Below are 57671 nucleotides of genomic sequence, written 5' to 3' on the forward strand. Positions count from 1 at the left end.
CCACCGACCCCCGTGCGTCCGGGGAAAAGCACGGTCAGCACCGAGGGCGAAGTCCACGACCGCATCAATCCCGACTGGCCCACGCTCTACACCGCCGATCAACTCCCCTACGGTCTGGGACCCAGGGTGCCAATGATGGCCATTTCGCCCTGGAGCAAGGGCGGCTATGTCTGCTCCGAGGTCTTTGACCATACCTCGGTGATCCGCTTTATCGAGAAACGCTTCGGTGTCAGTGAACCCAACATCACCCCCTGGCGACGGGCGGTCTGTGGCGATCTGAGTTCGGCCTTTGACTTCTCCCGCCCAGATGATCGCTTCGTGTCCCTGCCCAGTACCAAGCACTACGTCGCCACGGTACATCATGAATCGACCCTAGCGGCGCCAGTGGTACCCGAGGAGCAGCCCGTGGCCATTCATCCCCAGGAGGCTGGGCTGCGCCGTCGTCGTCCCCTGGCTTATGCCACCCGCCTACACCTACGGGCGCAAGCCGAAGGCGTCGAGCTCCATATCCACAACCCTGCACCCGTGGGCGTGGTCTGTACCGCTTATTGGGAAGGCAGTCATGCGCTGCCGCATCACTATACCGTTGGCGCTGGCGCGCAGCTCAAGGACACCCTGCGTTCCCCCAACGGGCAAGATCTCGCGCTTATGGTCTACGGCCCCGATGGCTTTATCCGCGGCCTCTACGGTAAAGGCGCTTCGCCCCTACAAGTAGATGCCGAGGGGCTGCGTACTGGCGACCTGCGTCTCACCTTGCATAGTAACGCCACGCAACAGATCGAGATTCGCGATCGAGTCTACGGGCAAGACAGTCGCCGCTTCAGCCTTGCGGCGGGCGAAACCCGCGAAGTCCTCTGGCCGCTGGCGAGCAGCCATCACTGGTATGACCTGGAAGTGCAGACTCACAGCCACCGCTGGCAGCTTGCCGGCCATGTGGAAACCGGCGAGGAAAGCTGGTCCGATCCCGCCAATACGAAACCAGTGTTGATCTGAGTAGCGCTAGGACTTCGCGAGGGAGATCCTAGCCATGGCCACCATTATCATCGAACCAAGAATTGGCCGTAACCGCTTAGCCAACCCATCTACCGGAGGGATAATGCTCTCGCTACGCTGGGTTTTTCCCAGTGGAAGGGCAGGAGTTCTTGTAGGCGATGGTGGGGCTAGGTCGGCGGTTTTTCGAGGACATCACAAAGATAAGCGAAGGGTTCGACTCCATTGAGATCGCAGCTCTTGATCAAGGAGTAGATAGAGGCCGAAGGTTCTCCACTTCTAATGCGACTGACAATAAAATAATTTACTATCAGTTAGTTAGGATATTTTTTGGCGCTCCCAAGGGGTTTCGAACCCCTGTTACCGACGTGAGAGGCCGGTGTCCTAGACCACTAGACGATGGGAGCTAGTTTCTCAAACTGAAGAGCCGCAGAAGATACACCATCACGGCGCCCATTCGCAAGAAGCAGCCTCTTCCAAGCAAGCACGTCATCGTGACGAAAATCGTTCCTGTGGTTCGTTCCTGTGGTGTCGTTCCTGTGGTAGGCAAAACGGCAACGCCTAGGATAGAATACGCGGCTACTCGTGGCGTTGCCCAGTCCAATAGAATCAGGAGCCCCTGCCCATGACCTACGTGGTTACCGAGTCGTGCATTAAATGTAAGTACACCGATTGTGTTGATGTGTGCCCTGTGGATTGCTTCCGCGAGGGACCGAACTTTCTGGTTATCGATCCCGACGAGTGCATCGATTGCACTCTCTGCGAGCCAGAATGCCCGGCTGCAGCGATTTTCCGCGATGATGATCTCCCGGAAGGCCAGGACGATTTCATTGCCATCAATGCCCGTCTAGCAAAAACCTGGCCTGCTATCATTCAAAAGAAAAATGCCCCCGCAGATGCTGATGAATGGTTAGAGGTGCAGGACAAACGGGCGCTGCTCGAAGAGTGAGCGCAGCACGGCGGGGTTGGCTGCACTCCGCCACTTTCCGGCGGTTTTTGCAGTTCTTCCGGCCCTATCGCGGGTCGATCACTATTGCCCTACTCTTCATGACCCTGTCTGGTCTCGCCAGCGGCGCGAGCGCCTACGTGGTCAAACCCATACTCGATCACATCTTTATTGATCGCCAAGCGGGCATGTTGCTCTGGTTACCCTTGCTGGTGATCGCGATCTACGCTGTGAAGGGCTTTGCCGACTACTCCGGCGGGGTGATCCTGGCGCGCATGGAAGAAGATATCCTGCGCCAGCTGCGCGAGCAGCTCTACGCCCACACCCTGCGTCTATCGTTGCCCACCCTACTCAAACAGAGTCAGGGCAGCACCCTCTCGCGCATGAGCCTCGATTTGACCCTCCTACAGCAAAGTCTCTCGGTGCTTGCGCGTTTTTTCCTCTCGGGGGTGCAAATTCTCGCCCTGATTGGCGTTGCCTTCTATATGAGTTGGTCGTTAGCGCTCATTTGCCTAGGCACCCTGCCCCTCGCTTTCTACCCCCTCATTCGCTTTGGTCAAAGTCTGCGTCGGCGCGGGCATGAGCAGCAGGAACAGATGGGCGACATCCTTGGCCAATTTGCCGAGAGCCTACGTGGTGTGGAGGTCATCAAAAGCCAGGGAACCGAGGGCTTCGAGGCAAAGCGCTTTGCTGGCCTTGCGGAAATGTACTACCGCTTGATGATGCGCATCGTACGCATCCAGAAGGCCAGCACACCAGTGATGGAGCTGATTGCCGCCCTGGGGATTGCCGTTACCATTTATCTGGGTGGGCATCAGGTAGTGAGCGGTGCGATGACTACGGGTGCTTTTTTTGCTTTCCTCACCGCCTTGGCCATGGTCTACGAACCGCTGCGTCAGCTTTCCTCGGCCAATAATCAATTACAGCAGGGTTTATCAGCGGCCGACCGCCTGTTTCAGTGGCTGGATCAGAAACTCGAGCCACAGAGCAGTGAAGATTCTCGCAAACAATTTGGCTCCTGGCGCTGCCACAAGCTGAGTTTGCGCTACGCCGGGGAAACCGTGCTACAAGGCTTGGACATCAAAATCCCCGCTGGCAGTTTCACCGTCATTGCCGGGGCCAGTGGCAGCGGCAAGACCAGCCTGCTGCGCGTCATCCTCGGACTCTTATCCGTTGACATGGGAGAGATATGGATCGGTGAGCAGCCCGCCAATAGGCTATCCCTGCGCAGCTACCGACAGCATTTTGCCTACGTCCCACAGGAGCCCCTGCTCTTTTCTGGAACGGTGCTGGAAAACATCGCCTATGCCGACCCGCAGCCGGATCGCAAACGGGCGGAAGACGCCGCACACGCTGCCCATTGTTGGGAATTTTTGTCCAGCATTGGCGGACTGGACGCCTCAGTACAGGGACACGGGAGTAACTTTTCCGGAGGTCAACGCCAGCGGCTGGCGATCGCCCGCGCCCTCTACCAGCAACGCCCTTTTCTGGTTCTCGACGAAGCCACCAGCGCCCTCGACAGCGAAAGCGAGCAGCGCATCCTTGAGACCCTGGCAACGCTACGCGGCAAGATCACCATCATCGTCGCCGCCCATCGCGAAGCCAGTCTGGCACTGGCGGACCAGATCATCCGCCTGGATCGCGGCCAGATGGACCATGATGACGCCGACGCGGGATTTTCCCCAGCCAATACCTGAGTCGTTCTTCTCCCCTTGCATCAGGATTCGGTCCATAGCGCTGCAAAAGAATTGCCGTGTGCAGTTCCGTACGCTCGGCCTCGGCCATCGGTATCTGGTCTAACCAGGGCGTTTCTTGCCCCGGTCGGGTATCGCGCAGTCCACTGCGCCGTAGCAGATGAATTGCTCGATGCCGGAAGCGCGCTTCGGCACTGGGTTTCACTGCCGCACGCCGACGCCACCACCACAGCAACACAACGACGAATGGCACCGTCAGATACCAAGGCGATAATTCGGACCAACGGCTTTGCATGCTCGGGAAAGCGGAGTGGTTTCGCTGTCCACTTCCCTGCAACAGACTTCCAGCAGCCAGCCAAGCCTGACGCTGTTTGGCTGGAGTGAAATTGATCACCCAGTTCAGCCACTCCCATTGCAGCCAACTCCAGATCTGCCCGCTTGCGGAAAATTGGCTGTTTGCCGCAGTACTCGGGCCAGACGCTTCACCAGTAGCGCCAGCGGGGGTGGCATCGAGCAGGACCCAACGCCCCTGCAACCAAGCCTGCACCCAAGCATGCGCCATACTCTGCCGCACTACCCAGAAATTCCCGTAGGAATCGTATTGTCCGCCATGGTAGCCGACCACCACCCGCGCCGGCACGCCATCCAGGCGCAACAAGGTGGCGAGCCCGGCGGCGTAATACTCGCAGAAACCACTGTGGCTATGGAGCAGAAAATCCGCCAGGTTTTGCCCCTGGGGATAGGCTGCGGGTGCTTGCAGGCTATAACGGAAGGACGGACCGCGTAGCCAGGCAAGAATGCGTTGGGTTGTTTGCTCTGGCGTGTTGCCGCGCAGCGTGCTTGCCAACTGGCGAATCTGCGGATTGATCTGTGCGGGAAGCTGCAGGGCGGCCTGCCCTTGCCCTACTGAATAGCAGGTCGCCCTTGTGCCTGACCAGGCGTTATAGCGAAAGGCGCCATTCTGTGTGCTCTGCAAACGCGTTCCAGAGGCGTCTTGTTCTACAGGGAGGGCGCCTTCCATGCGCAAGGGACTCGTCAGGGCAAACAGATAGTCATGATGCCCAGGGCTAAGGAGAATTTTCTGCTGCCAGACTGGCTGCCCGGTGTTGCGGCAATCCGCCGCGACATGACCGGGCTGCCAATGTACCCCGCCATCATCCTGCCAGAGAATGGCGCCCATCCAGTACATTTTGCTCGCGGGCAGAGTCGGACCCTGTATCTGCGCGCGAAAGGCAACGGCAGGGTCCAATTGCAAGGACTGGATATGTGCCGGGTCGAGACTAGGCGAAAAGCCGCTTGCCGCTGCCCCAACTCCGCCTCCCCAATGCCAAAGCGGTGTGGGCGTGCGCGGCAAGAGGAGAAAAAACAGGCCCATCACCGGCACTAGGAAGAGCACAAAGACCATAGCAAAAAATAGAAGGCGCAACAGATCCGCGTTCGCTACCCGCCTTCCCTCCTCCCGTCGCGCATCGAGGAACGCTTGCCAGAGCAGCGCCAGGAGCAGCAAAAAGAGTTCGAGCAGAAAATAGACCCCCAGGGCAAGGTCGACGCGGATCCAAGCCGCCAGCCCCATACCGAGCAACAATAGTGCAGCGATCTGAAACAAGTCGCGAGTACCGCGCATTTCCAGCGTTTTGACGGCGAGGAGCACATAGAGGCTGGCAGCCCCCATCTGCAACCAGTTACCCCAACCGGCAGTGAGATTGGCAAGCAAAAGCAAGGCAACAGTAATGAGAAAACGTGTTCCGCCACGCAGAGTTGCAAAAGGGAGCAGGCCGCCCCGCAGAATGACCCAAAGCTCCGCCAGCAACCACAGCAGCGTGGGCCATTGCCAGGACAGATGCTGCAAGGCAAGAAAGAGTGTCGTGCCAATCAGCAATAGCAGGGTGGGGATCAGGGTAGACGCCTTCATCGCCAGAACCACCAGCGCGACACGTTGCCGGAAATTGGAGTCGCAGCCAGAAACGGTGCCTGTCGCGCCAGCGCCCAGAGTGCCTCCCGATAGCCGGCTTGACCACGTCCGTGCCAGGTTCCAGCCGGCAATGATAGACGCCAGGTCATGTTCTGAGACAGCGCGCTATCCAGTCCGCTGCGCAGAGCGATCAAGCGTTGTTCGTGGTCCAGCGCCTGCAGCGCGGCCGCCTGATAATCGAGCATTACCATTATCCCCTGCTCTGCCTCACGCTCTAAGACCGGCAGGCTGGGCGGGAGCGCAAAGCCGGATCGCCAATCACTGCGCCGCCAGTAGACACGACCGAGGCTCTCGTTAGGCAAGCGCGGACGCAAGGCAATCACCTCTCCCGTTCCCGACGCTGCGCTACGTTGTTCCGATGATTCCTCCGCTAGCACAGGCGGCACGCCCCCATCTCTGGCACGTGGGGCTACCCAGGGTGCATCCTGCGTAGGAAAATCCAGGCGTTGACCACGCCAAACAAAAGCGAAGGGGAAAGAGGATCCCAACAAGAGTTGTGGTAAAAATAACTGCCCACGCTGCGTTGGGCGCCAAGACAAGCTCAACTCGCTGCTACTTCGTCCAGGCAGTCGCGCGATTTGCGCACGTACTGGAGCCAAACGCAGCTCCAGCAACCAAACCGTCCACGGATGCGGGTTGCATACGCGAAATTGCAGCTGCCCCTCTTCCCCCTGCAATAACAATTGTCCCGGCAACAGGCTGACGTCCAGGGAGCGAAGGTTCAACAGCGCCGCAAGGCCTGACAGTATCATCAGCGCCAGCATCATGGAGACCAACAGAAACAACATATTGTTGCCGGTGTTCACGGCAGCGAAGCCAATCGCCAGAGTGAATGCAACGAAGAGCTTACCGGCGCGGGAGAGTTTTACCTCCCGCCGCTTTACTCGGCGAAACCCCAGCATGTTCGCAGCAGATCATTGAGCTGTGCACGCGGATCGCCAGGATTGCGCCAGCGCAAGCGATGTCCCAGCACCGCCGGCGCAACGGCGCGCAGGTCTTCCGGCGCGACAAAATCCCGTTCTTGAAGATATGCCCAAGCGCGCAAGGCAGCTTGCAGGGCTAACAGACCCCGAGGTGAAATCCCGAAGCGCAGACTGGCGTCCCGCCGACTTTGCTCCGCTAGATCAAGCAGCATCCCGCGAATTTCGGGGCTCAGGAAGACCTGCTTTGCGCTCCGTTGCCAGTCTTGGAGAGCACTGGCTGTCGCTAGGGTTTGTACCGCCTGCGGCAGCAACGCCTCGCCGCAGAGCAGACGCTCTTCTGCATCACGACTCGGATAGCCCAGGGACAGCGACAAAAGAAAACGGTCCAATTGATTTTCTGGCAGAGGAAAGACGCCATCGAACTCTTGCGGGTTCTGGGTAGCAATGACAAAAAATGGTTGCGGAAGAGGATAGCAGGCGCCTTCCAGGGAGACTTGTCCTTCTGCCATTGCCTCCATGAGCGCCGACTGCGCCCGCGGCGGCGCACGATTGATCTCGTCTACCAAAAGCAGCGCATGAAAGATGGGGCCGGCACGAAAAACGAAGGACCGCTGCGCCGGATCATAGAAATTACTGCCGAGGATATCGCCGGGCAGGATGTCCGCCGTCATCTGCAGGCGCGCAAACGGGAGGTCGAGGGAACGGGCCAAGCCCAGAGCCAGGGTTGTTTTACCCAAACCCGGAAGATCTTCGAGTAAGACATGCCCCCCTGCAATCAACGCGGTCAGCACTAGACGGATCTCTGGTTCTTTATCGAGAACGATCTGGGAGAGCTGCCGCAACAGCGCGACAGGACTCATCTGCGTCACTCTGCAACCTGTAGGCGTCTGGCCGCGAGAGTTTCATCGACACGTTGCACGGGAAGATTTTGCGGGGCGTTTTTCAGCAGCTCCGGTTCCTCCAGGGCTTCGCGTCGAATCTGTGCCATGACCTCCAGGAAGCGGTCCAGGGTCGCCTTGCTTTCGGTCTCAGTAGGCTCGATGAGCAAGCATTCAGGCACCAACTGCGGAAAATAGATAGTCGGTGCGTGAATACCAAAGTCTAGCAGGCGCTTCGCCACATCCAGGGCGCGTACGCCGGTCGCTTTCTGTAGATCCTGCACCGAGATGATGAATTCATGGCTGGCACGCCGCTCCGGAAAGGCCAATTGGTAGCCTAAGCGCTGCAAGCCCTGCATCAGGTAGTTGGCATTGAGGGCAGCATAGGCAGAGACACGGCGCAAACCAGCGTGACCGAGACGGCGAATATAGGCGTGGGCGCGCAGCAGCACCGCGATATTGCCGCCATAGGCACTCAGTTGACCGATAGTCTGCGGCCGCTCCGCCAATGTTTCCCAGCGATAGGCGCCGGCTTCACCCACAATCCGCGGCACCGGCAGGTAGGGCACCAGCCGCGGCGCGACGGCAACGGCACCGGAACCCGGCCCGCCGCCGCCATGAGGGGTTGCAAAGGTCTTGTGTAGATTCAAGTGCATGACATCAAAACCCATCTCGCCGGGCTTCACTCGCCCGAGGATGGCATTGAGATTGGCACCGTCATAGTAGAGCAGCGCGCCGGCAGCATGAACCAGCGCGGCAACCTCCCGAATCTGCCGTTCGAAGACGCCCAGGGTGGACGGGTTGGTGAGCATGATCCCGGCAACATCCGGTCCCAGAGCGTCGCGCAACGCACCGAGATCCAAGTCGCCGTCCGGCAGGTTGGGCAATTCGGTGACGGTAAATCCGGCCATTCGCGCGCTGGCGGGGTTGGTCCCATGCGCCGCTTGCGGAATGAGAATCCGCTGGCGCGCATGATCGCCGCGCGCCTGATGGTAGGCGCGGATCATCGCTACACCGGCCAGTTCGCCCTGCGCCCCCGCTGCAGGGCTCAGACTGACCGCTGCCATGCCAGTCAAATCGGCAAGCCAGTCCTGTAGCTCCGCCAAGTTATGCAATAGTCCCTGCGCCGCTGGTGCTGGCGTTTGCGGATGCAAACGACTGAAACCCGGCAGCGTCGCCAACTCGTGAGCGATGCGCGGGTTGTACTTCATGGTGCAGGAGCCGAGTGGATAAAAATTGGTATCGATGGAGAAGTTCTTTTGACTGAGGCGCGTGTAATGGCGCAAAACCTCAAGCTCCGCCGGATTGGGCAAGGGCAAATCCGTGCGCAACAAGTGTGTGGGAATCATGACATCTGCCGGGCTTTGTTCCCGTACATGCTGGCAGGCAAAAATTGTTTCTTCCATCAGGCTCCTCCCAAAATTGCAGCGAGGGCCGCAACATAGGCATCCAGATCTTCCTCTTCATTCAGCTCGGTCGTTGCCACCAGCAAATCATGGGCTGGCCCCGCGGCGTCGAGGTCCAGCAGTGGCACGCCGGCGAGTATGCCTTTTTCCAGCAGCGCATCGCGAACGCGGCTGGCAGGCTGCGGCAAGCGCAGGACAAACTCGTTAAACACCGGCCCCGGATAAGGAAGCTCGACCCCAGGGAGATCCGCAAGTACGGAGCGCAGACGCAGCGCCTGCTGGTGCGAGCGTAGGGCTGCAGCGCGCAGGCCATCGGCTCCCAAGGTGGCAAGATGGATGGTAGCAGCAGTCACCAGAAGCCCCTGATTGGTGCAAATATTACTCGTCGCTCCCGCGCGGCGAATGTGTTGCTCGCGCGCCTGCAGGGTGAGGCAGTACGCCGTCTTGCCCGCGGCATCTACGGTCTTGGCCACCAAGCGGCCGGGCAACTGGCGCACATAGGCACGCTTGCAGGTAAAAAACCCAAAGTAGGGTCCGCCACCGGCAAGCGGCACACCCAAGGGCTGCCCCTCCCCCACCACAATATCCGCACCCTGCCCTCCCCAATCTCCTGGTGCCTTGAGCAGCGCCAGGGCAACGGGATTGACGACGGCAATGCGCAGCAAATCGCGCGCCTCTGCCCAAAGCGCCAGTTCATCGACCTCTTCCAACAGACCGAAGCGATTGATCTGCGGAATGATCAGCGCCGCAGCATCGGAGAAATCTTCTTCCGGGAGCGAGAGACGTCCAGTACGCGGGTCCTGCGGCAGGACCCGCAAATGAATCCCCTGCATCGGCAGTAACGAGTCCAAAACGCGGCGCCAGTGCGGCCAGAGTCCCTCGGGCACCAGGATCTCCCGCGCCTTGGGGCGCAGACGCAAGGCCATAAGACAGGCCTCGGCCAACGCCGAAGCGCCATCGTAGAGCGAGGCGTTGCTGATCTCCATGGCCGTGAGCCGGGTCATGAAGCTCTGAAATTCGTAAAGTAGTTGCAGTGTGCCCTGACTGGCCTCGGCCTGATATGGGGTATAGGCCGAGTAGAACTCACCGCGCTGGGCAATTTCCCAAACAATCGCCGGGATATGGTGGGCATAGGCCCCGGCCCCAGCGAAACAGCGCAGTGAGCGCTGCTCCGCGGCGCGCTCTTCCATCGCCCGGCGCAGGCTCGCCTCGCTACAGCCCTCGGGTACCGAAAGGACGTCGGTCTGTAGTGCCGCGGGGATTTCGTCGAAAAGATCCTCGAGACGATTGGCACCAATCGCCTCCAGCATCGCCGCGGTTTCCGCAGCGTCGTGGGGAATGTAGGGCATGCTTATGCGCCCAGGCTTTGTTGATAGGCCTCGGCATCGAGGAGTTTGGCAAAGTCGCCATCAGCCGCCTCGATTTCAAAGATCCAGCCCTGGTCATAGGGCTTTTCATTTAGCCATTGCGGGTTATCTGCCAACTCCGTGTTGGATGCGACAATCTTGCCCGAAAGCGGCGAGTAGAGATCGGATGCAGCCTTGACCGACTCGATCACGCCGCAGGCGGCCTCTGCCTCTACCTCTTGCCCGGCCTGCGGCAATTCCACAAAGACCACATCACCCAGGAGCTCCTGAGCATGATCGGTAATGCCAACCCGAAAGTGCCCAGGGGCCAGTTGGGCAACCCATTCATGGGTTTTGCTGTAGCGAAGTTGGGCGGGAAGCTCACTCATTGCGGCTGACTCTCCTCTGCGGAATAAACGGCCTGGCCATGACGCCAGAAGGGGGGTTCGACAACGCGGGCCGGCACGCTGCGCTGCCGCACCTGTAAAAATACTTCACTATCTAGGCCAACGACGGCATCCAGTCGTGCCAGGGCGATTCCTAGCCCCAGGCTCGGGGAAAAGGAGCCACTAGTGACAGCGCCCACACTCTGGCCCGCGGCGGTGACCGCCTCATAGCCATGACGGGGGATGGCGTCGCGCGGCAACAACAGTCCCCAGAGGCGATGTGCTGGCCCGGCAGCGCGTTCGGCCTCGATGGCAGTGCGGCCAATGAAGTCCCGTTCACGATCGCGCAGGTCTACCGTCCAGCCAAGATGACTCCGATCGGGGCTATCTACCGTCGTCATATCCTGGCCGTAGAGATTCAACCCAGCCTCGAGACGCAGGCTATCGCGCGCCGCGAGACCTGCCGGTACGACACCAGCCGCTATCAGGGCATCGGCGATTTCTATCAATTCGTCATGGGCAGCGAGGATTTCCACGCCATCTTCGCCGGTATAGCCGGTGCGCGCGACAAAAAGGCCCGCACGTGGCGTCAGGGAGCGGAAGGTTTTCAGCGCCGAAAGCTCGGGTAGAGCGAGCACGCTGGCCACCTGAGCGACCGCCGCAGGCCCCTGGCAGGCGAGGATGCCCCAATCATCGCGAGGCCGGAAATCCACCTCTCCGCCCTGCTCCTGCGCGAGACTTTCCAGGTATGCAGTATCTTTCTGCGCACCGGCAGCGTTAAGAACGATGCGATATTGCTCATCGCCCAGGTAATAGACGATAAGGTCATCGAGGATACCGGCATCGCCTTGCAACATGCAGGTGTAGAGGGCACGGCCCGGTTCCGCATCTAGGCGGGCGACATCATTGGCCAAAGCACGACGCAACAGAGTGCGTGCGCCAGGACCGCGCAGGTCGAGAGGCCGCATGTGCGAAACATCAAAGAGCCCAGCCGCTTGCCGTACCGCCTCGTGTTCGCGTAACTGCGAACCATAGTGCAAGGGCATTTCCCAACCGGCAAAGGGAGACATCCGCGCCTCGTGGGCCAGGTGCCAGGGGTAGAGCGCTGTGCGCTGCAGGGTTTCACTCATGCCTGACTCCCACGTGCCTGCCGCGCCATGTCTACCAAAACTTGCCGCCAGCCCTTTGGCTCTTGCACCGGCGCCGAGAAGGGTAAGCGCAGACGTTTGCTGCCCGCCTGCAGGTCCGCACCTTCCGCATCCAGGGCTAGCATACGCACCGGCGCGTCTGCTTTCTCGCCGCCAAAGTGACGCCAGTAGTCCCGTAGATTTTCGCCATGGTCGGCATTCATGTGCGCCACAGCGCCGGCCTCCGCCAGCTCTAGTTCCCGCAGATCGCCGGGCATTCGAATCACTTCTTCTGCCCAGCCCATACTACCAAAGCCAGCAATCCAACGAATTCGCTTTACGTCCAGGCGATAAAAATGGAAGTCGGGCATATCGCGATACCCGTCGGCGCCAGGCAAGAGACAAAGCAGTCGCCCCTCTAATGCGGGATCGGGGTGTACGCGATGAATTTCTCCCTGCAAGGCCATGCGCGGCAACTCCATCAGATCATCGCCTGGCTCCCAGAGCAGAAACGAGGCGCGGGGATCTTTGTGCAGATATTGCTGATGCACCGCCAGATTGGAAAATAGAAAATAGGGTACGCCGTAGTGATCACAAGCGTAATGCACAACCGCTGTGTAGGGGCTGCCATCAGGCGCCAGTACGGCAATGGCCCCCTGATAGTGGCCGCGTAGAAAACCGCGCAATGAACCGGCGCTGGCGTCCATGGTTAATCGCGAAAATTATTGAATTGCAGTGGAATATCGAAATCACCAGCGCGCAGAGCGGCAATGGCTGCCTGTAATTCGTCGCGGCTTTTTCCACTTACCCGCAATTGTTCCCCTTGGATACTCCCCTGCGCCTTATACTTGCCATCCTTGAGTAATTTGATCATTTTTTTGCCCAATTCGGTACTGATACCGGCCTTCAGGGTACAAACCTGACGCTGCATACCACCAGCGGCATCGCTTACCTTGCCCAACTCCAGGGCCTTGAGATCCACCCCTCGCTTGACCAGGCGTTGCGAGAAGAGATCCATCATCTGCCCCAACTTGTACTCATCTTCCGCGAGCAGAATCAGCTCATGATCCTTGCGTTCGATATTCGCCTTGCTGCCTTTGAAATCATAGCGATTACCAATTTCCTTGCTGGTGGTGTGCAAGGCATTGTCGACTTCCTGCAAATCAATTTCCGAAACCACGTCAAAACTGGGCAAAATCAAAGCTCCTCTACTACTTCGGGATGAACGTGACCATGCTGGGTCCCAGCCCGACAGCCGGGGCAATCGGTAACCCAGCGGGCACCCGCAGGGGTAATTTCCTTTTTCCAGAAAGGCGCGGAGGTCTTGAGCACGTCGATAAGATAACGACAAGCGTCAAAGGCGGCGGCGCGATGCAGCGACCACACGGCCACCAGCACAATAGGATCTTGCGGCGCCAGCCGCCCGTAACGATGAATAACCAAGCTGTCTAAAATGTTGTAGCGCCGTTGCGCTTCTCGTGCCACGCGCTCCAGCTCGCGCTCGGTCATGCCCGGATAATGCTCGATTTCCATCGCCAAGATGTCGGCCGCGTCGCTGTAATCGCGGACGGTACCAAGAAAACTCACCACCGCCCCGGCCTCCGGCTGCGCATGGGCGCTGATCTCTGCGCCTAGATCGAAAGCCTCCTGCTGTACCTTAATCCGCACTTCAGCCCCCGGTTACCGGCGGGAAAAAAGCGATTTCGTCGCCATCCGCCACTGCCTCGCTGAAAGGCACGTGCACCTGATTCCGCGCGGCCAACAGATGGGCGCCGGACAAGGAGGCCCCGGTTATAGATTCTACCTGGCTCAAGACATCCCCCACACAGCGAACAGCTTGCGCTGCCTCCAGCTCCAGGGCGGAGCGTCCCAAGCGCTCCCGCACACTGGCAAAGAACTTGACGTGAATCATTGCGGCGCGCACCCTTTGCAATCCATCAATTGATGGTAGACGTTGGCCCTTAGCCTTGCAAGACGGACCCTACGGATGCTCCTCGCCTATCTCCTTTTTCTCGCTGAAAGCGCTACCGTCGTCGTAGCGAGCCTACTCTTTCTTTCTTGGTTTTCCTTTGGCCGTAAACGCGGCAAGGGTGCGAGTCTCGAGATCACCGATCTCGGGCAGCGTTATGAGGCGCGGGCGACGCAGCTCATTCGCCAACGCCTATCCAAGAAAGAGGCCAAGGCCATCCTCAAGCAGCGCAAAAAAGCGCGCCAGCAACGCGACAAACAAGAACAACAGGGCTGTCTCTATGTGCTCGATTTCAAGGGTGATCTGCGCGCCTCGGCGGTCGAGGCATTACGCCAGGAAGTAGACGTCCTGCTCGCCGCAAGGCAGGAGGGAGACCGCGTCTGCGTGCGCCTGGAAAGCGGCGGCGGGATGGTAAATACCTATGGTTTGGCCGCCGCCCAACTGCTACGTTTGCGCGAGGCAGGTCTGGACTTGACCGTACTCATCGATAGCGTGGCCGCCAGCGGCGGCTACATGATGGCTGCCGTTGCCCGGCGCATCGTGGCCAGCCCTTTTGCCCTGGTGGGCTCTATTGGTGTCATCGCCCAGGTGCCCAATTTTCACCGCTGGCTCAAGGAACATAACGTCGATTTTGAGCAGTTTACCGCTGGCAAATACAAACGCACGGTCACCCTCTTTGGCGAGAACACCGAAGAAGGTCGCCACAAGCTGCGCGAGGAACTGGGTGAGATCCACGAACAATTTCGCGCCCTGATCCACCGCTACCGACCACAACTGGACCTGGAAGCAGTGGCCACTGGTGAGGCCTGGCTGGGCGAACGAGCCCTGGACTTGGGGCTGGTAGATGAGCTCGCCACCAGCGATGCGTGGATTCAGCGCGTAGCGGAAACACAGAAAGTGCTAGTGCTTGGTTTCGCAGCGCGACAAGGTCTGGCGCAACGCCTGGGTCTCAAGGCGCAGCAGGTGTGGGAGGGAATCTGGGCGCCGCCCCTAACCTGAGCGGCTGCGCCAGAAGCTGAAGGCAAAGAGCAGCCAGGAAAAAATCATCGCCATGCCACCAATGGGTGCGAGAAAAGCCCAACCCTGACCGACCAGCACGACCAGGTACAGCCCACCACTGAAGCAGAGAAGGCCGATCAGCATCAAGATGCCTGTCCACGTCCAGCTCGCTCGTGTTCCCCATTGGGCAACGGCCAAGCCCAAAAGTATCAGCCCCACCCCCTGATAAAACTGAAAACGATTGGCGATGTCATAAATCCGCAGCGCCTTGTGGCTGACATCGCCCGCGACCAAGTGATCGCCAGCCGCAGCCAGAATCACGCTCAAAGAACAAAATACTGCCCCAAGCACAGCCCATATCGCTCCCCGTTTCTTCACTGAGTTGCCCTCTTCCATCCCCTCCTCCTAATCTGTCCATAAATACCTGCGATAATACCGCATCCAGCGTCTGTGCTATTCTATGGAGCATATCAACCGTGCAGGAGCGTCACCCATGCCCCACAGCATCGTCATTCTTGGCGGCTCTGGTTTTGTCGGCCGACATCTGGCCGAACGCCTGTGCCAGCGAGGCCATCAAGTTCGGATTTTGACCCGCAATCGGGAACGTCACCGCGAGGATCTGCTCGTTTTGCCAGGACTTGAGCTGGTGCAGGCCAATGTGCACGATCCTATCGAGTTGGAGCGCCAGCTTGCGGGCTGTGATGTTGCCATCAATCTGGTGGGCATCCTGCATGAGCGCCGCCCCGGACGCAACGATTTGCCGTCCGCGCGCCACGGCGACTTTGAGAAAAATCATATCGAGCTGCCACGTCTGGTCGCCAATACCTGCGCCCGTCTTGGCGTTCGACGGCTGTTGCACATGAGCGCCCTGGGTGCGAGCCCCATCGGTCCAAGCGCCTATCTGCGTTCCAAGGGTATCGGGCAAGAAATCGTGCGCCAAGCCGGGGAAAACAGCGCTGCGCTGGGCTATTTCACCTATCTTAATGGTCCCAAACTACTCTGGGGGCGCGGGCTGCAGGTGACGAGCTTTCGCCCATCGGTAATTTTTGGCGACGGCGACAGTTTTTTCAACCAGTTCGCCAAGCTGCTGCGTTCCGTACCACTGTTTATTCCACTGGCCAAGGCAAACTCCAAATTGCAGCCGGTGTGGGTGGAAGATGTGGTTAGTGCCTTCATTGCCGCCATCGACGATCCGAAAACCTTTGGCAAGTCTTATGATTTGTGTGGCCCCAAGGTCTACACCTTGGCAGAGATTCTGCGCTACACCCAGAGCCTGATCGGCAAGCATCAGGCTATCTTCCCTCTCTGCGACCTACTCGCTACGGTGCAGGCCACAGTCTTTGAAAAACTACCAGGCAAGATCATCACCCGCGACAATCTGCTCTCCTTGTCTATCGACAATGTTTGCCAGCGCAACGACTTGCTGCATGCCTTTGGCATTGAGGCGACCGCGCTGGAGAGTATCGTTCCCGACTACATTGGTGGGGGGCGCGCTGGTCAGCTCTCGGAGGTACGGAAACGGCGCCCGGCAGCCTGAAAAGGCGCCCTGTCGATTAATGCGCCGTTGGCAGGGGAAATTCGCGCAGCAAGCGCTCGCGCGAGTCGGTATCCAACTCCAAGAGGACGGCATCCAAACCCGCCCGGGCGCGGGCATCCCCCTGCAGGGCGGCTAGGCGGAACAATTCATAGGCATATTCTAAGCTGCGATCCACGCTCTGCCCCTGATAAAACAGCAATCCAAGATTGAACTGTGCCGGCGCATCACCCTGATCTGCAGCGGCACCGTACCAGCGCGCGGCTTCGACGAGATCCTGGGGCACGCCCTGCCCTTGCGCATAGCGCACCCCCATATTGAACTGGGCGACGGGGTCACCTTCTTGCGCCATTTTGCGCAACGACTCGAGTTCGTCGCGCAAACCCGCCATTGCCATGAGATCGACATGATTATCTGCCATGGGGCAAAGATACTAGAGCAATCCCCAGGCCGCCAGTTTTTCCGGCTCATGCTGCGACCATACGGCACGGTGCAAGGTCAACATCGCCTGTCGATCGCTAAGCAAAATATTGCGTTCGCGTCGGCTGAGTTCCGCTGGCCCCAAGGTAAGCGCCTTGTTGCATAGCGCAGCCGTCACCCCCCACAGACCAGCACGGTCCCGCTGCAATGCAGCATGCACAGCGTTGAAGCGTGGATCGACGACGGTAGCGACAAAGGCATCGCCGTCCACCTGCGGTAGAAAATCTACGTATTCCGGACTGAGTTCGCGCAATTCCCGCGGCACCTGGATCTCCTCGGGGATCAAAAACAAGCGACGGCGGCGCGCCCACAGGCCCCAAGAGCTACGACTGGTGAAGACAGCGAGCGGTACCGACAGGGCCAAGCCCAGGAAAATCGGTAATAACCAGGCAAAATGCCAGAAACCGAGCAATGGCTGCGCGCCAAACAGAAACAATAGGCCGACCAAACTGAGAATACCGAAATTGCGCACGGCAACGGCCCAGGGTGTCTCTTGGTCGCCGCGCACCTGCGCACCCCATTTTACTCCCCGCCCCGCCAATGTTTGCAGAACGAAGAGGCTATGGAAGACCATGCGCACGGGAGCCAGAACGATAGCAATAACGCTCTCGAAGAACACGCCGAATAACAGCGCCGCGGTTCCACCAAAATATTTCGCCTGTCGCGACCAGTGGACCCAAATCACCGCCAGTAACTTTGGTCCAAGAAGAAAGGTCAGGGTAACCGCAAAGAGCCAAACTGGCAGAGGGTTATCCACACCATAATGGAAGAGACTCATAGAGCTGGTCGAGCCGCCATGTTTCCAGAATAGCAGGCCAGAAATTGCTCCAAGGACCAGAAAAATACCCCAGAGCGGTGCGGCCAGAAAGGACATGGCGCCATTGATGAAAAGAAAACGATGAGCCGAGCGCAACCCATCAGCAGCCAAAAGACGCAAATGCTGCATATTGCCCTGGGCCCAGCGGCGATCGCGCTTGAGGTCATCAATGAGCGTGGGGGGCGACTCCTCCCAACTCCCACCAAGTTCGGGGAGAAACCAAACCTCCCAGCCCGCACGGGCCATTAGCGCCGCTTCCACAAAATCGTGGCTAAGGAATTGCCCACCCAGGGGGGCAGGCCCAGGAAGAATGGGCAATGCACAATGTTCCGTGAATGGCGCGACGCGAATCATCGCGTTATGACCAATAAAGTGACCATCCCCCAACTGCCAAAAGCGCAAACCGGCACTGAAGAGCGGGCCATATAAACGCTGGGAAAACTGCTGAATGCGTGCATAGAGGGTAGAACGGTTCACAGAGACCGGCTGCGTCTGAAGGATACCCACCTGAGGGTTGCCTTCCATGACCTCCAACATACGGTACAGCGTGTCACCCGCCATCACGCTATCGGCGTCCAGTACCACCATGTATTCATAGCGCTTGCCCCAGCGCCGGCAGAAATCAGCAACATTACCGCTTTTTGCGTGGTTGTTTATGGGACGACGGCGGTAGTGAATCCGGCCAAAAGCATTGAGTTCTTCACAGAGACTCGCCCAGGCCAGTTCTTCCGTCACCCAAGACTGCGGGTCACGGCTGTCGCTAAGCAAGAAAAACTCAAAATGCTCAAGCTTGCCCGTACGTTGCAAAGATCGGTAACAAGCCTGCAGGCCAGCGATGGTACGGGCAACCTCCTCATTGTAAATCGGCATGATGACGGCCACCCGAGCGTCCGCACGCGGGTGCTGACTCAAGATCTCGGGATCAAAGGAGACGGGGCGCGCGCGGCCACGCAGGAGAACAAAAAAACCCACCAAGGCCGTCCAGAAACCTGCAGAAATCCATGCGAAGAGCAGAACAAAGATACCTAAGGTAAAGATTTCTAACCAAATGGGCTGCGAGAGTGCCAATTCGTGCTGCAAGAGTACACCCAATGCCGCCGCCGGGATGGCGATCAGTGCCGTCAACCAACGCCTTCTTCCCTGACTGAGGGCCTCCCAGCCACGCCCCGGATGGTGTTTCATCGTGCGCTCCCGAAAAACGGTACGAGACGCAGTCCTCGGTTCAAAACCCCGCGCAGAGACTGCGCTTGGCGCTGCAAGAAGGCTGAAAGAGAACGCTGCATAGGCGCAGAAGCCATTTTTGTGCGCTCTGGCTGCAGCTGTTGCCCGCGTAACCAACGGCTCGGTTGCTCGATCTCAATCGGTAACACCGGACGCAAGGTCAACGCTAGGCGCGCCTCCCATTCATCGCCGCGATGCAGGGTAGCGATACGATTCTGCAGCGTAGCAAAGGCGCGTGCGCTGCGTATCGCCGGGTCATCCATCGGCAACTGGCGCAACTGCAAGGCAAGCTCGGCGCGCAACCAAAGCCGTTGGGCATCGTCGAAGGGCAGACGCGACAAATACGCATCCATGCGTGACAAAAGGAGTACATCCCCGGCTGCCATGGGATCTGTCGCCGGGCTAAAATCGAATTCCACAGCAGCGGGACCTGATTGCCATTGATCAACGTACATATCAGTGACCTCCTTGGGCGGGTTGCAAAAGAAAAGTCCAGGTGTCGGTCATCACCTGGCCATTGAGGGTTAAATAAGCGCGCAAATTGCTCGGCACATTGGCAGCGGTCTGGACATCCGCAAGCAAGCGCCAGAAATGTCCGTTAGCGGAATATTCCAACTTCTGATCGCGTACCTGCGCACCATCAGCAGCGCTGAAATGTGGCTGCACGGGCATGACGCCAGGCAGACGCGCTAGCGCTCCACCAGAAAAATCGATGATTACATGCTGCCATTTTGGGTCTTTGACGTCGTAGCCAAGGTAGGTAGCCGTGGGATGTGCCAGCGGAATCAGCCCATGCTGACTGTTAAAAAAGCGGAGCTGGTAAGCGTAGTGATAGGCCGTACCAGGTTGTGGCTGCGTCGCCGGCACCCAAAAGACGTCAACATTATCCATGTCGGGATTGTTGGTGGGCAGTTCTACCAGGCGGACCTGACCATTGCCCCAGTCACCCACCGGGCTCACCCAAACACTGGGACGGCGCTGGTATTGGGTGTTGATCCCTTGGTACGCGGCAAAATCACGCGGCTGTTGCATCAGGCCAAAACCCTGAGGTTGCTGCATATCGTAGCTGGTAGTCTGAATCTGCAGGGGGTTATCCAGGGGACGACTGACCCATTCGCCGTTGCCATTGGCCATGACCAATTCGCTGGAGTCGTGCTGTGCCGGGTGCCAGTCCCCCGCACGCACGCCGCGCCCATGGCCATGCCAGAACATGCTGGTCAGAGGTGCCAGTTCGAGAACCTGTACCGGTTTGCGCAGGTAGATCGTGGCCTCGACATCAACGACGCAGTCGGTTCCGGGATGGATCACGAAACGATACGCTCCAGTTACCACGGAGCTGTCCATCAGGGCGTACACCGTCATATCGGTTGCGCCCGGCGCAGGCCTTTCTAGCCAGATATGACGAAAATAAGGAAAGATCTCGCCCGAAGGCTGCGCGGTATCGATACCGATGCCCCGTGCAGAGGTGCCATAGATAGCGTCTTTGCCGACCGCACGAAGGTAGGTGGCACCAAGAAACGAGATGAACTCGTTGTAGCTAGGCGGGGTATTCAGCGGATAGAGGAGACGAAAACCGGCGTAGCCTAGATCACTCGGGAGACTTTGCGGATGCAGGTCGCCAAAACTGAAATCCTGCAACTGAAAGGGAATGGGGTGGACACTGCCATTGTCTACCACGGAAATCTTTTCCGGCCGTGGAAAATACGAACCGGGCACATAGAACTGAACCTGGAATGGGCTATTGGTATTGGACCAATAGGGGTTGACATCCTGAATCTGCGCATACTGCGCTGGATCGAGATTTTTCAGAAAAGACGGCAGCTTTGGCGGGGTCGCATCATAAGCCTCGTGTGCCAGATTCCGAGCACGCGCATCTACCTGGGCAAAGCTAAAGTCAGCGGCCTGCGCGAAGGCAGTGCCAGAGATGAGCAACGCCAGGCCAAACAGCACCCGGCGCAACGAAACGGGAGAGGAAATCTCATTCATGCCTTTGTTAAAGCAAAGGGCATGCCAAAATATATCTTATTGTTTCTAATAATATTTTATAAACTACACGACGAGATTCGTCGCCGCATCCCGACAAAGCCGGATAAATCTCGTCAAATTCAGTGAATTTTTGTTCACGTCACAAAAGATTTTCAGAACATCAGCAAAACACGGGGGTCTACAACGGCAAATCAGTCAGTTACGATCACCACGCAGATCAACGCCTGTCGCCTATAGACGACAGGCGGTCGTAAACCCTAGCGCAAACTTGCTTTATACCCCTCTTCTGCCAACGCCGCTTGCAGATCCGCAAGCTGGGTATCACCCTGCACCGTTGCGGAATCCGGCAGCTTTACTTCCACCTGCTGCACCCCAGGCACAGCGCGCAGCGCTTGGCTGGCCGCGCGTACACAGTGTTCACAGGTCATCCCTTCGATCTTCAATTGCATTTCTGTCATCACCAGCTCCTAGCGTAACCCAGGTCACAATCATAGACCCTACATCTCCCTATCATGTCAAGGGCTTTCAGCAGGCATATCTATCGCAGTTCCGGTCAACACAAAGCTATCCCCGCCGGGGAGATATTAATGGTAATAGACCTCGATAGCCAAAATGGCAAGTAAAATGAGGATTCCAACAGTCAAAGCACTACGTAAGGGGAAAAACCAGCCCGGCCAGGAAATACCGCGACGCTGCAGACGAAAATCTGCGAGCCACTGGGCAATGAAGCCCAGCATCAATATCAAGGTTGCGAGCAACGGCGACCACCAGAGCGCAAAAAATCCCCACAGCGCCGGGATCACGCTCCATAGGAGCAGCGGCCCCGACTCATCCGGGTTTTGCGTGCGATCAAGTGCCAGGCCCCAATGAATGGCGCCGAGAAAACTGAGGATTATCGCGGCGTAGATGTTACCGAGACTGACTGCGATCAATCCGTAGCCATGCACAGCGCCGATGTCAGCGACAATCAACGGAATCAGCCCCGTAGCACCAAGAATTTGGGCCAAACGCATGCTGCTGTTGCGATCACTCATGCTTTTCTCCTGTAAGAAATATGCGCTGCGTACGACGCAGGGGGCGATTAATCATCTCTCCCAATACCTCCTCTCCACCCACCAGGGCAAGACTTAGCCGGGAACGTGCACGCGTAACGGCGGTGTAAAGCAATTCCCGATACCAAAACTCGCGATCCTCGACTGCGGCGAGAAAGGCACAGTGGCGATATTCCGAGCCCTGGGATTTGTGTACCGTCAGGGCAAAAACGGTTTCCATCTCTTGTAAGCGCGTCGGCGAAAACCAGCGGATCTCGCCGGCGGCACCAGCAAAGGCCACGCGCAGCTCACGTCGACCATCTGCTGTGGTGATGGGCAAGGCAATCCCGACTTCACCATTCATGAGCCGCAACGAGTATGAATTGCGGGTAATCATAACGGGGCGGCCGGCAAACCACTCCTTGCCGACCGGCACCGCGCCATGCCGCTGCAAGAGGTGGGTTACGCGGGCGTTCATCGCCTCTACCCCCCAAGGACCCTCGCGCCGGACACAGAGTAACTGGAAATCAGAAAATGTCTGCAGACATTGCTGCGCGAGCTGATCCGCCTCCAGCCCCTGGCGCAGCCCTGCCTGCATCTGCTGGAGATAACGTAAATATCCTGGCGCCTCGGACTGACCTTCTCCCCAACCATGCAGTAGCAGCCCATCGAGTCCCTGTTGCTCGCCAGGAGTAAAGAAACGCAGGTCTGCGCCCTGCTCATCAAGCAGGGCAGACGCGTTTTCTGTTTGCCCGAGGCGAATCTGTTCGGCCAAGCGGCCAATGCCACTCTGGGCGGAAAAGCGATAGCTATGACGCAGCAGGGCTATAGCCTGCTCACGCTCATCACCGGTCACCGCTGGCTCTTGCAGCACGCAAGCACAGGTATCTGCAATCCAGCCGCGCGTCTGCTCAGAGTAGCGCGCCGACTCGGCATTGGCACACAATTCCGCCAGTACCGCGCCGGCCTCCACCGAGGCGAGTTGATCCTTATCCCCCAGCAAAATGAGGCGCGCTGTGGGCGGCAGGGCATTGAGGAGCTTGGCCATGAGCTCCTGACTAAGCATGGAGGCCTCGTCGATGACCAGGAGATCCAACGCCAGGGGCTGGGAGCTGTTGTAGCGGGGTTGCCCATTAGAGCGCAGGCCGAGCAGGCGATGCACTGTCTCCACTTCGCGCGGGACGCTCACGATCAGGGTGAGTGGGAGTCTTTGGAAGGCGTCGCTGTTCAAGGTCTGCACGAGACTCTGGCTAAGACGCGCGGCGGCCTTCCCTGTCGGCGCTGCCAGGCGGATTCGTAGGGACCCCGTCTGCTGCGGCAGGGCGCCCCGCAGGGCGAGGCTCTGCAGCAACAACAACAGGCGCAGCACAGTAGTTGTCTTTCCGGTACCGGGACCACCACTGATCACGCCAAAGCGACGCGGCAGCATCAAGGCGCAGGCAATGCGCTGCCAATCGGGCTGCACATCACTGGCCGGAAACAACTGCCCGAGTTCTTTTGCCACCAGATCCGCTGGCGGCAAGGGCACGGGGGCGAGGCGCGCTCTGACGCCCGACGCAATCCGCTGTTCATCCTCCCAAAAGCGGCGCAGATATATGCACCCATCCTGCAAGACTAGCGGCGTCGCGCCCTCCCCCGTGGCAAATAACTCCGGTGCCAGATGTGGCCAGGTCTCCCAGGCGGCAAAGCGAGGCCACCATTCGGAAAGTACCGAATCATTGCAGACTGCTTCGCCACGGAGATCGAGATAGACCTGCCCCTGGGCAGCCTCCTGACTACACAGGGCCGCGGCCAAAAGGGCTTCGGCAGGAGCGCCAGCAGCCTGTTGGGAAAAAAACAGCGCCAGTTGTGCATCCCAGAGCCGCAGCCAAGCGCGCTCGATGGCAATACAGAGTATGTGTTGCAAGGGATCTTTGCGCGGATTGCTGCAGTCCAGGGACGGGATCATGCGTCCGCTCCCGCAGCAGTAAAAATCGGCTCCAAGGCCGTATAGAACTCCCCGGACGGCTGCACCGCGATACTTGCCGCCTCGGTCTCGCCCACGCCACGCAGAAAGAGTGCCAAAGCACCAGCCGGTTCGAACTGTAGCCCACGGCTGTGCAGCAAGCGCCACAATGCGACCAGATACAATCCGAGTTGCAGTTCATAGCGCTGTGCCAATATGGCGTTTTGCAATGCTGGCGTTTGATAGGCCTCGCGCGTGTTTCCGAGAAAATTCGATTTGTAATCGAGCAGGTAGTAGCGCCCTTTCCAACAAAAGACAAGATCGATGAAGCCCTTCAGCATGCCCCCCAAACGCCGGGCATCCAGAGCCGGGCGCTCCAGTTTGGGAAAGAGGTAATCGCGCATAATGGCGTCAATCCGGCTGCTATCGACGCTCTGTACTGGCAACCAGAATTCCATTTCTGCTTGGTATTCCTGCAAATCTGGTAACCGTAACGTGTCGCCATCGGGGAGAGTCAGGGGTGCCGCGAGTATCCGTAACAACCAGTCGTGTAACAGCGCCAGATGCCCGGCCCAAGGCTGGCCACGGCTACGACGCTCGATTTCCTGTCGCAGGATCTCAGGGTTCCGGGAAACGGCAGCGAAGCCCTGCTCGGCTATCCAACGCAGCAGGTCGTGTAACAGAATGCCGGTAGCAGCGCCCGGCGGGAAGGTTGGATGTATAGCAAGTTGCACATCCTCGCTCTCCCGTCGCTCATCTCCAGATTCTGCCAGCCGTTCCAGCGTACTGTGATGCCCGCGTTGCAAGGCTGAGTAGCTGGCAATCCACCAGTCGTTTTCTTGCCGACGTGCGTGGCGCGGTCTCAGTTCTGGTGTCTGCGCGCGCTGCGCCGGCAGGATGCTGACGGTCTCCGACAAATCCATCGTGCTTATGGCAATTTCGGGGGTATCGGCAAAGAAATCTTGCAAGACATCCGGCAGACCACTTCCATCTTCCACATCGCCCAAGATCAGATGCCCAAGGGCAGACTTGACCGCATCTTTGCGTCTGCCCACTCCTACCCACACCGCAAATTCGGCGCGCGTAAGAGCGACATAGAGTTTCCGGATATCTTCTTGCAGACGTTCTTTTTCGGCCTGCGCCTGCGCTTCGCTGCTAGGTGGCAGTAAGACACACTGCCCATTTTCATCGGCAATCTCCAGGCTATCCCCCTTGTCGGGCCGGGCATTGAGGGAAAACGGGAGAAAGACAAAGGGATATTGCAAGCCCTTGGATTTGTGGATAGTGATCACCCGCAGCAAATCGGCATCGCTTTCCAGACGTAAGAGGGTCTCGTCATCGCGCCCCGTTTCTGTCTGTCGTTGTTCCGCCAGAAAGCGCAGAAGAGCATGCTCCCCTTCCAGTTTTTCACTTGCCTTCTGCAAAAGTTCCGCCAGATGCAGAAAATTCGTCAGGCGACGCTCTCCACCTTGCGCATTCCCATGCAGAAAGCGCGCAGGTAAGGAAAAATCCTGCGACAGCCGCAGCAGCATGGGGAGCACACCGCGCTCCCGCCAAATGCGTCCATAATCCTGGAATTGCAGTGTGCGTTCTTCGCGCAAACCGTCATTGTGGCCGAGGGCAGCAAGCTCGGCCCAGTCGAGATCGAGCAGGGAGGAGGCCAAAGCCGCGCCCAAGGCATCTTCATCTGCGGGCGCAAGACAGGCGTTGAGGAGCCGTTCCAGATCGGCGGCCTCGGGGCTCTCGTATACTGATTGCCGTTCCGAGAGATAGACACTGGCCACCCCACGTCGCGCAAGAGCGGTGCGCAGGGTGTTCGCCTCCTTACCGGTATTGACCAACACGGCAAGATCAGAAGAGCGCAGGACACGCGTGTCCTTTTGCCCACGAAACTCTGCCTCTCCCCGGCGAGCGGCAAGGAGCAGGGCAGCTACCTGCTCGGCGCAGGCATCTGCAAGGCGTTCGGTAAAATCGTCTTTGTTGGTGAACACCTCATCGGGTAAAAGCGCAAAACCCAGGGCGGGAACCGGCTCGCCGGCCAGGAAGAGTTTTTCCTCCCGCCCTTTTGCATCTACAGGCAGGTAGGGCATGGGGTTTTCCTTGCCCTGACGCAGACCAAAAACCCCCTCTGGACGGTTTTCTTCCACGCGCAGGAAAAAGGTGTTGAGAGCCGCCATCAACTCCTGAGTGGAGCGATAGTTGCGGCCGAGGCGATAAATCTCCTCGCCACAATCCCGCTGGGCGCGCAGGTACGTGTGCAAGTCACCCCCGCGAAAGCCATAAATCGCCTGCTTGGGATCTCCAATCAGCAGAAGTCCAGCCGCGTGCTCTACCCGATAGATGGCATCAAAAATGGCGTATTGATACGGGTCGGTGTCCTGAAACTCGTCCACTAGCGCCCAGGGGTATTTGCTCGCCAGATGGCGCGCGAAGACGCCGCCCGCATCGCCCTGCAACGCCGTACGCAATTGGCGCAATATGCCCTGAAAGTCGAATTCGCCTTGTTCTTTTTGCATCCGCCGCTTGCGTTCATCCGTCCAGGCCACGGCATGGGTGAGGATTTTGGCACGGGCAAGCTTCCGCTGCTCATTCAGCGAGTCGAGATATTCAGCTAGTTCTTCGATCAGTAGCAGACCGGAGTGTGTCAGGGAATCGCCGGCGCGGCTCGCCTCCTGCATGCCTGCATGTGACAACCGTTTCCAAGCGCTTTCAGAAAGTGCGGGGCCAGCAATATCGTCCCTTGCCGTCCAATCGCGCAGAGCGTCCATCCATTCACGAACACGACGCTCCTGCAGGACTCTACCGTCAATTTGCTTGTCTCTTCGTAATTCTTGTAACCATTCCACGAGTGAATCGATCTGGCTCGCCAGACGCCCCCGCAAAGAGGCCAGTGTTGCCGTCGCACTTTCGACAAGGAGATGCAGGGTAGCCGCAGGGGGTTGCCCGGTTGCCATACCCTCAGCCTTATCTAAATAACGCTGAAGCTCCTTCAGCAATGGTTCGGGATCAAGAAGATCCTTGCTGCAGCGCCGTAATTCCTGCATTTCCGTGCGCGGCAAAGGCAGCAGGAAAAGGCGCAGGTAGTCCTGCAGCAACTCGAGATCCCGCTTTTCCGTATCGGTAAGCAACTGCAGGGCGAAATCATTGTTGGCGGCAAAGGCATGTTCCTGTAATACGCGCTGGGCCCAGGCGTGGATCGTATAGATTGCAGCCTGATCCATCCCTTCGCCCGCCCAGTCCAGACGGCGAGCAAGTCCTGGCCATTCCTCCGGCGGATAACTGGCACGTAGATCCAGCAAAAACTGGTCTTTGCTCGCATTGCGTTCGGCAAAGTATTCGGCTGCCTCGTGCAGACGCTGGCGCACCCGCGCGCGCAGCTCCAGGGTGGCAGCGTTGGTAAAGGTCATGACCAGAATTTCTTCCGGCAAGTAGGGTCGGTCACTGCCATGCCCAAGTACCAGGCGCAGGTACAGGGCGGCAATGGTATAGGTCTTGCCCGTGCCGGCACTGGCCTCAATCAGGCGCCGCCCTAGCGTCAGCGGAAAACTGAGGGCTTCGAGAAGATTGCCCTTGCTCATACCTTCTCAGCTTCCAAGCGTTTGGCCAGCGCCGCGCCCTGCTCCAAGGCATCCTGCAAAGGGGAGACAAAACATCGGCGCAGTTCCAACAATTCCTGGGCGTCATCGCCCATCAGATCCTCTACCTCAGGCCAGACGCGACGAGCGTACTCATCGTGGCTGCTTTCCTGCACGAGCTGCTGATGCGCTTTGCGCATAGCCGCCAGATCAGCAGCGGCATCATCATCCTTCCAGGCGCTGGCCAATAACGGCAGAAGCAAGGGGATTGGTCGCCGACGTGCCTCCTGTGCCAGCCGCACAAGCTGCGCAAGCTGGTCCCGAGCCACGTCCATTTCCATTGGCGGGAGCACGGCGAAGCCATTTTTATGACTCAGGAGATAGCTCGTAAGCCGATGCTCCATGGCATGCAGGGCAAGGTGTTCAACCCAGTACGGCCAGATTTTTTCTAACTCGGCGCTCTTACCTTTACCAATTTCGCTGGCCGACCAGCGCAGCCGGAACTGCTCGCCATCGGGCTGACATCGCAGGCCGATAATCTCACCCGTCACTTCCAGTTCTGCGAAACGCAATTCCACGCCCACGGGCGGCTGCTCTTCCTCAACCTGTTGTGCGAGGGTCAGAAAGCGCTGCAGGGGCTCTTGCAGCTTACTCTGCGATTCCTCGCTGAGCAGCCACCCGAGGGTACCACTTGGCAACTCGCCCCGCCGGATCAGGCGTGCTGTCTGGCGCTCCATACTACGCACAGCCGCATCAGTGCTCTCTTCCTGCTGCACCGCCTGAATGAGTTCGTTACGCAGTTGCCACTGCTGTAGACCGTCCAAGGCGAACGGCTCGACATCCTCGGCAAGCTCCGCTTCACTCTCGCGCAAACGCACGCCCAGCCCCTGCTGCAAGAAATAGCGGGCAGGATTTTTCCCCAATTCCTGGAGATCGCGCAGAGACAAGCGATTATCCGGCCCTTCTGCGCTGGCGTTCAGCGCGGGCGAAGGGGAAGTAGCAGGCTCATCCCACCACTCGCGCGCGTAGGTGAAATAGGGAGAGTCCTTGCCCAGATACTGGTGACTGAAGGACTGCAGAGGATACGTCGTCGTCAGCGCCGTGAGGAATGTCTCGCCGCGCAATTCTTCTCTTTCCTGTTGGGCAGACCAAATCCGCGCCAGATGGTCGCGCAACTGTGCTACCAAAACCGAGGGCGGTTCTTCGCTGTCGTCGCGGGGGCTGCGGCCACTCCAAAAGATTTGCAGGGAATCGCGGGCGGAGAGCAGCGCCTCGAGGAAGAGATAGCGATCATCCTCCCGCCGGGAGCGATCGCCGGGGCGATAATCCGCACGTAAAAGATCAAATTCGGGCAGAATCTGCCGCCGCGGGTAGTCTTTTTCGTCCATGCCCAGCAGATAGATGCGGCGGAAGGGAATTGCTCGCATGGGCATAAGCGTGGCAAAGGTAATACCGCCGGAGAAAAAGGCAGCACTCTGGGTCGCCTTAACGTCGATCGCGGCACGCCAGGCCGTGGCGACAATCTCCAGAGAAAGAGGGCTTATCAGATCCGCCGCAGCACACTCCTCGCCCCAAGCCAGCAAGGCATCCTGCGCAAGTAAGAGTAGTGTCTGCTCGCCTTCTTCCTGAGCAAGAAAAAAATTTGCCAAGAGTTCCGACAGATTGCGCTGCCAGACTTCCGGCGTGGCCGCTTGCTGCAGGCGTCGCTGCCAGCGGGAGAGTGTTTCCAGTAGCTGAATGAACTGCGCCAGGTGTTCCGCAGCATCCACCGGCAAATAACTGGGTTCCACGTCCCAACAGGCGTCGCCGTGGCCAACTGCATACCCCAGAAAGAGGCGTTGCAGGGCAAAAAGCCAGGTATGCGCGTCCTGACTTTCGACACTCAGGCCCAAATCCTGACGCTGCTTTCCATCCAGGCCCCAGCGCGCGCCCGCTTTTTCTAGCCAGGAGCGCAGCAGCGGTACATCCTCGGTGCCGATGCCAAAGCGGTGCCGCAGGGCCGGTACATCGAGCAGATCCCAGAGCATGCTGGCGGGCAAGCGGGATTGCGGCAGGCTGAGCAACAGATCCAAAGCGCGGAAGAGGGAGTTTTCCTGCATCGTTGGTGCATCAACAATGCGGAACGGCAAATGGCGGGAATCCCGTTGCTCGTAGCGGCCAAAGACAGCATCGATACGCGCTGCGTAGATATCCAATGCGGGGACCATGACCAGGATGTCGCGTGGATGCAGACTTTCATCCAGGCGCAGGGCCTCGAGGATCTGATCCTGCAAGACCTCCAGCTCACGCAGGGGGCCGTGGGCAACATGAAAACGCAGGGAATCGTCGCGAGAGAGATCAATGGGCCCCCACAGCTCCCGGCTTTCGGAAATCGGGCGCAGGGCAAGGATGTCATCTTGTAATTGCTGTAAAAGCGTCTGGGTGCCTCCTGGCTGAAACAACTCGATACGCTCATCCGTAGCCCGTAGCTGCAGCTCGCTCGCCGTAATTTCCAGGGCGGCGAGATAATCTCGCCCGGTCTTGCCCCAGGCGGCCAGCAGCGGGTGCCCGTATTCGATCAGATCGCTCGGGGCAGACGCACTGCGCGCTCGCTTGCGTCCGCGTGACTCGCGACGTAGCAGATCGTGCCCGGTAACAATGTCGCCCCAGTAATAAGAACAGGGATCAAGCACCAGAATCAGCACCGGCAAATGCTCTGCCAGTGCCGCCAGGGCGAGCAGGGTCTGCTGTGGCAAAGACGAGATGCCAAAGACGATAAGACGTTGTGGCAGACCAACGATATTCGTGCCGTCTTGCACACTAGCGAGAAACTGCCGATGAATGTCCGCACGTGACACCCCGGCCGTTGCGCTTGCCTGCAAGTCGGCAAGTAGCGCCCGCCAGAGTCGCGCCTGCCATTGCTGCGTGGCGGGCATGGGCCGTTCGTTACCATCCAATCCCGGCAGGGTATTCCGCCCCGCTTCCCAGGCGGCCAACCAATCGGCGCGATATACCTGATACTGATCGTAGAGGTCCGCGACCTTTTCGGCCAATTGAAAACGCCGGCGTCCTTGCGTATCGCTCTGCAGATAGTGCCGCAAAGGCGCATAGATCGGGTCGTGTAACTCTTGCAGCAAGCGAAAAATGCGCCAGCGCAGGCGCTCTTTGTCGAAGGGCGAGGTCTCGGGCACGGCATCGCGCCCGAGCACGGCACGGTAGGCGCGCCAGAGGAATTGCGCCGGGAGAAGGAAATCCAGACCAGCGGCGATCCCTTGCGCAGCAAACCCGAGCTTCAACCATTCCGCCACGCCGTTACTCTGCACCAGGATGGTTTCGTGGGCGAGGGGCGAAAGGGGCTGCCGCGCACACCACTGCACCAGCAGCTCACGTAGATCTTCCGAACGTTGGCTGTGGACGAGGGTGAGCTGGCTCGCCGCCATATCAGTGGCCGGCAGCCTGTTTACCCATCAAGCTCGGCCAAGCAGCCCGCAGGTAATCGACCATGCTCCACAGCGTCATGGCCGCCGCCAGCAAGAGCAGGGCTATGCCGATGTCCCGGGCAAGAACACCCCACGCCACCGGCCCGGAATAGAGCAAAAACACGATCGCCAGCATTTGCAGAGTGGCCTTGATCTTGCCGAGCCAGGATACGGAGACCTTCTTGCGCTCGCCAATCTCGGCCATCCACTCACGCAGCGCCGATACCGTAATTTCGCGACCAACAATGATGCTGGTGAGAATGCCGGCAAGGATTGCGGGCATTTCCCCACTGGCGCAGATCAGGACTAGGGCCGTAGCGACCATGAGCTTGTCGGCAACGGGATCGAGAAACGTACCAAAGGGCGAGACGCCATTGTAGCGACGCGCCAGGTAGCCATCGGCCCAGTCGGTAAGGGCGGCAAAGGCAAAGATGGCGGTGGCCCCATAGCTACGCGACGCCCCGCCGAGAAAAAACAGTAGAACAAAGACCGGGATCAGCACAATCCGCAGCGTGGTCAGAAAATTCGGCAGACGTGCCATCATGCCCGCGCTCCTGGATGAAAATGGTCATAAATACGCTCGGCCAGCTCGCGGCGAATGCCTTCCACCCGCTGCAAATCATCGACTCCCGCGTCACGGATGCCACGCAGGCCGCCAAAGCGGCGCAACAGCGCGCCGCGTCGCTTGGGACCAATCCCACCGATCGCGTCCAGTTCCGACTCCTGCCGTGCCTTGGACCGCCGCGCCCGATGGCCGGTGATGGCAAAGCGATGTGCCTCGTCGCGGATCTCCTGAATCACCAGCAGGGCGGGATCGTCTGGCGCCAATTGCCGCGGCGCCGACCACTGCGGGGCATGCAACGACTCCAGGCCCGGACGCCGACTGGTACCCTTGGACACCCCACAGAGCTGAATGCTATCAATACCTAATTCGGCAAGCGCGGCAACAGCGCGTGCCAATTGCGCCGGCCCACCATCAATAAAGACGATCTCCGGCAGACTCTGCCCCTCGTCCTGCAAACGCAGGTAACGACGCAATACCGCCTGTTCCATGGCTGCGTAGTCGTCCCCCGGGGTGATGTCCTTGATGTTGAAACGACGGTAGGCATCCTTGCGCGCGCCGTCGGCATCGAAGACTACGCAGGAGGCCGTAGCCGCCTCGCCGCGGGTATGACTGATGTCAAAGCACTCCATACGCTGCGGCGTATCCTCAAGGCCGAAAAGATCGCGCAAAAGCTCCATGCGGCGACGTCCCTGACCGGCATTTTGCACTCGTGCGCGCAGGGCCAGACGCGCGTTAGTCTCGGCCATCTGCATCCAGCGCTTACGTGGACCGCGCTGCGGCTGGTCAATGAGCACTTTGCGGCCGGCCAGTTCGCTCAATGCCTCCTGCAGGGCCGCAACACCACGCGGTAAGAGATTCAGAAGCAGGTTACCGGGGATCTCGCGATCGGCATAATACTGACTGAGGAAAGCCGCCATCATCTCGGCGCCACGCGCGCCCTCGGCATGCCTGGGGAAGATCGAGCACCCACCCAACTGCCGTCCATGGCGCAGGAAACTCAGGTACACGCACCACTGCCCGTTTTCCTCGACAGCCGCGAGTACGTCAAAATCACCACCGCCAGACTGCGCCACATACTGGCGCTCCTGAATCTTGGACAAGGCCGCCACTTGATCGCGCAGCTTGGCGGCCTCCTCAAAGGCGAGATTTTCGGCGGCGGCCTGCATGCGGCTTTGCAAACCTTGTAGCACCTCGTCGCTGCGCCCCTGCAAAAACTGCAAGGTCGCGTTAACATCGGCAGCATAATCTTCTTGGCTGACATGGCCCACACAAGGGCCGCTGCAGCGACGAATCTGATAGTGCAGGCACGCACGGCTGCGGTTGCTGAATACACTGTCTTCACAGGTGCGGAGACGGAAGGCCTTCTGCAATAGCAGCATACTCTCGCGCAAGGCACTCACCGCCGGATAGGGGCCAAAGTACTGGCCCTTGGCGCGCTGTGCGCCACGGTGTAAACCCATGCGCGGAAACTCGCTGCTGGTCTCGATGAAGAGATAGGGATAGCTTTTGTCGTCCCGCAGTAGGATGTTGTAGGGCGGGTGATGGCGCTTGATGAGCTGCGCCTCGAGCACCAGAGCCTCGGTTTCGGTGTGAGTGTGGATGACTTCGACGCGCTCCACCTGTCCGAGCATGGCCACGGTTTTTGGACTATGGCGGTTTTTGTGAAAGTAGGAACTAACCCGCCGTTTCAGATTGCGCGCCTTGCCCACATACAGAATCTGCCCGGCGCCGGAGAACATCTGGTAAATGCCTGGCCCAGCACTCAACTGGCGCAGAAAATCCGCAAGGACGAAGGGTTGCTCCGCCTCTTGCAAAATTGTGCCCTCGTCCGCTTCAGTCGGTCTGGCTTTCATCGAGGCGACGCAGATAGTCCCAAGTGTAGATGCCGGTTCCATGTCCATCACTAAAGTGTAGCTGCACGGCGTAATTGCCGACAGGCTGGACGTCCACCAGATTCACGTCTTCCTTGCCGGTAATGGTTTGGGCCTGCTCCGGCGTATGCCCCTTGCATTCGGCGCAGGGGCACTCAACGCGCAGATGCTCGAAAGACAAGCGACTGGTGTGGCCATCGCCCCACTCAATCTCCATCACCTTGCTGAGCATGAGGGGACGAATTTCGATGGGCTGGGTACGCGCTGACATGAAGGGCCTCGCTGGTCAGGATAAGGGCTCTAGGGTACAATCCGCGCCCAGCAAAGGGAATGCTTTACAGGACTGTGTTATGAAAATCTCCGCCTTCGATATCCGCCCCGGCAACATCCTCGAATACGAAAAGGGCCTGTGGCGCGTGCTCAAGACCGATTTCGTCAAACCTGGCAAAGGCGGCGCCTTTGTGCAGGTAGAAATGAAGAACATCGAGACTGGCACCAAAACCAACCAGCGCTTCCGTTCGGAAGAGAAGATGGAGAAGGCAGTCGTCGAGCCACGCAAGATGCAGTATCTCTACAATGATGGCACCGGTTATGTCTTCATGGATAATGAGAATTTTGAGCAGATGACCTTGAGCGAGGACCTGTTGGAAGGGCAAACTGGCTACCTGCTGCCCAACACCGAGATCCAGGTCAACCTGCATAATGAGCGCCCCATTGGCGTAGAGCTACCATCGGTAGTGATTCTGGAAGTCGTCGAAACCGAACCCTCCATTAAGGGGCAAACCGCCACCGGCTCCTATAAACCCGCACGCATGGAAACCGACATCACCGTGCAGGTACCGCAGTTTGTGAACGCCGGCGAGAAAATCCGCGTCAATACGGCCGACGGCGCCTACATCGACCGCGCCTGAGTCGGGTCACAATACACGCAAAGAGCCCGCCAATATGGCGGGCTCTTTGTTGGCAGAGCATCAAAACTAAAAATTAGGAATTGCTCGGCGACGATTTCGGAATCACCCAAACGAAGATCTCGTTTTTACCTACTAGGCCCAAATTACGCCGCGCCAGACCGGCAACGGCGCCGGAGTCGTTTTGTAGGCTCAGAACCTCGGCAGCAAGTTTATCGTTGCGCTTTTCCAGTGCCTGTACCGTGGTATTCCGTTGCTCCACCTGGGAATGTATCTGCGCTACCGTCCACCAGCTGCCAGCACCAAACCAAAGAAAGTACTGCAACCCGACTAGGCCAGCGAGTAGGAGCAAATCAACACGAGCCAGCCCGCCAATGCGGGAAACCGCAGCCCGAGCCGAATCTATCGAAGTATCCCAAACGACAGCCATATCATCCTTTGCTACAAAACGTTACCGATGTTTCTCGCAGTATTAGTCTAAATTGTAAAAAGCCGCAAGCCCAGGGAAGCGCGCGGCATCGGCCAGCTCCTCTTCGATGCGCAGCAACCGGTTGTATTTCGAGACGCGATCGGTACGTGATAGCGATCCCGTCTTGATCTGTCCACAGCCAGTAGCCACCGCCAAATCCGCCAGGGTGGTATCCTCGGTCTCTCCCGAACGATGCGAGACAATAGCGGTGTAGCAATGGGTCTTCGCCATCTCGATGGCGGCCAAAGTCTCCGTCAAGGTGCCGATCTGATTAAGTTTGATGAGGATACTATTACCCACTCCGCGGTCGATCCCCTCCCGCAGAATGCTGGTGTTGGTGACGAAGATATCATCGCCTACCAACTGCAAACGGTCGCCAAGACGGTCGGTAAGCTGCACCCAGCCTTCCCAATCGTTTTGATCCATACCGTCTTCAATGCTGATGACGGGGTAGCGATCGACCAAATCATTGAGGTAGTCGACGAATTGGCTGCTATCCAAAGAACGTCCTTCGCTGGACAGATGGTATTTACCCTCTTTATAAAACTCGCTCGACGCTGCATCCATACCCAACCAAACGTCCTCACCGGGGGTGTAGCCAGCCTGGGTGATCGCCTCAACGAGCAGCTCCAGGGCCGCCTCGTTGGAGGGAAGATTAGGGGCAAAACCACCCTCGTCGCCGACGGTGGTCGCCAGACCACGGCCATGCAAGACCGACTTCAAGCGGTGAAAGACCTCGACGCCCATTTGCAACGCCTCGGAGAAGGACTCCGCGCCAGCGGGAATGATCATGAACTCCTGCATATCGATGGCGTTGTCGGCATGCGCGCCACCGTTGATCACGTTCATCATCGGTACTGGCAACTGGATGGGCCCCAGGCCACCGATATAGCGATACAAGGGCAGACCAAGGGAGCGCGCGGCAGCGTGGGCGCAGGCCAAAGAAACACTAAGAATGGCGTTGGCGCCCAGGCGCGACTTGTTGGCAGTGCCATCCAGCGCACAAAGCTCCGCGTCGATGTCCGTCTGGTTTTCCACCTCCATACCCAGAAGCAGGTCCTGAATCTCACCGTTGACGTTTTCTACCGCCTTGCGCACGCCCTTACCACCATAACGCTCGCCCCCATCGCGCAGTTCTACGGCCTCGCGCTCGCCAGTGGAGGCGCCACTGGGAACAATGGCGCGGCCCATGGCGCCGTTTTCGAGGGTTACTTCGGCTTCGACAGTGGGATTACCACGGGAATCAAGCACTTCCCGGGCATGGATCTGGACGATGGCGGTCATGGTAGCAACTCCTCAGGATGGTCTTCAGGAAAATCTTGCGCCTTTACGGCGAGGTCAAGGCGCTGCAACACACGGAGCAGCGCCTCCATTTGCCCCAATGGCCAGGCGTTGGGGCCATCGGAGAGGGCACAGCGGGGATCGGGATGGGTCTCCATAAACAGGCCGGAAACGCCAGCCGCAACCGCAGCCCGCGCCAATACGGGAACAAATTCGCGTTGCCCACCAGAACGATCGCCCTGCCCGCCCGGCAACTGCACCGAATGGGTGGCGTCAAAGACGACTGGGCAGCCGGTCTGGCGCATCACCGCCAGGGAACGCATATCAGAAACCAAGTTATTGTAACCGAAACTGACTCCGCGCTCGCAAACTAGAATGTTTTCGTTGCCCGTTGCCTTGGCCTTGCTCACCACATTGCCCATGTCCCAGGGGGCAAGGAACTGTCCCTTCTTGATATTGACGGGTTTGCCCGCGGCGGCAACGGCCTGGATGAAGTCGGTCTGCCGACAAAGAAAAGCTGGCGTTTGCAACACGTCTACCGCCTGCGCGACTGCCGCTACATCCTCTTTTTCGTGCACGTCGGTGAGGACTGGCACGCCAACTTCGCTGCGCACCTTTTCCAGAATGCGAAGGCCCGCCTCCATTCCCGGCCCACGAAAACTACCCCCAGAGGAGCGGTTGGCCTTATCGTAGGAGCTTTTGTAAATCAGAGGGATACCGAGACGATCACAGATCTCGCGCAGGGTGCTGGCGCTCCGCAGGGCCAAGTCTTCGCTCTCGATGGCACACGGCCCTGCGATCAGAAAAAACGGCGCGCGCAAGCCAACAGGGAAGCCCAACAGTTCCATTAGCGTCCCTCCTGGGTACGATATTTTTGCGCCGCGGCGACAAAGGCATCGAAGAGAGGATGGCCTTCCCGCGGGTTACTGGTGAATTCCGGATGAAACTGGCAGCCCAAAAACCAGGGATGATCGGGGAGTTCGACCACTTCCACTAGGGCAGCATCGGCCGAACGACCAGAAAAACGCAGACCTGCCTTTGCGAGGGGCTCAAGGTAGCGGTTATTGAACTCAAAGCGATGGCGGTGCCGCTCCTCGATTTCCTGCCGCCCATAGGCACGCTCTGCCAGGCTACCGGGCTCCAGAACGCAGGCCTGCGCTCCCAGGCGCATGGTCCCGCCCAGATTGCCGTCCTCCTCCCGGTAGGCAACCTGACCGCTGGGATCGGTCCAACGCTGCATCAGAGTGATGACTGGTTCCGGAGTTTTGGAATCGAGTTCGGTACTGTTTGCAGAGGCGAGACCCGCACAATGACGGGCAAACTCCACAACGGCGAGCTGCATGCCCAAACAAATCCCAAGATAAGGGATGCGCTGCTCGCGCGCGTGGCGAATGGCGCGGATCTTTCCCTCTGTACCACGCCCACCAAAACCGCCCGGCACCAGAATCGCGTCGGCCTCGGCCAGACATTCTGGCCCGTGCGTTTCGATGTCTTCCGCATCCACGTACAGAAAACGGATCTTGCGCCGCGCCCGCAACCCGGCGTGCAGCAGGGCCTCGGAAAGGGATTTGTAGGACTCGGTCAACCCGACATACTTGCCGACCAGGGCGATACAAAGCTCGCCCTGCGGATGCTCCAAGGCTTCGATAATACCTTCCCATACGGAGAGGTCGGGCAAATTGGCCGGCAATTGCAGGTCTTCGACCACCAGATCATCCAACCCCTGGGCGTGGAAGAGCAGCGGGATGCGGTAGATGCTATCGGTGTCGATAGCAGAGATCACAGCGCGATCCGGCAAATTGGAGAAGAGCGCGATCTTGGCGCGATGGTCTTCCGGGATGGGCCGGTCGGCCCGGCAGAGCAGGACATCAGGCTGGATGCCAATGGCGCGTAGTTCGCGCACCGAATGCTGCGTTGGCTTGGTCTTCATCTCCCCCGCCGAGGGCAGATAGGGCACCAGAGTCAGATGGAGGAAGATGGTATTGCCGCGCCCCTCCTCTACCGCCATCTGGCGAATGGCCTCGAGAAACGGCTGCGACTCGATGTCGCCCACCGTACCACCGATTTCGACCATGGCCACATCCGCGTCGGCGGCGCCCAGCCGAATGCGGCGTTTGATCTCGTCGGTGATATGGGGAATGACCTGTACCGTGCGGCCGAGATAATCGCCGCGCCGTTCCTTCTCGATGACGGTTTGGTAGACGAGGCCGGTAGTGAAGTTGTTGCGCTTGCTCATGCGCGTCGAGAGAAAGCGCTCATAGTGCCCGAGATCCAGGTCAGTTTCCGCACCGTCGGCAGTCACGAAAACCTCGCCGTGCTGAAAAGGGCTCATGGTACCCGGATCGACGTTGATATAAGGATCGAGCTTGAGCATGGTCACGCGCAACCCGCGTGCCTCAAGCAGAGCGCCAAGTGCGGCGCCTGCCGCACCCTTACCGAGAGAGGAGACTACCCCGCCGGTGACAAAAACGTACTTGGTCATCGTGCCCCTCAGCCTCGCTCCAAAAACGCCTGCATGGTAGCCAATTCACGCCGGACAGACAATGGACAAACTGGCAATCTGTGTCTTAGTAGGCATAGAATGCTGCGTCAGCAAATCAAAAACAGGAAGAGAAAAATGCGCTTTCCCAACCTTTTACCGCTACTTGCTTGCGCGCTCACATTCGCCACCACACCGGCTTTCGCCGCCCCGCTTCTACAACCCGGCCAGTGGCACGAGACGGCGCACATGAGTACGGGAATGACGGACCAAATTGAATTCTGCATACATCAAGCCGATCCGTTTGCGCAATTTCTGCATTCCCAACCGGGGTCGACGTGCCGGCGCACCGGCATGCAGCAGCTTGGGCCAAGGGTCATCCAACTAGAGGAAGAATGTGTCGGCACCAGTAGCCCTATGCGTGTGCAAATGCAAATCACCCTGCACACCGCGCCGGATGGGCGCAGTTATCAGGGGACCGTGCACGGAACCGTACACGTAGCTGGCGAGACCGTTCCGCTACAAGAGACCTTGAAAGGTAACTATCAAGGGGCTTGTCACTGAGCCCGAGAAATGCACCTCCGTTGGTGCGGGGGTGCGGCGTGCAAGTATTTATTTCAGCGTGGCCATATCAATAACGAAGCGATACTTCACATCGCTTTTCAACATGCGCTCGTAGGCAGTATTAATGTAGTCCATAGGAATGACTTCGATGTCCGAGCCAATACCGTGCTTGGCACAAAAATCGAGCATTTCCTGGGTTTCGGCGATGCCACCGATGAGGGAACCCGCTAAACTGCGGCGCTTGAAAATCAAGCTGAACACCTCTGGTGAGGGGTGCGGCGTTTCCGGAGCGCCTACCAAAGTCATGGTGCCATCGCGCTTCAGCAGTTGCAAAAAGGCGTTGATGTCATGTGGAGCTGCAACCGTATTCAGGATGAAATCAAAGCGGTTGGCCTGCTTCGCCATCTGCTCCGGATCTTTCGAGATGCAAATCTCGTCGGCGCCCAAACGCTTGGCATCTTCGGCCTTGCCGGGTGAAGTGGTAAAGAGCACGACATGCGCGCCCATGGCATGGGCCAGTTTCACTCCCATGTGGCCAAGCCCGCCAAGGCCGACGATACCAACGGTCATTCCCGGACCGACGTTCCAGTGACGCAGCGGCGAATAGGTCGTAATACCCGCGCAGAGCAGTGGCGCTACGCTCGCCAGGTCTTTTTCGTCGTGGGAGATTTTTAGAACGAAGGATTCCTTGACGACGATGCGCTGGGAATAGCCACCAAATGTGTTCTCGCCACCAAAAACAGGGCCATTATAGGTGCCAGTAAAGCCATTTTCGCAGTACTGCTCGTCGCCCTCATGGCAAGAACTGCAATGGCCACAGCTATCCACCATGCAACCGACGCCCGCCAAGTCGCCGACTTTGAACTTGCTCACAGCATTCCCCACCGCTGTTACCCGCCCGACGATTTCATGCCCTGGCACTGCGGGGTACAGGGTGTTGTGCCATTCGTTGCGCGCCGTATGCAGGTCGGAATGGCAGACGCCACAGTAGAGGATGTCAATTTGCACATCATCAGGGCCGGGTTCGCGACGATCCAGATGAAAGGGAGCCAAGGGCGTATCAGCGGTTTTCGCGGCGTAGGCTTTAACAGAACTCATGAGAACCTCCTAATAGATACCAACCAGTCGGTCTATAATAGAGGAAAACACCGAAATCTGCAAAAGCGCGCCCACCACTTGCCCGTTGCGCAACTTGGTATTTGCTCTAACTGCACAAAATGTAGGGGATCTCAAATGTAAAGAACCCGCACGAGGCGGGTTCGGTTTCATGCGCAGGGGTTTCCCCCTGGCTTTATTGTAGTAACGGCTCTCACCCCGGATTGCTACAATGCGAAGGAGTATATTATTAAAGGAACTTAAATGGAACTCCCGCAACAATGCTACACCCTTGGCTTGGATATCGGCATGGCCTCTGTTGGCGCAGCGCTGCTTGCCGACGGCCACATCCACGCCCTGCATGTGCGCGCTTTTAATGCCGCCGAAACAGCGAAAGAAGGCGAATCACTCAACAATATCCGCCGCGAAGCAAGACTCACCCGCCGCCGTATTCGTCGCCGCGCCCATCGTCTGCTGCGGCTGCGTCGCCTGTTCAAGCGCGAAGGGCTGATCGCAAGCCACGCCGCCGAAGCCTTATCTACCCCCGTGTCTCCGTGGGATCTGCGCGCGCAAGGGATCAATCAACGGCTTGCCCCGCAAGAATGGGCCGCCGCGCTCTACCACATCGTCAAGCATCGCGGCTTTCAATCCAACCGCAAAAGCGAGGCCAAAGCCGACGAAAAAGCCGGTCAGATGCTCTCCGGTGTCACCGCCAACCAAAACCGCATGAGCGAAGACAACTGGCGCACGGTGGGCGAAATGGCCGCACGCGATGAAACCTTTGCCCATGCCAAGCGCAACAAAGGCGGCGACTACAGCCACACTTTCGCCCGCGCAGACCTTGAGCATGAACTCAAAACGCTATTCGCCGCCCAGCGCACACTTGCAAACCCGCATACTTCCCCCGCCTTAGAGCAAGCCGTGCATACGCTACTCATGGCGCGCCGCCCCACGCTATCGGGTGAAAACCTGCTCAAGATGGTCGGCAAATGCACCTTCGAGACCACCGAATACCGCGCCCCCAAGGCGAGCCACACCGCCGAGCGCTTTGTCTGGCTCACTCGCCTGAACAACCTACGCATCAACGATCAGGGTGAAACGCGCGGATTACATGACGAAGAGCGCCAAGCCATCATCCATCTGCCCTTCGTGCAAGCCAAAATTAGCTACAAACAGCTACGCAGCAAAATCGGCCTGAGCGACACCGCCCGTTTTATCGGCGTGGACTACTGGAAAAAGCGCAAAGAAGGCAATGAACTCGCCGCCGAGGACGCGGCATTATTTGAAGCCAAAGCCTTCCACCTTCTTCGCAAGGCGTATGAGGAAGCCGGCCTGAAAACTGAATGGACGCGGGATGCCGCCAACCCCGACCGACTGGATGCGCTGGCCTATGCCCAAACCGTATTCAAGGACGATGCCGAAGCCCGCGACTGGATGCAGCAGCAAGGCATCGAACCTACCATCATCGAAGCCGTACTCACGGTTTCTTTCAGCGACTTCATCCGCCTGTCCATCAAGGCGCTGCACAACATCCTGCCCTATATGCAAGCCGGGCAACGTTACGACCAAGCCGTCCAATCAGCAGGCTACGCCCACCACAGCCAGCTTCACACAGAGGACAACAAAAAACCCCGCCTGCCGCCGATCAGTAAAGAGGACTACCCCAACCCCGTGGTTTATCGCGCCCTCAACCAAGCGCGCAAACTGGTCAACGCCATCATCGACGAGTATGGCGCACCCAACGAGGTGCATATCGAGCTGGCACGAGATTTAAGCAAACCTTGGGATGAGCGAAAAAAAATCGAGCGCGAACAAAAAGGCTTTGCTGAACGCAAAGAAACCTTGGTCACAAAATTCCGCGAACGCTTCGACAGCAACCCGCGCCGCGATCAGCTCTTAAAAATGCGCTTGTACGACGAACAGCAAGCGCATTGCGCCTACAGTCAAAAGCCGCTGGATCTTGGCCGCCTGCTGGAAGATGGTTATGCCGAAATCGACCACGCCCTGCCCTATTCGCGTAGCTTTGACGACGGCATGAGCAACAAAGTGCTAGTGCTCACCGTTGAAAACCGCAACAAAGGCAACCGCACCCCGTATGAATACCTAGACGGCGAGCAAAACAGCGAGCGCTGGCGCAGCTTCCAAGCCTTCGTGCAGGGCAATAAAAGCTATCGCCAAGCCAAACGCGAGCGCCTGCTGCGCAAAGACTTTAGCGACAAAGCTGCCGAAGGCTTCCGCGAGCGCAACCTAAACGACACTCGCTACATCGCCCGCGCCTTCAAAACCCTGGTGGAACAGCATCTGCAACTGGCCGAAGATTCTGAAAGCAAGCGTTGCACCGTCGTTTCCGGCCAACTCACCGCCTTTTTGCGCACCCGCTGGGGCTTGAACAAAGTGCGCGAGAATGGTGACCTGCACCACGCGCTGGACGCCGCTGTGGTCGCAGCCGCCAACCATCGCATGGTCAAGCGGCTGGCAGACTACGCGCGCCGCAAAGAGCTTAATCAGGCACGCGAAGGCTTTATCGATCCGCAGAGCGGCGAGGTTTTGGACATCGCCGCTCTACGCCAACTCGAAGCCGCCTTTCCTGCGCCCTGGCCACACTTTCGCGACGAACTCCAAGCCTGGCTTAGCCCCGACCCTGCCTTGCATCTTGAGCATGTTTCAAACTACGACAAGGCGCGGGCACAAACCATCAACCCCATCCGCGTATCCCGCGCCCCGCTGCGTCGTGGCCTTGGGCAAGCACATCAGGAAACCATCCGCTCCGCCAAGCTGCTCGATCAAGGCATGAGCGCGGTCAAAACACCGCTGGAAAACCTCAAACTCAAGGACATTGAACGCATCGTCGGCTGGGACGACCCGCGCAATGAAAAGCTGATCGAAGCCATCCGCCAACGCCTGATCGCCCACGGCGACGATGGCAAAAAAGCCTTTAAGGAGCCGTTCTACAAGCCCAGTAAGCCGGGCAAGGCCGCGCCGCTGGTGCGCACGGTCAACCTGACTGACACGCAAAAAAGCGGCATTCCCATACGCGGCGGCATCGCCAACAACGGCGCCATGCTGCGCGTAGACATTTTCACCGACGGAAAGAAGTTCCACGCCGTACCGCTGTATGTGGCTGATGTGGTCAAACCGGCATTGCCGAATCGGGCGGTCATGGCCTACAAGCCCGAAGATGAATGGACGGTGATGGATGAGAACTACCGCTTTCTGTTCAGCCTGCATCCGAATGATTGGGTCAAAATATCATTCAAAAAGGACTCGGCTAAAGAGGGTTACTTTTCAGGGCTAAACCGCGCCACAGGAGCCATTTCTATTTGGACACACGACCGCAGCAACCTTAATGGGAAAGGAGGTTTTCTTGATGGCATCGGAATCAAAACCGCCCTATCCGTCGAAAAATACCATGTCGATCTACTCGGTCGCCTATACCCGGTGAAAGAGGAAACCCGCCAGCCGCTCAACCACAAGCGCAAGGGCTGAACCATGGCCTGGCGTAGCGTGGTCATTACCCAACCGGCGCGCCTTAAGCTTGAGCAAAAGGCGCTGGTCGTGGCTCAGGATGCCGGTACGGCGCGCATCCCGCTGGAAGATATTTCCATATTGGTGATCGACCAGCCGCAAGTCACCCTGACCGCCTGCCTACTGACCGCCTGCGCCAATGCACAAATCGCCGTCATTACCGTGGATGAAACCCACACACCCAATGGCGTGCTGTTGCCGCACCTGCCGCATAGCCGCGCCTTGCAGGTGATGCGCAAACAACTCGCCATGAGCCTGCCACGCAAAAAACAACTGTGGCGCGACATCGTGCAACGCAAACTCAGCAATCAGGCCGAAGTGCTCACGCGGCAGGGGCATCAGCCCGCCGCCTTACGCCTGCAAACATTAGCACGCGGCGTGCGCTCCGGCGATGCCGGCCACGCCGAATCTCATGGCGCGCAAGTGTATTTTCGTCGCCTGATGGGCGCAGGCTTTAGTCGGGCCCAAGAACGCTGGCACAACGCCGCTTTTAACTACGGCTACAGCATCATCCGCTCCGCGCTGGCGCGTAACCTCGTCGCTTACGGCTTTATGCCCGCCTTTGGCCTGCACCACCAAAGCGAGCAAAACGCCTTTAATTTAGCCGACGATCTGATCGAACCCTTCCGCCCCATTCTGGATGCGCATGTTTTAGCGCACATGCCCAACGATGCTGCCGAGCGTAACTTAAGCCGCGACGACAAAGCCTACTTGGTTAGCATTTTGCACATCGACACCCCCATGCACCGCGCCCAAGAGTCACTCGGCACAACCAGCATCTTGGCTGCCTGTGAGCAGAGCGTGATTAGCCTAAGCCAACGGCTGGATGACGAACAAACCAGCCTCGCCCTGCCCAGCCTGCCCACGCTCTGCGAGAATCAGGACGATGAGCCGTGAGACCCGCCGATTTATGCGCCTGATGGTATTTTTCGACCTGCCCACGCTAACCAAGGCAGATAAAAAAGCCTATGTGCAATTTCGCCGCTTTCTGATTCAAGATGGCTATGACATGATCCAATGGTCGGTGTACGGGCGCATCACCAACGGCTTCGACGACATGGAAACCCACATCAAACGCCTGTCCAGCAACCTGCCGCCGGATGGCTCCGTGCGCTGTTTGCAGATCAGCGAAAAGCAATTCGCCCAAATGCGGCTACTCGTTGGTCTGCCGAAATTTCAGGAAAAAAAGCTCAATGCCCAACAAATGCTGCTGTTTTAACGCAAAAAAAATTGCCCCGAAACCCATGTCCAGCAAGCCGGTCGCGGGTTTCAGAGCAGGGATTGTAGCCATCCGGGGTGAGAGAGGGAACTACAACAGGCGGTCAAGTACCGCGTAAATGTCTGTCATTGTAGCCATCCGGGGTGAGAGAGGGAACTACAACCGGGCCAAGAGGCACTATTTCACGCATTCGATTGTAGCCATCCGGGGTGAGAGAGGGAACTACAACCACTAATGTGGAAGAGCGAAGAATGAAAGAATTGTAGCCATCCGGGGTGAGAGAGGGAACTACAACAGGTGAAGGGCGATCCATGATCCAAGGCATATTGTAGCCATCCGGGGTGAGAGAGGGAACTACAACTTAGCCAAGGTATTAACAACGCCAGGTTGAATTGTAGCCATCCGGGGTGAGAGAGGGAACTACAACGATGCGGTCTGGGGCCGGAATGCTGTAGATATTGTAGCCATCCGGGGTGAGAGAGGGAACTACAACCAGTGAGCGAAGACGTGGCCTTATTGAGGAATTGTAGCCATCCGGGGTGAGAGAGGGAACTACAACTGAAGCTGGCGCCTATCCTTTTGCGCCTGTATTGTAGCCATCCGGGGTGAGAGAGGGAACTACAACATCATCGAGCCGGTCGCTATTGAGGAACTGATTGTAGCCATCCGGGGTGAGAGAGGGAACTACAACCCCGCATCGGCGCTGATGCACGGCATGATCATTGTAGCCATCCGGGGTGAGAGAGGGAACTACAACATTACGGCGACTGCATCACATCCGTCGTGGATTGTAGCCATCCGGGGTGAGAGAGGGAACTACAACCCGCATTGCGCCCCGCCGAATACAGCCCACATTGTAGCCATCCGGGGTGAGAGAGGGAACTACAACCAGTCAAGCACAACAGGAGATATAGAGATGATTGTAGCCATCCGGGGTGAGAGAGGGAACTACAACATGCCGGGATCTAGGCCCGTACCGCCTGTGATTGTAGCCATCCGGGGTGAGAGAGGGAACTACAACGCGGCCGCCTACCTCAGATACTCCAACATCACCCTGGCGGTCAGAATCTTAGTCCGGCCAAAGCGATCCAGCAGCAACAGGTCGCGCTTGTCTCCGGTCACCAGGTAGTCCGCACCGCTCACCTGCGCCATCGCCAGCAGAAAGTCGTCATTCGGGTCGCTCGATATCTCTAGGTCTGGCAAGGCGGTAACGATTTCTGCAACCTGACGGATGTGGTTGATCAGGAGGCCAGCCTCCCACGGCTTCACGCGATCTTGAAAGAAGGGGCGGCGAAGGACCGCCTTCATCTCTTCAATTTGCGGTTCGCTAGATATCAGGATAAAGCGCCCTTGCTTCCACGCGTTATAAAGTTCTTCTGGTGGTGTTCCGCGGACAATGAGTGCCGATAGCAGAATGTTGGTGTCCAGAATCAGTCGCATGACGAGCGACGTACCGCCATCCATTCGGCATCGATGGCCGCCTGCAGGGCCGGGCCGTCCAGGTCTGCGTTGCGGTCTTTGATGCTTTGTACGCTGCGATCAAAAATACGCCACATTACGGCCTCCTCCACAAAGCGAGAGAGGTCACCCTTGCGCATGCCTTGTGCTCCTAAATAGGTGCGCAGGGCAATATCACATGCCGGGCTCGCCGTAATGGTCCATCGAACAGGTTTTTCCATGATAGGCTCCTATGCGGATAAGCGTCTATCCGCATGATCCCCCCTCAATGGTGTCAATGCAAGAACAGACTCTCGCTTTTATTGTAGCCATCCGGGGTGAGAGGTGGGGGCACAAGCCTCTCACCTAAACGTCAGCCCGCCACGGTCTTCTCTGGCCCAAAAAGGCGCGCCTGTAATTGATGGATTTGGTCGCGCAGGCGCGCTGCATCTTCAAACTCCAGATTGCGGGCGTGGCGATACATCTGCTCCTCCAAACTCTTGATCTGCTTGGCGAGCTTTTGCGGATCATCGCTCTCGTATTTTGCCGCCGGCTCGGCGGCCTTGGCGCGGCCCTTGCCGCCACGGTGGTAGACGCCTTCGATGATGTCTGCGACGGGCTTGTTGATGCCCTTGGGGATAATGCCGTGCTCGGCATTGAAGGCCAACTGTTTCTCGCGCCGACGATCGGTCTCGCGCATGGCGCGCTCCATAGAGCCGGTGACCACGTCGGCATAGAGAATGGCGCGCCCATGCAGGTTGCGCGCGGCGCGGCCAATGGTCTGCACCAGGGAGCGCTCAGAGCGCAGAAAACCTTCCTTGTCAGCATCGAGAATGGCCACCAGAGCCACTTCCGGCATGTCCAGCCCCTCGCGCAACAGGTTGATGCCAATCAATACATCAAAAACGCCAGCACGTAGGTCGCGGATAATTTCCACGCGTTCGACAGTCTCGATGTCAGAGTGCAGATAACGGCACCGGATACCCAAGTCGTGCAGATAGTCGGCCAGATCTTCGGCCATACGCTTGGTGAGGGTGGTGACGAGAATACGCCAGCCACTGGCAATCACGCGATGAATTTCACTGACCAGGTCATCCACTTGGCCCTGGGCGGGGCGCACCTCTACCTCGGGATCGACCAGACCAGTTGGGCGCACTAATTGCTCGACCACGGCACTCGAGTGTTCCAGCTCATACGGCCCGGGCGTCGCCGAAATAAACACGGTCTGCGGCATGAGACGTTCGAATTCCTCAAACATCAGCGGCCGATTGTCGAGGGCCGAAGGCAGACGAAAACCATATTCGACCAAGGTCTCCTTGCGCGAACGGTCGCCACGGTACATGCCACCAACTTGCGGCACAGTAACGTGGGATTCATCAATAAACAGCAAAGATTTCGCGGGCAGGTAGTCCATCAGGGTCGGCGGTGCTTCGCCAGCGGCCCGCCCCGAGAGGTAGCGGGAGTAGTTCTCGATGCCCGAGCAATAGCCCAGCTCGGCCATCATTTCCAGATCAAAACGGGTGCGCTGCTCCAGTCGCTGTGCCTCCACCAGCTTGTTCGCCTCGCGCAATACTTCCAGGCGCTCACGCAACTCGTCCTTGACGTGTTCGATAGCGCCCAAGACAGTTTCGCGCGGGGTAACGTAATGACTCTTCGGGTAGACGGTGTAGCGGGCCAGACGGGTGATGGTCTTGCCAGTCAGAGGATCGAAAAGCGAAACGCGCTCGATCTCGTCGCCGAAGAGCTCTACCCGCACCGCTTCATCTTCGCTCTCTGCCGGCCAGATGTCGATGACGTCACCATGCACGCGAAAGGTACTGCGCTTCAGCTCCAACGGATCGCGGCTGTACTGCATGTCCGCCAAGCGACGCAGAATGGCGCGCTGCTCCATTTGATCGCCCTCACGCAAATGCAGGATCATGCGGTGATAGGCGGCGGGATCGCCCAAACCGTAGATCGCCGATACCGTAGCGACGATGATCACGTCGGGCCGCTCGAGCAGGGCTTTGGTCGCCGAGAGGCGCATCTGCTCGATGTGATCGTTGATGGAGGCGTCTTTCTCGATAAAGGTATCAGAGGACGGCACGTAGGCCTCGGGCTGATAGTAATCGTAGTAGCTGACGAAGTATTCGACGGCGTTGTGCGGGAAAAAGGAGCGCAACTCGGCGTACAGTTGCGCTGCCAAGGTCTTGTTGGGGGCCATGACAATGGCTGGCCGCTGCGTTTGCGCAATCACATTGGCCATGGTGAAGGTTTTGCCCGAACCCGTCACCCCCAAGAGAGTCTGAAAAAACTCTCCGGCCTGCAGGCCCTGCACCAGACCCGCGATCGCCTTGGGCTGATCGCCTTGGGGCGGAAACAGACTTTCTAATTCAAGGTGCCGTTTCTCCATCTCGCCCTCATTCCACTCAATGCAACAAGCTTAGCCCGAGTTCAAGATTGGCGAAAGCGCCACCCTTCTCCGTGAATGCTGTTCGCCTTATGCTAGACCAGCAAGTATTTTTTCCAATTGTCGATAGAAACGATCAAATGCGTGAAATTGCGCCTCTAAAAGCAAATCGTTTGAATGTCTAGAAGAAACGTACAGAAGCCCGGAACGTCGATCAAGTAGCGGCAGCAAACCTGCGGCACCTACCTGACCAGACTGCAATATTTTGCGCCCTTCTATCTCACAAATTTGCACTTTCTTCCAGCTCTCTCTGAGCAAATCTTCTGGCTCGATGGCATCAATTTCCCAGCTCGGTGCACCAGAAATTCGCGCGCCAGAGCTGAATTTCTCACGCCAACCATCCGTTGTGAGCAATGCAAAAACCGCATAATCCCAGTTCCCAGCCCGACATAAACCATCCAACGCCATTTCCACTACGGTCGAAATATAGCTTCCAGATTTTGGCAACGCATGCATATCTGCAAGACATTGCATCTGCAACGCCATGTCACAGCCTACTCGCTTTTTTCTTCCAGAATTACAAGGCAACCAGTCATGCGGCAATAAAGCCAGAGAGCGTTCGCGATTCTCGCGCAGCCCACGAAGTAAGTCTCGCGAATTTTGTTGAAACAATGGCTGCAGCCTCAGCAATTCTCTTTCTAGCCCAGAGGAATCCTCTTGACGCATCATGGTGATTAGCGATCTGGCCTGGCGAAGCACATGAATACCTGACAACGTGGGTAATTTTTGAAGTGTTCCCAGCCCCCAATGATCGAGGAGTGCCTCATCCAATTGACCGAGGGTAAAACCGAGAATTTCCTGCTCTGCCTGCTTTTCCTCCAAACCATCGAGTAGCGCCTGGTTCAGCCGATCAGCATACTCCCCACCTGCACACCAGAATGCAATACGCCCAATCTGGCTGAGCAAGCCAGACAGAAAATAGGGTTCTGGGTTCGCGCGAAATTTGTCGGCCAAAAAACGGGCTTGCCCAGCCAACTCGAGACTAGTACGAAGCAATTCAAGCACGCGCTCTCGATAGACCGCAGCGACCGTGCTCTCCAATACCACTGCGGAGAAACAAAGGGTACGCACCTGTGCCAAGCCTAAAATCATCAACACTCGCGACAAACTATTGAGTGATGCTCGCCCGCCACTGTACACAACGGAATTCGCCATTCGCAAGACGAGAGCGGTAAGCACTGGATCGCGGCTAACGATATGTCCTATTTCCTCTAAACTGCTACTTTCATCACTGGTAACCGCCAGAATCTGAGCAATATTTGCACCCAACAGAGGCAACTCTTCGTTCGCCAGTTTTCGCGCCATTTCTTTTACATTCATTATTTATTCTCGCCAAATATTCTATAAAATAAGGACACGATGGATGGGACAATATATTTACAAAACTTTCTTAGTGCACATAAAAACTTTGCAATCTTGCCTCAATGATTTTTGGGTTTTCCCCCTCAGCTACGGCAACGAGCCCTTCAATCGTCATCTCACGCAAATAACTGCGTTCATGCACCACCCCTTTGATTTTGTTGGACACCGGCAAAAAGAAAATATTGGCAGCACCAACACCATAGATGGTAGCAACAAATGCAGTAGCAATCCCTGCCCCAAGCTTTGCCGGGTCGGCAAGATTTTCCATAACGTGAATGAGCCCAAGTACTGCCCCCAAAATTCCGATCGTTGGCGAATACCCTCCCGCAGATTCAAAAACCTTTGCAGCTTGCCGTTCGATTGCTTCGCGCGCCTCTAATTCGACCAGCAATGTGTCGCGGATTTTCTGGGGTTCGGTGCCATCCACCAACATCTGCAGCCCTTTCCGAAGAAAAGGATCGGCCACGGTATCCAAGCTACTCTCTAGGGCGAGCAAACCGTTCTTTCGTGCCGTGTGACTCCAACTGACCAATTGCTCAATCAAAGGCTGAGGATCTATCGCTGGTGCTTTTACCACCCAAGGCAACATTTTTAGCGAACGAACAAACACTGGCAGCTTGTATTGGATCATTACTGCGCCGGTAGTGCCACCAATCACGATGCAAAACGCCGTCAATTGAATGATGGAGGCGATATTCCCACCATCAAGGAACTGCCCAAACAAGATTCCACCGATGGCAACCACCAGACCGATGATGGTTAGGATATCCACTACGCCTCCTCACGCCAGTCAATGAGAGACGAACGCAAGCGCAATACTGCCTGGCGTAGGATCTGCGAAACTCGCGACTCGGTCAGGTCGAGGACCTTGCCAATTTCACGTAAGGTCAGGTCTTCCTGATAGTACAGCGCCATGACCAGCTGTTCCCGCTCGGGTAGCTGCGCAATGGCCTGTACCAGGTCGCGTTGAAAATATTGTGCACTCAAGAGGCCGGGGAGATCTTCGCCGGTATCACGCAAATGCTGCGCCACGAAGCTTTCATTTTCATTGGACAAATCTTCTAAGTAAAGTAATTGCCCGCCGCCCTCGCGCAGAGCTTCCTGATATTCACTCAAGGTCCAACCAAGGTCTTGCGCCAGCTCTTCCTCGGTGGCTGCCCGACCGAGTTGCTGTTCCAAGCGCGCCATCACTTTGGCAATCTTTTGTTCCCGCTGCCGAGCACGGCGTGGCAACCAATCCTGCTCCCGTAATTCATCCAACATCGCACCGCGAATGCGAATTGCGGCATAACTTTGGAACGCCGTCTCGTTGATGCTATTTTCTCTTTGTTCAAGTGCATCCAACAAACCCATCAGACCCGCCTGGACGAGGTCGTTCAGATCGACACTCGGAGGTAATCTTGCCCGCAGTCGTTGCGCAATCCGCTGCACGAGCGGCAAATATTCCGCTACCTGCGCACTACGTGTTGCACTGTCGACTATGCGGCCTGCCATTCACTCATGTCCGAGTTGGCCTTCTTCGATCATCAGGCGCGAGGAAAAAAGATTTGACGCCCCTGCCCGAAAATTGGGACTAGGCCAGGTCAGGATCGTGTCTGCAAGAGCGCGAAAGGCCTTGGCTGCGGCGCTATCGGGAAAACGTTGTAAGAGTGGCTGTTGCGTACGCACCGCACTGCGCAAATAGTGATCCATTGGGATAGTCCCCGCATGACGGAGATTAATCTCAAGGTATTGCCGCGCTACAGCCGCAAGGCGAGAAAAAAGCTTGTCTCCCTCAGTGGTATCACGGACCATGTTCGGAACAACCCAAAAATTTTGCAAACCGTAATCGCGACGCATGACCTTCATGAAGGCGTAGGCGTCCGTTATGGATGCCGGTTCATTGGTCACGACAACCAGCACATGGTCAGCGGCCCGAGAAAAACGCAATACGTCTTGCCCGATCCCGGCAGCGAGATCAAGAATTAGGTAATCATAGCTCCGCTCAAGCCCAGCAAGGACATCGAGCAGGCCAGATTGCTGGCGGGCGTCAAGATTCGCCATATCTGCAATGCCACTGGCGGCGGGCAGCACTTCTATCCCCTTGGGGCCAGGCAGAATGATCTCCGCCAGGGTTTTCTCGCCAGCCAAGACATGGGCGAGGTGATACCGCGGACTCAGCCCGAGTAGCACATCCACATTCCCGAGTCCCAAATCTGCGTCGAACAGAATTGTGCGTTTCTTGCGTGCAGCAAAAGCCAGCGCTAGATTTACCGCAAGGTTGGTTTTACCGACCCCGCCCTTGCCACTGGCAATGGCTAAGACCCTTGCCGCCCCCTCCTGCATGCGCCGCAATCCGTCCGCCTGATCTCCATACTCTTGCATCGCCATGTGTGGCTCCATCAACTCATGCTTCATGATAACGACTGTCTGCGACTGCGGCGAGGGCCGGGGTGTGCAAGCCCATAGCGTCCAGCAAGCACTTCCAGTCAAGCGCATGGATATCTTCAGGCACCTTTTGTCCATCACTTAGATAGGCGAGAGGCAGCTTTTTTGCCGCCAACCACTCCAGGACTGCGCCACAGGCCGGTGCCTCGTCGACTTTGCTGAGAATGGCCGCCGTTAGGGAGAACTTGGCATAAGGCTGCAGTACCTGATCCAAACTCTGTTCGGCCAAACTTGCCGGAAGCAATAAAAAGCGCCGCAGGCTTTCACCTAGCGCATCGAGCCATTGCAGTTGCTCGTTGAGACGCTCGTCACGCGGACTCAACCCCATAGTGTCAATAAAAATCCAGCGTCTCTGCTGATGTTTCTGCAAAGCAGACAATAAGTCCTGCGGACCACGCAACACCTCCACGGGCACGCCAAGAATTTTTGCATAGATGTTGAGCTGCTCCACTCCGGCTATTCGATAGGTATCACTAGTGAAGAGGGCGACACTTTCCGGGCCATAACGCAGCACTTGCTGCGCCGCGAGCTTTGCGACACTCGTCGTCTTACCCGCACCGGTCGGACCGAGAACCGCGATAATTCCTGTGTCACCCAACGGGTCAGCAAGCGATCCAATCTGTGCTTCCAGAACCCGCGCCATGCCATCTCGCGCACCAAATTCTAGTGTCGCTGATTCCAACTGTGGGAGGAGAGTGGAATGAAATCCAAGATTCTTTATGCCCTGTTGATCTAGACGCGGCTCTTCCTCACTGTTGGCCCCTTGTTGGCGGCCCCAGCGCTTTTCCACAAGAGCACGCAGTGCTTGCAATTCTTGCCGTATCGGCTCTGCTTTCATCTCTGCTTCCCCCTTACCACCCGCAGGTTCCTCGTTTTTTTCTAGGACCTGCGGCCAGGCCAATGAGGACGCTGTCAACTCTGCCTCATCAAAATCGATGGCGGCGACAATTTCCACCCCTTCGGCAAGATTACGATTGGAGAGGATTACTGCGTCGGGCCCCAAGGTCTGGCGAATCTGCCCCAGGACCTCGCGCGTGTTGCTTCCTTGAAATCTACGCATTTTCATCGTTTATCCTCGCAAAGCATTCATGCGCCTAAGGTGCCGACCACCCGAATGCGCTTGTTGTCGGGAATCTCGCCATAGGAGAGCACGCGCAGACGTGGCGCAGAGCGGGCGAGGAAACGCGCCAAGAAACTGCGCAAGGGCCCCATTGCCAAAAGCACCGGTTGCATTCCACCCGCTTCCATCTGCTGCATTAAGGTCCCCGCTTTTTCCAAAACCTTTTGGGCCAAACCAGGTTCGATCTGTTCTCCCTGGCCATTCCGCAGGCTGTCTTGCAATAACTGTTCCAGCGTTGCATCCAGCACCGCAACCGGCAATTCGTTCTGTCCAGCAAAGAGATCCTGCACGATATACGGCCCCAGGGCTTGGCGCACGGCAGCGGTCAGAGCGTCGATATCCTGACTCTCTGCGGCATGTTCCGCCAAGGTTTCGACAATCGTGCGCAAATCCCGGATAGGCACCGACTCACGCAACAAGCTCTGCAAAATCTTTTTGAACCTGTCGGCAGAGAGGAGCTTGGGGATGACGTCTTCGACAAGTTTTGGCGAGCGCACCGCGAGATGGGAAAGCAGCCCCTCAACCTCCTCCCGCCCCAGGAGTTCTGCCGCGCGCTGCTGCAGAACCTGATGTAATTGGGTAGCGACAACGGTTGCCGGGTCGACGACGGTGTAGCCCAAAGCGACCGCCTTGTCGCGATTTTCAGCATCGATCCACACCGCCGGCAGCCCAAAACTAGGGTCTTGGGTAGGAGTGCCATCAAGCTTGCCAAGCACATTGCCCGGGTCGATGGCGAGGAGGAGATCAGGTAAGACTTCGCCGCTCGCCACTTCTACCCCTTTGATGGTAATGCGATATAAAGTTGGGCGTAACTCGAGATTGTCACGCACATGCACGGCGGGTACGAGAAACCCGAAGTCCTGCGCGTATTTTTTTCGCACCCCGCGGATACGCGCCAACAACTCACCACCACTGCCTTTGTCTACCAGCGGAATGAGTCGATAACCCAACTCCAGGCCAAGAGGGTCGACGGGCTCTACACTATCCCAGTTGACCTCTTCCGACTCTGTGGCTGGAGCTGGAGTTGCCTCCGCTTCTTGCGGACGTTGACGCCGTCGCCACCAAGCATAGCCGCCCAAGACCAGTGCTGCACCCAGGAACGGGAAGTGTGGCATACCAGGAATAAGCCCAAGTAAACCAAGGATGATTGCGACGACAATCAGCGCCTCATCATTGCGTAGCAATTCACCCAACAACTGGCTGCCCAAGTCAGTGCCAGTATTCACCGTGCTGACAACGATGCCAGCGGCAATGGATATCACCAGTGCCGGAATCTGCGCCACAAGGGCATCGCCAATACTAAGCAAGGTATAGTCATGGGCGGCGGTGCCCAGCGCAAGTCCGTGCTGCCAGACACCGATGATCAAGCCGCCAATCAGGTTAATGAAGAGAATAAGAATAGCAGCGATGGCGTCACCACGCACAAACTTGCTGGCACCATCCATGGCGCCGAAGAAATCTGCCTCCTGGGCGATCTCCTGGCGCCGCTTTTGTGCCTCCTGCTGGTCGATCAGACCGGCATTGAGGTCAGCATCGATGGCCATCTGTTTACCGGGCATGGCGTCCAAGGTAAAACGCGCGCTCACCTCGGCTATGCGCCCGGCACCCTTGGTAATCACTACAAAATTGATGATAACCAGAATGGCGAAAACGATAATGCCAACGGCGTAATCGCCGCCCACCACAAATTCACCGAAGGATTCGATCACCACACCTGCGGACCCGGGACCGTTCTGACCATGCAAGAGGATAATACGTGCGGCGGCGACGTTTAGGGACAGGCGCAGCAATGTAGTCAACAACAAGGCGGTGGGAAAGGCAGAAAACTCCAGTGGCCTAGTCATGTACAAGCTGACCAGCAGAATGATCAAACCGAGACTGATGTTGAAGGTAAAAAAGATGTCGAGGAGAAAGGTCGGCAATGGGATGATCAACATCGCCAGGATCATGATGACCAGAATTGGCGCCGCCAGGGTGTGCCAATTGATGCGTTGCAACAAGCGCAAGATGCCATCCATCGCTTATTTTCCTCCCTGATCGAGTTCGGCCGGGACCGACCATTCCTGCGGCAACACAGGCATCTGCCCGGGACGGGCTACCCGTAGCTGATATAGATAGGCCAAAAGTTCAGCAACAGCGCGGTATAGCATGGCCGGGATCTGCTGTTCCAGCTCAACATGGTGATACAGGGCGCGCGCCAATGGCGGCGCTTCGACCAGGGGAATGCCGTGTTCTTGCGCCAGCTCGCGGATCTTTGCCGCCACCATATCGGCGCCCTTGGCCAGCAGGACTGGCGCGACATCTTTGCCTTCCTCGTAACGCAGGGCAACCGCATAGTGGGTCGGGTTGGTGACGACGACACTGGCCTTGGGCACCGCCGCCATCATGCGGCGCCGTGCCATCTCGCGTTGCAGGCTGCGAATTATGCGCTTGACCTCGGGGTTACCCTCCTGCTCTTTCATCTCGTCCTTGACTTCCTGTTCCGTCATTTTCAGCTTTTCGTTGTAGGACCAGAGCTGAAATGGCACGTCAAAGGCGACAATCAGCAGGGTGCTCCCCGCCATGAACAGAAAGAGCAAACCAAGCATGGCAAACAAGTGATGAATCGCCGTCACCGGATTTTCGTCGATCAGCCCCAGGAGAGCGCGGCGCTGGGCGTAGACCAGCGTCGTGCCAATGCCACCAATCACCAGCGCCTTGAGCATCACCTTGACAAGCTCCAATAGGGCATGGCGCGAGACCATGCGTTGCAAACCGGTCAGCGGATTGAGATGAGAAAAGTCAGGCACCAAGGCCTTGCCGCTAAAGTTCCAACCGCCTAGTGCCATCCCGGAAAAGAGCACGACCAGCACCAAAATCAGCAGGAATGGTAGCAGCCATTCCAGGGCATACCCTGTCATTCGTAACAGATGTTGCAGCATGTCTTGCTGGTGCAGCATCACCGCCGAAGACAAGTGCAAGCCGTCGTAGAGAAAATTCTGACTTCCGCCATCGAGACGCGTGCCAAAGAGATAAAAAACGCCGCCTGCAGCAAGTAAAATGGCGCTGGTGGAAAGCTCACGCGAACGCGGCACTTGGCCTTTGCGCCTTACCTCCTCAATGCGTTTGCCAGTCGGCTGTTGATTGCGCTCTTGCCCGCTATCTTCAGCCATCTGTCAGCCTCGCGCTGCCTGCAGCAAGACCTGATGACTGAGCTGCAGGGATAGGTTCAGCAAGTGTTGCACGAGCATCTGCATGGCCGGCATGAGCAACGCCAGCGCGATGAGTCCAACCGCAATCAATAACGGAAAGCCAATCACAAAAAGATTGAGCTGCGGCGCCAGCTTACTCAAGACCCCGAGGGCAATATTGATCAACAACAAGGCGCCGAGAACGGGAGCGGCAATAGCGAGCCCCAAGGAAAAGACCATGCCCCCTGCCGCCACCAGGCTGTGCCAAGCATCGGCATGCAACAACAACTGATTCGTCACAGGTAAAATGGTAAAGCTGCGATCGAGAACCACTAACGTAAGCAACTGCCCATTCAGCGCCATAAAGAGCAGTAACACAATCAGATTCAAAAAATTGGAAAGTGTCGGAATTTCTACGCCTGTCTGCGGATCAAAAAAAGTGCTGAAACCCAACCCCATCTGTAAACTGATTACCGACCCGGCAAATTGCACGGCACTAAAAATCAGCGTCACTGCAAAACCAATACTGACACCAATAATGATCTGTTCCAGCAATAACAAAAGGCCGCCACCACTGAGAAAGTCCACCGGCGGCATGGCCGGCAGGGCTGGCGCCAAGGCCACGCTGAGCAATACTGCCAGACCAACCCGCACCTGTATCGGGATTTGCATGGCGCTAAAAACTGGTGCTGTGCTCAGAAAGGCCAAAATACGGACAAAGGGCCAGAAGAAGGCGCCAACCCAGTGTTCAATCTGCAAACTGCTGACGGAAATCATTGGCTAATCAATTGCGGGATCTGCTGAAAAAGATGAGTGGTGTAGCTCATCATCAATTGCAGCATCCACGGCCCAGCTATTACTCCCACGAGCGCGAGCACGAGCACCTTGGGTACAAAACTCAGGGTCATTTCATTGATTTGGGTGGCCGCCTGAAAAATGCTTACCAGTACGCCAACCGCCAGGGCCACACCCAGAAGTGGAAGAGAAAGCCAGAGAGCTGTCCAAATCGCATGTTCGGCTACGGTAATGACACTGCCCGGACTCATT

At 57.7% G+C, this 57671-nt stretch carries 51 protein-coding genes, 1 tRNA gene, 1 pseudogene and 1 CRISPR repeat array; of the genes and pseudogenes, 10 read left to right on the forward strand and 43 right to left on the reverse strand.

What is annotated here, in order from left to right:
• The coding region (locus tag AB4090_RS02925) for a phospholipase domain-containing protein (RefSeq protein WP_369572363.1) at positions 1 to 993 on the forward strand (993 nt) is incomplete at its 5' end.
• Between the two features lie 167 nt (positions 994 to 1160).
• On the opposite strand, the pseudogene AB4090_RS02930 reads toward AB4090_RS02925, so the two are convergent.
• Together AB4090_RS02930 and AB4090_RS02935 are read right to left on the reverse strand one after the other, a co-directional pair.
• Positions 1161 to 1265: pseudogene (locus AB4090_RS02930) on the reverse strand (transposase domain-containing protein); the annotation flags it as partial.
• A gap of 56 nt (positions 1266 to 1321) precedes the next feature.
• Positions 1322 to 1397: transfer RNA gene (locus AB4090_RS02935), tRNA-Glu, on the reverse strand.
• Positions 1398 to 1615: 218 nt separating this feature from the next.
• Between AB4090_RS02935 and fdxA the strand changes: the two genes are divergently transcribed.
• On the forward strand, positions 1616 to 1939 hold the full coding sequence (gene fdxA, locus AB4090_RS02940; RefSeq protein ID WP_369572364.1) for a ferredoxin FdxA: 324 nt from the start codon (positions 1616 to 1618) through the stop codon (positions 1937 to 1939).
• Positions 1936 to 3633: an ABC transporter ATP-binding protein gene (locus AB4090_RS02945; protein WP_369572365.1), complete on the forward strand. Its 1698-nt coding sequence runs from the start codon at positions 1936 to 1938 to the stop codon at positions 3631 to 3633. Before fdxA ends, AB4090_RS02945 begins: the two co-directional genes overlap by 4 nt.
• Here AB4090_RS02945 and AB4090_RS02950 read toward each other — a convergent pair.
• The 11 genes from AB4090_RS02950 to AB4090_RS03000 are packed head-to-tail and all read right to left on the reverse strand — an operon-like array spanning position 3563 to position 13580.
• On the reverse strand, positions 3563 to 5542 hold the full coding sequence (locus tag AB4090_RS02950) for a transglutaminaseTgpA domain-containing protein (RefSeq protein WP_369572366.1): 1980 nt from the start codon (positions 5540 to 5542) through the stop codon (positions 3563 to 3565). The two genes, AB4090_RS02945 and AB4090_RS02950, sit on opposite strands and share 71 nt — an antisense overlap.
• Complete coding sequence (locus AB4090_RS02955) at positions 5539 to 6504, reverse strand: hypothetical protein (protein ID WP_369572367.1); 966 nt, start codon at positions 6502 to 6504, stop codon at positions 5539 to 5541. The genes AB4090_RS02950 and AB4090_RS02955 overlap by 4 nt, the downstream gene beginning before the upstream one ends.
• On the reverse strand, positions 6483 to 7385 hold the full coding sequence (locus AB4090_RS02960) for an AAA family ATPase (protein ID WP_369572368.1): 903 nt from the start codon (positions 7383 to 7385) through the stop codon (positions 6483 to 6485). Before AB4090_RS02960 ends, AB4090_RS02955 begins: the two co-directional genes overlap by 22 nt.
• A 5-nt stretch (positions 7386 to 7390) precedes the next feature.
• The gene (gene gcvPB, locus AB4090_RS02965; RefSeq protein ID WP_369572369.1) at positions 7391 to 8809 is read right to left on the reverse strand and encodes an aminomethyl-transferring glycine dehydrogenase subunit GcvPB; all 1419 of its coding nucleotides are present in this window, start codon (positions 8807 to 8809) and stop codon (positions 7391 to 7393) included.
• The gene (gcvPA, locus tag AB4090_RS02970) at positions 8809 to 10158 is read right to left on the reverse strand and encodes an aminomethyl-transferring glycine dehydrogenase subunit GcvPA (RefSeq protein ID WP_369572370.1); all 1350 of its coding nucleotides are present in this window, start codon (positions 10156 to 10158) and stop codon (positions 8809 to 8811) included. The genes gcvPB and gcvPA overlap by 1 nt, the downstream gene beginning before the upstream one ends.
• Before the next feature lie 2 nt (positions 10159 to 10160).
• Entirely contained in the window at positions 10161 to 10544 is a 384-nt protein-coding gene (gene gcvH / locus AB4090_RS02975; RefSeq protein ID WP_369572371.1) for a glycine cleavage system protein GcvH, read from the reverse strand.
• A complete protein-coding gene (gcvT, locus tag AB4090_RS02980; RefSeq protein WP_369572372.1) occupies positions 10541 to 11671 on the reverse strand; it encodes a glycine cleavage system aminomethyltransferase GcvT in 1131 nt (376 codons plus the stop codon). The genes gcvH and gcvT overlap by 4 nt, the downstream gene beginning before the upstream one ends.
• A complete protein-coding gene (locus AB4090_RS02985; protein ID WP_369572373.1) occupies positions 11668 to 12375 on the reverse strand; it encodes a HugZ family protein in 708 nt (235 codons plus the stop codon). Before AB4090_RS02985 ends, gcvT begins: the two co-directional genes overlap by 4 nt.
• Positions 12376 to 12377: 2 nt before the next feature.
• The gene (locus AB4090_RS02990; RefSeq protein WP_369572374.1) at positions 12378 to 12863 is read right to left on the reverse strand and encodes a YajQ family cyclic di-GMP-binding protein; all 486 of its coding nucleotides are present in this window, start codon (positions 12861 to 12863) and stop codon (positions 12378 to 12380) included.
• Between the two features lie 2 nt (positions 12864 to 12865).
• Positions 12866 to 13336 carry a molybdenum cofactor biosynthesis protein MoaE gene (locus tag AB4090_RS02995; RefSeq protein ID WP_369572375.1) on the reverse strand — a complete coding sequence of 157 codons (471 nt, stop codon included), beginning with the start codon at positions 13334 to 13336 and terminating at the stop codon, positions 12866 to 12868.
• 1 nt (position 13337) lies between these two features.
• On the reverse strand, positions 13338 to 13580 hold the full coding sequence (locus tag AB4090_RS03000; protein ID WP_369572376.1) for a MoaD/ThiS family protein: 243 nt from the start codon (positions 13578 to 13580) through the stop codon (positions 13338 to 13340).
• Positions 13581 to 13622: 42 nt separating this feature from the next.
• On the opposite strand from AB4090_RS03000, the gene sohB reads away from it, so the two are divergent.
• Complete coding sequence (sohB, locus tag AB4090_RS03005) at positions 13623 to 14636, forward strand: protease SohB (RefSeq protein WP_369572377.1); 1014 nt, start codon at positions 13623 to 13625, stop codon at positions 14634 to 14636.
• Here the strand turns inward: sohB and AB4090_RS03010 are convergent.
• Entirely contained in the window at positions 14628 to 15032 is a 405-nt protein-coding gene (locus AB4090_RS03010) for a DUF423 domain-containing protein (RefSeq protein WP_369572378.1), read from the reverse strand. The genes sohB and AB4090_RS03010 overlap by 9 nt on opposite strands.
• Before the next feature lie 97 nt (positions 15033 to 15129).
• On the opposite strand from AB4090_RS03010, the gene AB4090_RS03015 reads away from it, so the two are divergent.
• The gene (locus tag AB4090_RS03015) at positions 15130 to 16173 is read left to right on the forward strand and encodes a complex I NDUFA9 subunit family protein (protein ID WP_369572379.1); all 1044 of its coding nucleotides are present in this window, start codon (positions 15130 to 15132) and stop codon (positions 16171 to 16173) included.
• A gap of 16 nt (positions 16174 to 16189) precedes the next feature.
• On the opposite strand, the gene AB4090_RS03020 is transcribed toward AB4090_RS03015, so the two are convergent.
• The 12 genes from AB4090_RS03020 to AB4090_RS03075 form a co-directional block, all read right to left on the reverse strand.
• Positions 16190 to 16591, reverse strand: coding sequence for a tetratricopeptide repeat protein (locus AB4090_RS03020; protein ID WP_369572380.1), 402 nt, complete (start codon positions 16589 to 16591; stop codon positions 16190 to 16192).
• 12 nt (positions 16592 to 16603) lie between these two features.
• Positions 16604 to 18649 carry a glucans biosynthesis glucosyltransferase MdoH gene (gene mdoH / locus AB4090_RS03025; protein ID WP_369572381.1) on the reverse strand — a complete coding sequence of 682 codons (2046 nt, stop codon included), beginning with the start codon at positions 18647 to 18649 and terminating at the stop codon, positions 16604 to 16606.
• Entirely contained in the window at positions 18646 to 19143 is a 498-nt protein-coding gene (locus AB4090_RS03030) for a hypothetical protein (protein ID WP_369572382.1), read from the reverse strand. The genes mdoH and AB4090_RS03030 overlap by 4 nt, the downstream gene beginning before the upstream one ends.
• A 1-nt stretch (position 19144) precedes the next feature.
• Positions 19145 to 20674 (reverse strand): glucan biosynthesis protein, encoded by a 1530-nt coding sequence (locus tag AB4090_RS03035; RefSeq protein ID WP_369572383.1) that lies wholly within the window; start codon positions 20672 to 20674, stop codon positions 19145 to 19147.
• A gap of 257 nt (positions 20675 to 20931) precedes the next feature.
• Positions 20932 to 21132, reverse strand: a complete 201-nt coding sequence (locus AB4090_RS03040) for a heavy-metal-associated domain-containing protein (RefSeq protein ID WP_369572384.1) — start codon at positions 21130 to 21132, stop codon at positions 20932 to 20934.
• A 126-nt stretch (positions 21133 to 21258) separates the two neighbouring features.
• Entirely contained in the window at positions 21259 to 21708 is a 450-nt protein-coding gene (locus AB4090_RS03045; protein WP_369572385.1) for a DUF3429 domain-containing protein, read from the reverse strand.
• Positions 21701 to 23653: an exodeoxyribonuclease V subunit alpha gene (recD, locus tag AB4090_RS03050; protein WP_369572386.1), complete on the reverse strand. Its 1953-nt coding sequence runs from the start codon at positions 23651 to 23653 to the stop codon at positions 21701 to 21703. The genes AB4090_RS03045 and recD overlap by 8 nt, the downstream gene beginning before the upstream one ends.
• Positions 23650 to 27228 carry an exodeoxyribonuclease V subunit beta gene (gene recB, locus AB4090_RS03055; RefSeq protein WP_369572387.1) on the reverse strand — a complete coding sequence of 1193 codons (3579 nt, stop codon included), beginning with the start codon at positions 27226 to 27228 and terminating at the stop codon, positions 23650 to 23652. The genes recD and recB overlap by 4 nt, the downstream gene beginning before the upstream one ends.
• Positions 27225 to 30644 carry an exodeoxyribonuclease V subunit gamma gene (gene recC, locus AB4090_RS03060; RefSeq protein ID WP_369572388.1) on the reverse strand — a complete coding sequence of 1140 codons (3420 nt, stop codon included), beginning with the start codon at positions 30642 to 30644 and terminating at the stop codon, positions 27225 to 27227. Before recC ends, recB begins: the two co-directional genes overlap by 4 nt.
• A 1-nt stretch (position 30645) precedes the next feature.
• A complete protein-coding gene (gene pgsA, locus AB4090_RS03065) occupies positions 30646 to 31227 on the reverse strand; it encodes a CDP-diacylglycerol--glycerol-3-phosphate 3-phosphatidyltransferase (protein WP_369572389.1) in 582 nt (193 codons plus the stop codon).
• Positions 31224 to 33101, reverse strand: a complete 1878-nt coding sequence (gene uvrC, locus AB4090_RS03070) for an excinuclease ABC subunit UvrC (protein WP_369572390.1) — start codon at positions 33099 to 33101, stop codon at positions 31224 to 31226. Before uvrC ends, pgsA begins: the two co-directional genes overlap by 4 nt.
• Positions 33082 to 33390 (reverse strand): gamma-butyrobetaine hydroxylase-like domain-containing protein, encoded by a 309-nt coding sequence (locus tag AB4090_RS03075; protein ID WP_369572391.1) that lies wholly within the window; start codon positions 33388 to 33390, stop codon positions 33082 to 33084. Before AB4090_RS03075 ends, uvrC begins: the two co-directional genes overlap by 20 nt.
• A 79-nt stretch (positions 33391 to 33469) precedes the next feature.
• Between AB4090_RS03075 and efp the strand changes: the two genes are divergently transcribed.
• Positions 33470 to 34030: an elongation factor P gene (efp, locus tag AB4090_RS03080; protein WP_369572392.1), complete on the forward strand. Its 561-nt coding sequence runs from the start codon at positions 33470 to 33472 to the stop codon at positions 34028 to 34030.
• Positions 34031 to 34103: 73 nt separating this feature from the next.
• On the opposite strand, the gene AB4090_RS03085 is transcribed toward efp, so the two are convergent.
• The 4 genes from AB4090_RS03085 to AB4090_RS03100 are packed head-to-tail and all read right to left on the reverse strand — an operon-like array spanning position 34104 to position 38259.
• Positions 34104 to 34457 (reverse strand): septum formation initiator family protein, encoded by a 354-nt coding sequence (locus AB4090_RS03085; RefSeq protein ID WP_369572393.1) that lies wholly within the window; start codon positions 34455 to 34457, stop codon positions 34104 to 34106.
• Positions 34458 to 34499: 42 nt separating this feature from the next.
• Positions 34500 to 35780 (reverse strand): phosphopyruvate hydratase, encoded by a 1281-nt coding sequence (gene eno / locus AB4090_RS03090; RefSeq protein WP_369572394.1) that lies wholly within the window; start codon positions 35778 to 35780, stop codon positions 34500 to 34502.
• Positions 35777 to 36625, reverse strand: coding sequence for a 3-deoxy-8-phosphooctulonate synthase (gene kdsA, locus AB4090_RS03095; RefSeq protein ID WP_369572395.1), 849 nt, complete (start codon positions 36623 to 36625; stop codon positions 35777 to 35779). Before kdsA ends, eno begins: the two co-directional genes overlap by 4 nt.
• Positions 36625 to 38259: a CTP synthase gene (locus tag AB4090_RS03100; protein WP_369572396.1), complete on the reverse strand. Its 1635-nt coding sequence runs from the start codon at positions 38257 to 38259 to the stop codon at positions 36625 to 36627. Before AB4090_RS03100 ends, kdsA begins: the two co-directional genes overlap by 1 nt.
• A gap of 135 nt (positions 38260 to 38394) precedes the next feature.
• On the opposite strand from AB4090_RS03100, the gene AB4090_RS03105 reads away from it, so the two are divergent.
• A complete protein-coding gene (locus tag AB4090_RS03105) occupies positions 38395 to 38820 on the forward strand; it encodes a DUF3617 domain-containing protein (RefSeq protein WP_369572397.1) in 426 nt (141 codons plus the stop codon).
• A gap of 48 nt (positions 38821 to 38868) precedes the next feature.
• On the opposite strand, the gene AB4090_RS03110 is transcribed toward AB4090_RS03105, so the two are convergent.
• Positions 38869 to 39918: an NAD(P)-dependent alcohol dehydrogenase gene (locus AB4090_RS03110; protein ID WP_369572398.1), complete on the reverse strand. Its 1050-nt coding sequence runs from the start codon at positions 39916 to 39918 to the stop codon at positions 38869 to 38871.
• A 261-nt stretch (positions 39919 to 40179) separates the two neighbouring features.
• Between AB4090_RS03110 and cas9 the strand changes: the two genes are divergently transcribed.
• Genes cas9 through cas2 form a run of 3 tightly spaced genes read left to right on the forward strand, consistent with a single transcriptional unit; the run spans position 40180 to position 44659 of the window.
• Positions 40180 to 43401 (forward strand): type II CRISPR RNA-guided endonuclease Cas9, encoded by a 3222-nt coding sequence (gene cas9 / locus AB4090_RS03115; protein WP_369572399.1) that lies wholly within the window; start codon positions 40180 to 40182, stop codon positions 43399 to 43401.
• 3 nt (positions 43402 to 43404) lie between these two features.
• Entirely contained in the window at positions 43405 to 44337 is a 933-nt protein-coding gene (gene cas1 / locus AB4090_RS03120) for a type II CRISPR-associated endonuclease Cas1 (RefSeq protein WP_369572400.1), read from the forward strand.
• On the forward strand, positions 44327 to 44659 hold the full coding sequence (gene cas2, locus AB4090_RS03125; protein WP_369572401.1) for a CRISPR-associated endonuclease Cas2: 333 nt from the start codon (positions 44327 to 44329) through the stop codon (positions 44657 to 44659). The genes cas1 and cas2 overlap by 11 nt, the downstream gene beginning before the upstream one ends.
• A 61-nt stretch (positions 44660 to 44720) precedes the next feature.
• Positions 44721 to 45680: direct repeats of the CRISPR family, unit length 36 nt; unit sequence ATTGTAGCCATCCGGGGTGAGAGAGGGAACTACAAC.
• 8 nt (positions 45681 to 45688) lie between these two features.
• On the opposite strand, the gene AB4090_RS03130 is transcribed toward cas2, so the two are convergent.
• From AB4090_RS03130 to fliQ, 12 genes are all read right to left on the reverse strand, one after another.
• Positions 45689 to 46099 carry a putative toxin-antitoxin system toxin component, PIN family gene (locus AB4090_RS03130; RefSeq protein WP_369572402.1) on the reverse strand — a complete coding sequence of 137 codons (411 nt, stop codon included), beginning with the start codon at positions 46097 to 46099 and terminating at the stop codon, positions 45689 to 45691.
• Positions 46090 to 46338, reverse strand: coding sequence for a ribbon-helix-helix domain-containing protein (locus AB4090_RS03135; RefSeq protein WP_369572403.1), 249 nt, complete (start codon positions 46336 to 46338; stop codon positions 46090 to 46092). The genes AB4090_RS03130 and AB4090_RS03135 overlap by 10 nt, the downstream gene beginning before the upstream one ends.
• Positions 46339 to 46469: 131 nt before the next feature.
• Positions 46470 to 48488 (reverse strand): excinuclease ABC subunit UvrB, encoded by a 2019-nt coding sequence (gene uvrB / locus AB4090_RS03140; protein WP_369572404.1) that lies wholly within the window; start codon positions 48486 to 48488, stop codon positions 46470 to 46472.
• An 87-nt stretch (positions 48489 to 48575) separates the two neighbouring features.
• The gene (locus tag AB4090_RS03145) at positions 48576 to 49865 is read right to left on the reverse strand and encodes an HDOD domain-containing protein (protein WP_369572405.1); all 1290 of its coding nucleotides are present in this window, start codon (positions 49863 to 49865) and stop codon (positions 48576 to 48578) included.
• A gap of 70 nt (positions 49866 to 49935) precedes the next feature.
• Positions 49936 to 50679 carry a flagellar motor protein gene (locus tag AB4090_RS03150; RefSeq protein ID WP_369572406.1) on the reverse strand — a complete coding sequence of 248 codons (744 nt, stop codon included), beginning with the start codon at positions 50677 to 50679 and terminating at the stop codon, positions 49936 to 49938.
• Entirely contained in the window at positions 50679 to 51401 is a 723-nt protein-coding gene (fliA, locus tag AB4090_RS03155) for an RNA polymerase sigma factor FliA (RefSeq protein ID WP_369572407.1), read from the reverse strand. Before fliA ends, AB4090_RS03150 begins: the two co-directional genes overlap by 1 nt.
• Entirely contained in the window at positions 51402 to 52277 is an 876-nt protein-coding gene (locus AB4090_RS03160; RefSeq protein ID WP_369572408.1) for a MinD/ParA family protein, read from the reverse strand.
• 16 nt (positions 52278 to 52293) lie between these two features.
• Positions 52294 to 53400, reverse strand: a complete 1107-nt coding sequence (flhF, locus tag AB4090_RS03165) for a flagellar biosynthesis protein FlhF (RefSeq protein ID WP_369572409.1) — start codon at positions 53398 to 53400, stop codon at positions 52294 to 52296.
• Between the two features lie 20 nt (positions 53401 to 53420).
• Positions 53421 to 55472: a flagellar biosynthesis protein FlhA gene (flhA, locus tag AB4090_RS03170; protein ID WP_369572410.1), complete on the reverse strand. Its 2052-nt coding sequence runs from the start codon at positions 55470 to 55472 to the stop codon at positions 53421 to 53423.
• A 3-nt stretch (positions 55473 to 55475) separates the two neighbouring features.
• Positions 55476 to 56606: a flagellar biosynthesis protein FlhB gene (flhB, locus tag AB4090_RS03175; protein ID WP_369572411.1), complete on the reverse strand. Its 1131-nt coding sequence runs from the start codon at positions 56604 to 56606 to the stop codon at positions 55476 to 55478.
• A gap of 3 nt (positions 56607 to 56609) precedes the next feature.
• A complete protein-coding gene (gene fliR / locus AB4090_RS03180; RefSeq protein ID WP_369572412.1) occupies positions 56610 to 57401 on the reverse strand; it encodes a flagellar biosynthetic protein FliR in 792 nt (263 codons plus the stop codon).
• Entirely contained in the window at positions 57398 to 57670 is a 273-nt protein-coding gene (gene fliQ / locus AB4090_RS03185) for a flagellar biosynthesis protein FliQ (protein ID WP_369572413.1), read from the reverse strand. The genes fliR and fliQ overlap by 4 nt, the downstream gene beginning before the upstream one ends.
• Position 57671: the final 1 nt, after the last annotated feature.

Source organism: Acidithiobacillus sp. IBUN Pt1247-S3 (genome assembly GCF_041146875.1).
Classification (GTDB): Bacteria; Pseudomonadota; Gammaproteobacteria; order Acidithiobacillales; family Acidithiobacillaceae; genus Igneacidithiobacillus.

Coding starts and splice junctions, on each gene's coding strand:
- fdxA (WP_369572364.1), top strand. CDS start 1,616: ATGACCTACGTGGTTACCGAGTCGTGCATTAAATGTAAGTACACCGAT.
- AB4090_RS02950 (WP_369572366.1), bottom strand. CDS start 5,542: ATGAAGGCGTCTACCCTGATCCCCACCCTGCTATTGCTGATTGGCACG.
- AB4090_RS02955 (WP_369572367.1), bottom strand. CDS start 6,504: ATGCTGGGGTTTCGCCGAGTAAAGCGGCGGGAGGTAAAACTCTCCCGC.
- AB4090_RS02960 (WP_369572368.1), bottom strand. CDS start 7,385: ATGAGTCCTGTCGCGCTGTTGCGGCAGCTCTCCCAGATCGTTCTCGAT.
- gcvPB (WP_369572369.1), bottom strand. CDS start 8,809: ATGGAAGAAACAATTTTTGCCTGCCAGCATGTACGGGAACAAAGCCCG.
- gcvPA (WP_369572370.1), bottom strand. CDS start 10,158: ATGCCCTACATTCCCCACGACGCTGCGGAAACCGCGGCGATGCTGGAG.
- gcvH (WP_369572371.1), bottom strand. CDS start 10,544: ATGAGTGAGCTTCCCGCCCAACTTCGCTACAGCAAAACCCATGAATGG.
- gcvT (WP_369572372.1), bottom strand. CDS start 11,671: ATGAGTGAAACCCTGCAGCGCACAGCGCTCTACCCCTGGCACCTGGCC.
- AB4090_RS02985 (WP_369572373.1), bottom strand. CDS start 12,375: ATGGACGCCAGCGCCGGTTCATTGCGCGGTTTTCTACGCGGCCACTAT.
- AB4090_RS03000 (WP_369572376.1), bottom strand. CDS start 13,580: ATGATTCACGTCAAGTTCTTTGCCAGTGTGCGGGAGCGCTTGGGACGC.
- AB4090_RS03010 (WP_369572378.1), bottom strand. CDS start 15,032: ATGGAAGAGGGCAACTCAGTGAAGAAACGGGGAGCGATATGGGCTGTG.
- AB4090_RS03015 (WP_369572379.1), top strand. CDS start 15,130: ATGCCCCACAGCATCGTCATTCTTGGCGGCTCTGGTTTTGTCGGCCGA.
- AB4090_RS03020 (WP_369572380.1), bottom strand. CDS start 16,591: ATGGCAGATAATCATGTCGATCTCATGGCAATGGCGGGTTTGCGCGAC.
- mdoH (WP_369572381.1), bottom strand. CDS start 18,649: ATGAAACACCATCCGGGGCGTGGCTGGGAGGCCCTCAGTCAGGGAAGA.
- AB4090_RS03030 (WP_369572382.1), bottom strand. CDS start 19,143: ATGTACGTTGATCAATGGCAATCAGGTCCCGCTGCTGTGGAATTCGAT.
- AB4090_RS03035 (WP_369572383.1), bottom strand. CDS start 20,674: ATGAATGAGATTTCCTCTCCCGTTTCGTTGCGCCGGGTGCTGTTTGGC.
- AB4090_RS03040 (WP_369572384.1), bottom strand. CDS start 21,132: ATGACAGAAATGCAATTGAAGATCGAAGGGATGACCTGTGAACACTGT.
- AB4090_RS03045 (WP_369572385.1), bottom strand. CDS start 21,708: ATGAGTGATCGCAACAGCAGCATGCGTTTGGCCCAAATTCTTGGTGCT.
- recD (WP_369572386.1), bottom strand. CDS start 23,653: ATGATCCCGTCCCTGGACTGCAGCAATCCGCGCAAAGATCCCTTGCAA.
- recB (WP_369572387.1), bottom strand. CDS start 27,228: ATGAGCAAGGGCAATCTTCTCGAAGCCCTCAGTTTTCCGCTGACGCTA.
- recC (WP_369572388.1), bottom strand. CDS start 30,644: ATGGCGGCGAGCCAGCTCACCCTCGTCCACAGCCAACGTTCGGAAGAT.
- pgsA (WP_369572389.1), bottom strand. CDS start 31,227: ATGATGGCACGTCTGCCGAATTTTCTGACCACGCTGCGGATTGTGCTG.
- uvrC (WP_369572390.1), bottom strand. CDS start 33,101: ATGAAAGCCAGACCGACTGAAGCGGACGAGGGCACAATTTTGCAAGAG.
- AB4090_RS03075 (WP_369572391.1), bottom strand. CDS start 33,390: ATGTCAGCGCGTACCCAGCCCATCGAAATTCGTCCCCTCATGCTCAGC.
- efp (WP_369572392.1), top strand. CDS start 33,470: ATGAAAATCTCCGCCTTCGATATCCGCCCCGGCAACATCCTCGAATAC.
- AB4090_RS03085 (WP_369572393.1), bottom strand. CDS start 34,457: ATGGCTGTCGTTTGGGATACTTCGATAGATTCGGCTCGGGCTGCGGTT.
- eno (WP_369572394.1), bottom strand. CDS start 35,780: ATGACCGCCATCGTCCAGATCCATGCCCGGGAAGTGCTTGATTCCCGT.
- kdsA (WP_369572395.1), bottom strand. CDS start 36,625: ATGGAACTGTTGGGCTTCCCTGTTGGCTTGCGCGCGCCGTTTTTTCTG.
- AB4090_RS03100 (WP_369572396.1), bottom strand. CDS start 38,259: ATGACCAAGTACGTTTTTGTCACCGGCGGGGTAGTCTCCTCTCTCGGT.
- AB4090_RS03105 (WP_369572397.1), top strand. CDS start 38,395: ATGCGCTTTCCCAACCTTTTACCGCTACTTGCTTGCGCGCTCACATTC.
- AB4090_RS03110 (WP_369572398.1), bottom strand. CDS start 39,918: ATGAGTTCTGTTAAAGCCTACGCCGCGAAAACCGCTGATACGCCCTTG.
- cas9 (WP_369572399.1), top strand. CDS start 40,180: ATGGAACTCCCGCAACAATGCTACACCCTTGGCTTGGATATCGGCATG.
- cas1 (WP_369572400.1), top strand. CDS start 43,405: ATGGCCTGGCGTAGCGTGGTCATTACCCAACCGGCGCGCCTTAAGCTT.
- cas2 (WP_369572401.1), top strand. CDS start 44,327: ATGAGCCGTGAGACCCGCCGATTTATGCGCCTGATGGTATTTTTCGAC.
- AB4090_RS03130 (WP_369572402.1), bottom strand. CDS start 46,099: ATGCGACTGATTCTGGACACCAACATTCTGCTATCGGCACTCATTGTC.
- AB4090_RS03135 (WP_369572403.1), bottom strand. CDS start 46,338: ATGGAAAAACCTGTTCGATGGACCATTACGGCGAGCCCGGCATGTGAT.
- uvrB (WP_369572404.1), bottom strand. CDS start 48,488: ATGGAGAAACGGCACCTTGAATTAGAAAGTCTGTTTCCGCCCCAAGGC.
- AB4090_RS03145 (WP_369572405.1), bottom strand. CDS start 49,865: ATGAATGTAAAAGAAATGGCGCGAAAACTGGCGAACGAAGAGTTGCCT.
- fliA (WP_369572407.1), bottom strand. CDS start 51,401: ATGGCAGGCCGCATAGTCGACAGTGCAACACGTAGTGCGCAGGTAGCG.
- AB4090_RS03160 (WP_369572408.1), bottom strand. CDS start 52,277: ATGGCGATGCAAGAGTATGGAGATCAGGCGGACGGATTGCGGCGCATG.
- flhF (WP_369572409.1), bottom strand. CDS start 53,400: ATGAAAATGCGTAGATTTCAAGGAAGCAACACGCGCGAGGTCCTGGGG.
- flhA (WP_369572410.1), bottom strand. CDS start 55,472: ATGGATGGCATCTTGCGCTTGTTGCAACGCATCAATTGGCACACCCTG.
- flhB (WP_369572411.1), bottom strand. CDS start 56,606: ATGGCTGAAGATAGCGGGCAAGAGCGCAATCAACAGCCGACTGGCAAA.
- fliR (WP_369572412.1), bottom strand. CDS start 57,401: ATGATTTCCGTCAGCAGTTTGCAGATTGAACACTGGGTTGGCGCCTTC.
- fliQ (WP_369572413.1), bottom strand. CDS start 57,670: ATGAGTCCGGGCAGTGTCATTACCGTAGCCGAACATGCGATTTGGACA.